The following is a 56,455-nucleotide window of genomic DNA, read 5'->3' as shown; positions in this document are numbered from 1 at the left end:
ACCTGCGGTACTTGTCCGGGTCGGCGTGCGGCTCGTCGCGGGTGTTGATGATGCCGCGCTTGAGCGTGGTCTCGAGGCCGACCTCGACCTCGATGTAGTCGGCGCGCTGTGAGAGCTGGAACCCCGCCTCATCGCCGCTGGCGCCGAGGCCGACGCGGCCGCTGCCGCAGAACACCTGCCGCGTCACGAAGAAGGGCGTCAGGCCCGTCACGATCGCGGCGAAGGGCGTGTCCCTTCGGCACAGATAGTTCTCGTGCGTGCCGTACGACGCGCCCTTGCCGTCGATGTTGTTCTTGTACAACTGCAGGGCCGGGGCACCGGGCACCGTCGACGCGAAGCGCGCTGCGGCGTCCATGACGCGCTCCCCCGCCTTGTCCCAGATCACCGCGTCGAGCGGGTCGGTGACCTCGGGCGCCGAGTACTCGGGATGCGCGTGGTCGACGTACAGCCGCGCGCCATTGGTGAGGATCATGTTCGCGGCGCCGATCTCGTCGGCGTCGATGATCGGCGCCGGCCCGCCGCGCCCGAGGTCGAAGCCGCGGGCATCGCGCAGCGGCGACTCGAGGTCGTAGTCCCAGCGGGTGCGCTTGGCGCGCGGGACGGCCGCGGCCGCCGCGTACGCGAGCACCGCCTGCGTCGAGGTGAGGATCGGGTTCGCCGTGGGGTCCTTCGGCGCGGATATCCCGTATTCCACCTCGGTACCGATGATGCGCTGCATGCGCCCCAGCCTATCGGTGTCGATCGGGCCGGGTCAGGCCGCCTGCCGCGCGATCCGGAACCGCGTGACCGTCCAGAGCACGACCGCCATGAGCGCGAGCACTCCGATCGCGATGCCCCACTGCGTCGGCGTGGAGTCCCAGAGCGGATCGATGCTCGATCGGGTCGTCACGAGCCGCCCCGAGACGGGGTCGGTCGCGGTCACCGAGGTCACCTTCTGCAGGTCGATCGTCGACGCGGACGCCGCGAAGCCCCACCGCGAGGGGAACAGCCACGACACCTGCTCGAGGCCCGGCCGACCGTGCAGCCCGAACAGGCCGCCGCTCATCACGAGCTGGGAGATGACGACGACCACGAGGAGCGGCATCACCTGCTCGGCGGACTTGGCGATCGCCGAGATCAACAGGCCCACCAGGGTCGACACGCACGCCAGGACCGCGATGTCGATGATCAGCTCGACGGGGACGTTCGCGAGGATCGCACCCTGGTCCGGCGTGGCGGTGCCGATCAGCATGATGCCGACCATGATCGCGGCCTGCAGGGTGGCGGCGGCGAAGAAGACCACGGTCTTCGCCGACAGGTACGCCCCCGGCCGCAGACCGACCGCGCGTTCGCGCTGGAAGATCGCGCGCTCGCCGACCAGATCGCGCGCCGTCAGCGCGGCACCCATGAAGCAGGCGCCGATCACCAACAGCACCAGAATCATCTTCGGCGCCGCGACCTCCTTGTCGACGACCCCCGCGAGCCCCTTCTCGGCGGGCACCAGCAGCGTGACCGCCCCGAGCACGATCGGCATGAGGACGAGGAAGATCAGGTAGGCACGGTCGGCCAGGATCAGTCGCAGCTGCCGCCGCGCGACCACCGACAGCTGCTTGCGCGTCGAGGTCCGCGGCGCCTTCGTCGGGCTCGGCGGGGCGCCGGTCGGGGCCGGCGGCGGCGGGGCGGGATTCGCCGAGCGGTACCGCTGCCACGCGACATCGGGCTGCTTGGCTGCGAAGTCGAAGATCTCCGCCCAGTCACTCGTGCCCATCGCGGCCTTGACCCCCTTCGGCGAGCCGCAGTACGCGGTCTTGCCGCCGGGCGCCAGCAGGAGCACCTGGTCGCACATGTCGATGTGCGTGAGCGAGTGGGTCACGACGATGACCACGCGGCCCGCGTCGGCCAGGCGGCGCAGGGTCTGCATGACCTGGCGGTCCAGCGCCGGGTCCAGCCCGGAGGTCGGCTCGTCCAGGATGAGCAGCGACGGACCGGTGAGCAGCTCCATCGCGACGGACGCGCGCTTGCGCTGGCCGCCGGAGAGCTTGTCCACCCGCGTCTGCTTGTGCTCGGTGAGCTGCAGCTCGGCGAGCACGCCGTCGATCACCTGGTCGCGGTCGGCCTTCGACATGTCGGGGGGCAGCCGCAGCTCGGCGGCGAAGCGCAGCGCCTGCTGCAGGGTCAGCTGGCGGTGCAGCACATCGTCCTGCGGCACCATCCCGATGCGGGAGCGGAGCGCGTCGAAGTCGCGGTGCACGTCCCGGCCCTCGAACTCCACCCGGCCCGCGGTGGGGGTGACGGCGCCGGAGACGACCCGCGACACCGTCGACTTGCCCGCGCCCGAGGGACCGATCACGGCCGTCAGCGTGCCGGGGGCGGCGCGGAAGTCGATCCCGTGCAGCAGCGTCTTGTTGCCGTCGACGGTGAGCGTGATGCCCTGGACCGCGAGGCCGGCGCCTGCGAACTGTTGCGCCTTGGGACGCTCGAGGCGGCCCTGCTCGACGATGAGGTCCGAGTTGCCGACGGTGACCAGATCGCCGTCGCGCAGAGCGGTCGGGCCGCCGATGCGGCGGCCGTTGACCTGGGTGCCGTTGGCCGAGCCCAGGTCCTCGATGACCAGGCCCTGCGGGCCCGTCAGCAGTCGGGCGTGGCGGCGCGAGACCAGCATGTCGCCGATCGCGATGTCGTTGTCGGGGGTGCGGCCGATGGTCATCTGGCCCGGGCCCGCCGCCGAACCGACGGGGCGCTGCGGCATCTTCGCGACCTGGTACAGGCCGGTGTTCCCCGCCATCGCGCGCAGGTGCGGCGCGACCTCGCCGCCCGGCCCCTGCAGCAGGGTCGCCTCGGCGCGCTGCGCCGGGATCGGGGCCGACGGTGCCTGCTGTCGCGGCAGCTGCATCGGTCGTGACGGCGGAGCGGGGTTCTGCCCCGCGGGGGGCACGGGGATGCGCGCCGACGGCGGCGCGCTCGGCCCCGGCGGCGGAGTCGGTGTGCGCGGCACGGGATTCGACGGTGCGCGCTGCGCGGTGGGGATGTGCTGCACGGGCTGCTGGGACGAGGGCGGCGGCGGAGTCCGCGCCGGCGGCGGGGGCGGCGTGTTCGAGCGGGGTGCCGACGAGAAGACGACCTGAGCACCGGTGCGGGGATCGCCGAACATCAGCTGCTGGGTGCCGTTCAACGCGATGGTGGGTCGCCGGACGCCGCCGACGAACACGCCGTTGGTGCTGCGGTCGGTGAGGATCCACCCCGTCGGACCCGCGGTCGCGACGGCGTGCGTCCGCGAGACCAACGGGTGGTTGATCGTGACGTCCGACTCGAGCGTGCGCCCGAAGGTCACCGTCTTACCCGGGACGAAGGTCAGCGTCTGACCGTCCACCGTGACGGTGAGAACTGAAGTTTCCGTACTCATCACGCAGCATTCTATGCAGACACGACTTGCCCTGGGCTTGTGCGGCGCTTGTGCGCCGCCGCCCACCGACCTACAGGTACTGCCCGGTGTTGTTCTCCGTGTCGATCGCCCGGGACGCACTGGAGTTCTTGCCCGTCACCAGCGTGCGGATGTAGACGATCCGCTCGCCCTTCTTGCCCGAGATCCGCGCCCAATCGTCCGGGTTCGTGGTGTTGGGCAGGTCCTCGTTCTCGGCGAACTCGTCGACGATGGACTCGAGCAGATGGGTGATCCGCAGACCGGGTTGCCCCGTGTCGAGGAAGCCCTTGATCGCGTGCTTCTTCGCCCGGTCCACCACGTTCTGGATCATCGCGCCCGAGTTGAAGTCCTTGAAGTACATGACCTCCTTGTCGCCGTTGGCGTAGGTCACCTCCAGGAACCGGTTGTCGTCCGTCTCGGCGTACATCCGCTCGACGACCCGCTCGATCATCGCCTGCACGCACGCCTCGCGATCGCCGCCGAACTCGGCCAGATCCTCCTCGTGGATCGGCAGCGCCGCGGTCAGGTACTTCGAGAAGATGTCGATCGCGCCCTCGGCATCGGGCCGCTCGATCTTGATCTTCACGTCGAGGCGGCCGGGACGCAGAATCGCGGGGTCGATCATGTCCTCGCGGTTCGACGCGCCGATCACGATGACATTCTCCAGGCCCTCGACCCCGTCGATCTCGCTGAGCAACTGCGGGACCACGGTGGTCTCCACGTCCGAGCTCACGCCCGACCCGCGGGTGCGGAAGATCGAGTCCATCTCGTCGAAGAAGACGATCACCGGCGTGCCCTCGGAGGCCTTCTCCCGCGCGCGCTGGAAGATCAGGCGGATGTGCCGTTCCGTCTCACCCACGAACTTGTTGAGCAGCTCGGGGCCCTTGATGTTGAGGAAGTAGGACTTCACCTCGCGCGAGTCCTCGCCCCGCACCTCGGCGATCTTCTTCGCCAGCGAGTTGGCCACGGCCTTGGCGATCAGCGTCTTGCCGTTACCGGGCGGACCGTACAGCAGGACGCCCTTCGGCGGCCGCAGCGAGTAGTCCTTGAACAGGTCCTTGTGCAGGAAGGGCAGCTCGACCGCGTCGCGGATCAGCTCGATCTGCCGGCCCAGGCCGCCGATGTCGGAGTAGTCGACGTCCGGCACCTCCTCGAGCACCAGGTCCTCGACCTCGGCCTTGGGGATCCGCTCGAAGGCGTACCCCGCCTTGGTGTCGACCAGCAACGAGTCGCCCACGCGCAGCTTGCGCCGCGGCAGCCCGAACTCGTCGAGACCCGGATCCTCGGAGGCCTGCAGCGCGAGCGGCGCGGCCAGGCGCACGACGCGCTCCTCGTCCGCGTGGCCGACGACCAGGGCACGGGCACCGTCGTCCAGGATCTCGCGGAGGGTGGAGATCTCGCCCACCGTCTCGTACTCGCCCGCCTCGACCACGGTGAGTGCCTCGTTGAGGCGCACCGTCTGGCCCGTGCGGAAGGACGCGACGTCCAGGTTCGGGGAGCAGGTGAGCCGCATCTTGCGCCCGGACGTGAACACGTCCACCGTGTCGTCCTCGTAGGTGCCCAGCAGCACCCCGTAGCCCGACGGCGGCTGTCCGAGCCGCTCGACCTCCTCGCGGAGGGTGAGCAGCTGGTTGCGGGCGTCCCGCAGCGTCTCGAGCAGCTTCGCGTTGCGGGTGGTGAGCGCGTCGACGCGCTCGTGCAGCACCGCCGCGGAGGTGGCCTGCGAGGTACCCGGCGTGGTGCTCGACGGGCGGGTCGGATCCGGCTCGGTCACTTCAGCTCCCTTTCAGTGGGGCTTTCCACGCTACCCCTTGTTCGATCGTCGCTGGGGACGAGGCGCGACGGTGCCGTCGGCCAGCCGCCGGCAGGTGATCAGGAAAGCCGTGTGCCCCTGCATGCGGTGCGACGGCCGGACCGCGAGGCCGACGACGTGCCACTCCCGCACGAGGGCCTCCCACGACCGGGGCTCGGTCCAGATCGCCTGCTCCCGCATCGCCTCGACCACCTTGGACAATTGCGTGGTGGTGGCCACGTAGACGGTGAGCACGCCGCCCGGGACCAGCGCCTTCCCGACGGCGTCGAGCACGTCCCACGGGGCCAGCATGTCGAGCACGACGCGATCCACCTGCGGGCCGTCGTACTCGGCGAGGTCGCCGAGCTGCAGGTGCCAGTTCTCGGGCCGCCCGCCGAAGAACTCCTCGACGTTCTTGGCGGCGTACTCGGCGTGATCCTCGCGGACCTCCCAGCTGGTCACCGAACCCTCGTGGCCGACGGCGCGCAGCAGCGAGCAGGTGAGCGCGCCGGAGCCGGCCCCGGCCTCGAGCACCCGCGCGCCGGGGAAGACGTCGCCCTCGGCGACGATCTGCGCCGCGTCCTTGGGGTAGATCACCTGCGCGCCGCGCGGCATGGAGAGCACGTAGTCGGTGAGCAGCGGCCGCAGCGCGAGGTAGGGCGTGCCGTTGACGGCCTTGACCACGCTGCCCTCGGGCGCCCCGATCAGTTCGTCGTGCCGGATCCCGCCCTTGTGGGTGTGGAACTCCTTGCCCGCCTCCAAGTGGACGGTGAACTTCCGGCCCTTCGCGTCCGTCAGCTGCACTCGATCGCCCACCACGAAGGGGCCTACGTTCGCCATGGTCGAGAATTGTCCCAGCTACCCCGGTCGCACGGCGAATCCGACCTCTCGGTAGGACTGGTACATGGCTGATGACGCGTTCTTCCGACCCGCTGGAGTCCTCGACGCCGACGGCGTCGAGTACGAGGTCTTCGACCCGACACCGTCCACCGCCAGCGTGTGGGCCGACACCATGCAGCACGGGGCGCCGCCCGCGGCGATCCTGGTGCGCGCCATGGAGAAACTGGTCGGGGACGCCGCACGGGTCTCGCGCGTCACCATCGATCTTCTCGGCGTGGTCCCCATCACCCGGACCCGGGTGCGGGCGTGGGTGGCGCGGCCGGGCCGGACGATCTCGCTGATCGCCGCGGAGATGGACTGCGTGGACGGCTCCGGCGAGTACCGCACCGTCGCCCGGGCGCAGGCCTGGGCCCTCGCATCGTCGGACACCACGGCGATCGCGCGGGATCTGTCCCCCGCGCTACCGCCGGCCGGCGAGGTCGACGGTGCGATGCCCGACTTCTTCAAGCACCTCAAGGACCAGGGTTTCCTCGCCGCGTGCGAGTGGCGGTTCGTCGACCGGCCCGACGCCGACGAGGACGGCCCGCGGTGGTGCTGGATGCGGGCGCGGATACCGCTGGTCGCGGGCGAGGCACCGTCGCCCCTGGTGCAGGTCTTCTCCGTGATCGACGCCGCCAACGGCATCTCCGCGTACCTCGACCCGACGGCGGTGACCTGGATGAACATGGACATGACCGTGCACTTGCACCGCTCGCCGCGGCCGGTGGACGGCTGGATCGGTGTCGCGGGCGATCAGCTGGTCGGGGGCGAGGGCATCGGCACCACCGTCTCCCGGATGTACGACGGTGCCGGCGCCTTCGCCGTCGGGGCGCAGACGCTGCTGGTTTCCGCCCGATGACCTAGAAGCGGCAGGCGCGGATGTCGGTCATGAGGATCGCCTTGGCGCCGAGGTCGGCGAGGTCGTCCATGATCGGGTTCGCGTCCTGGCGCAGGACGAGGGCGCGGACGGCGACCCAGGCATCGTCGGCCATGGGCGCGACGGTGGGCGACTCGAGTCCCGGCGTGACCGCGACGGCCCGATCGAGCAGCGACTTGGGGCAGTCGTAGTCGAGCATCACGTACTGGCGTCCGTAGACGACGCCCTGCAGGCGTGCCGTGAGCTGGTCCTTCGCCCGCGCAGGCGCCGAATCCGCCCGCTCGATCAGCACGCCCTCCGAGGAGAGCAGCGCCTCGCCGAAGGCCACCAGGTTGTTCTGCCGCAGCGAGCGACCCGACTCGACCACATCCGCGATGAGGTCCGCCACGCCCAGCTGGATCGAGATCTCGACCGCACCGTCGAGGCGGATGACCTCCGCGGACATGCCGCGGGCGGCGAGATCGGCGCGCACCAGGTTCGGATAGGAGGTGGCGATCCGCTTGCCCTGCAGATCCGACAGCTGCCAATCGGTGCCGGCGGGACCGGCGTAGCGGAAGGTGGACCGGCCGAAGCCCAGCGCGAGTCGCTCGGTGAACGGCGCACCGGAGTCCAGCGCGAGGTCGCGTCCGGTGATCCCCAGGTCCAGTTCGCCGGACCCCACGTAAAGCGCGATGTCCTTGGGGCGCAGGAAGAAGAACTCCACCTCGTTGGCATTGTCGAGGACCGTGAGGTCCTTGGCGTCCGAGCGGCGGCGGTAGCCGGCCTCGCTCAGGATGGCGGCGGCGGACTCGGAGAGCGCGCCCTTGTTCGGTACGGCGACCCGCAACATGTTCTTCGGTTCCTTCGGAGAGGTTCTACAGGTACGAGTAGACGTCGTCGAGCGTCAGGCCGCGCTTGATGAGCAGCACCTGCAGCCAGTACATCAGCTGCGAGGCCTCCTCCGCGAGGTCCGCGTCGCTCTGATGCTCGGCGGCGATCCACACCTCGCCCGCCTCTTCCAGCACCTTCTTACCCAGGAAATGGATGCCGCGGTCCAGCGCCTCGACGGTCCCGCTCCCAGCGGGCCGCGCCTCGGCCTTCTCGGCCAACTCCGCGAACAACGTCTCCATGGTCTTCACATGGCTCATTGTCCCACGCGAACTACAGTGGTTCGTGTGGAGGGCAGCACGACCGCGCAGGCGGCACCGTCGGCACCGCGTGCGGACGGTCCCGACGCCGCGGCCAAGGGCTCCGCGCAGTACCGGTACGCCAGGGCTCTGGTCCGGGCACGACTGCGCGTGCTGCGCGCCGCGCGCGACCCGGACCGGTTCCTCCGCGAGAACTACGACGACCTCGCTCGGCGGCACCCGCTGCTCGCCTGGCTGTGGAGCCTGCTGCACCTGGACTTCGCCGGGCTCTTCGTCGGCGGGCTGTTCCTGATGAGCAGCCTGACGGTGTCGCTGCTCCCCCGTTCCTGGTTCTTCCAGGGCATCGTGTCCGGCATCAATGCGGTGATCGGCTACGCGATCGGCGTGTTCCTCAAATGGGTGATCGTCGACCTCCTGGTGCGCTCGCATCCGATCCGGGACGACCCGAAGCGGGCGCGCTGGGTGCCGGTGTGGCGGGCGCTCATCGTGGTCGGCATGCTGGTCGGCGGCCTGTGGATGATGGTCGCCGCCAAGCGCTGGCAGGACGATGTGCGCGCCCTGATGGGCATGCCGCCGGGATCGGACCTCTGGTACGTGCTCACCCCGATCGTGGCCTTCGTCGTCTCCGCCGCCCTCATCTCGACCTTCCGCGTCCTGCGCGACCTGAGCCTGTTCCTGGCGCGCCGGGCGAACACCTACCTGCGGGTGCCGCAGCCCGCGGCGAAGGTCCTCGGCTTCGTCCTGGTCGTGGCGTTCGTCGTGTTCATGGTCAACGACGTGGGATTCCGGGCGTTCTCCGCGACCGCCAACAAGGTCGCTTCGGCGACCAATGATGAAGAGCCCGCGGGATTCTCGCGACCGACCGAGTTCCAGCACTCGGGATCGCCCGACTCCGCGGCGAAGTGGTCGGGCCTGGGGATGGAGGGGCGCAAGTTCGTCGCGGGCGGGCTGCGCGCCGCCCAGATCGCCCGGTTCACGACACGTCCGGTCACCGAGCCGGTGCGGGTGTACGTGGGACTGGAGAACGCCGCCACGACCGAGCAACGGTTCGCACTGCTGCATCGCGAGCTCGCGCGCACCGGGGCGCTGGACCGGAGTCACGTCGTGATCATCCCGACCACCGGCTCCGGGTGGGTGAACCCGACGGCGGCCCGCGCCGTCGAGCTGATGTACGACGGCGATGTCGCGCTGGTCGCGGCGCAGTACTCCTACCTGCCGAGCTGGATCTCCTTCATCACCGAGCGCGAGACCTCGCTGTCCGCCGGCAAGCGCCTCATCGACGCCGTGCTCGCCGACGTGTCCGCGCGGCCGGCCGAACACCGCCCCAAGGTGCTGGTCATGGGTGAGAGCCTCGGCACGCGCGCCGGGGAGGGCGCGTTCTCCGGGTTGCCCGACATCCGCGCCAAGGTCGACGGTGTCGTCTGGATCGGGCCGCCGCGGGCGAATCCGATCCACTCCGCGATCACCGACCGCCGCGATCTGGGGACACCCGAGGTGCTCCCCACGTACACCGACGGGCTGATCGTCCGGTTCACCGACGGCAGGCGACCGCTCGCGGACAGCGGTGGCGCGGAATGGCTCGCACCGCACGTGGTGTACGTCCAGCACCCGTCCGATCCAGTGGTCTGGTGGTCTCCGGAACTGATACTGCGCCAACCGGATTGGCTCAAGGAGGCGCCGGGCAAGGATCGCAGCTCGGCGATGGCGTGGTACCCGTTCGTCACCTTCTGGCAGGTGTCGGCCGATCTGGCGAACGCCGCGGGGGTCCCGGACGGGCACGGACACAACTACGGCACCGCGGTCGTGGACGCGTTCGCCGCGGTCCTCCCACCCGCCGGGTGGACGCCCGCCGACACCGAACGGGTCCGGATGGCCGTCATGGCCAGCGCCGCGATCGACGGTGCCGAGAAGTAGCTCGGTCCTGGGTCGCCCGGCGCAGCAGGTCGACGGCGCTACAGCCGGAAGGTCTCGTGCGCCGCACCGGCCAGGGTGCCGAGGTGCACGGCACCGCGGGCGACGGGCTCGGGCCCCACGGTCAGGACCTTGCAGCCGGCGGCCAGCGCTGACCGCGCGCCGGTCGGCGAGTCCTCGACGGCGACGCAGTCCGCGGCCGGGAACCCCGCCAGTTCGGCGCCGCGGAGGTACGGGTCGGGGGCGGGCTTGGGGGTCGGTACCTCGTCGCCGCAGACGGTGGCCACGAACCGGTCGCGGCCCAGGGTGCCGAGAGCGTGCTCGGTGACCTCGCGGATCGTGTTCGTGACCAGGACGAGCGGGATCTCCGCGGCGCCGAGCAGATCGAGCGTCTCGCGCGCACCGGGCTGCCACGGGATGCCACCGTCGAACAACTCGACGACGCGGTTCGACAGCCACTGCTCCGCCGCGACCAGGTCGCGATCCGCCTCCGGGACCTGCGCGAAGTCGAACAGTTTGCGCAGCGCATCGCCCGTCGCGTTGCCGAGCGTGGTCTCCCGCTGTTCGGGCGTGATGTCGTAGCCCAGCTTCCGGGTGAACTCCGCCACCGCGATGTCCCAGAGCTTCTCCGAATCGAGCAGCGTGCCGTCCATGTCGAACAGGACCGCGGACGGCAGGGAGGAGGTGGTCATGGCGTGCACCTTATGCGCCCGGTCGTGGGAGGTGTTAATTCATTCGTCACCCGAACGACGGATCTCTGTGTTTGAGTGCGATGCATGCGCAATAACAGGTGGCTCGCAGCCCTGGCACTCACCGCGTCGGCCGCACTGGTCGCGAGCTGCGGCACGTCGGGGAACGACGCGACGCCCTCGTCCTCCGCGGCGGCGTCGTCGGGCGCGCAGGCGGCCTTCACCGTCCCCGGCACCGACGACCTGCCCGCGGCGAAGCCCGGTCAGGTGCACCTGCTGGCGTTCAACGACTTCCACGGCAATCTGCAGCCGCCGAGCGGCTCGACGGGCCGGATCGGCGGAAAGGACGCCGGCGGGGCCGTCTACTTCGCGACCGCACTGCAGCGACTCAAGAAGCAGTACCCCGACAGCCTCACCGTGGCGGCGGGCGACCTGGTGAGCGCCAGCCCGCTCGTCTCCGCGCTGTTCCGGGACGAGCCGACGGTGAAGTTCCTCAACTCCGTCGGCCTGCAGGCGAGCTCGGTGGGCAACCACGAGTTCGACCACGGCACCATCGAGCTGGAGCGCCTGCAGAAGGGCGGCTGCGCACCGCAGGGCTGCGAGCCCGGCGACCCCTTCACCGGCGCCGCGTACCAGTACCTCGCGGCGAATGTCACCAACGCGCAGGGCCAACTGCCGCCCGGGACCGTGCCGTGGAAGATGTTCGAGGTCGCGGGCAAGAAGATCGCCGTGATCGGCACCGTGACGCCGGAGACGGCGACCATCGTCGCGCCGGAGGGCGTGCGCGGCTACACCTTCGGCGACGAGGCCGAGGCCATCAACAAGTACGTCCCCGAGATCAAGGCGGCCGGCGCCCAGGCGATCATCGCGACGATGCACGACGGCGGCGCCCAGAAGGGCACCGGCGAGGCGGACCCGAACGCGTGCAAGGACGTCTCCTCCCCCGTCCCCGAGCTCGCGAAGGCGATCGACCCGGCGGTCACCGCGTTGGTCACGGCCCACTCGCACCAGGCCTACAACTGCACGATCGACGGCCGGACCGTCACGCAGGCGGCGTCGTACGGCCGGCTGATCACCGACATCACCCTCGACTTCAGCGGGCCCGCGGCGAAGGCCACCGCGATCAACCGCGTCGTCGGCCGCGACATCCCCGCCGATGCCGCGACGCAGCGCCTCGTCGACTATTACGCCAAGGAGGCCAAGCCCCGCGCCGACCGCGTGATCGGGACGATCCCCACCGACCTCAAGCGAGACCCGTTCCCCGGCGGCGACTCGCCGCTCGGCGATGTCATCGCCGACGCGATGCTCTTCACCACACGACCGCCGAACGAGGCCGCGGGCCGGATCGCGCTGATGAACCCCGGCGGCGTGCGCGCCGACCTCAAGGGCGGCGATGTCACCTACGGCGCCGCGTACACCGTGCAGCCCTTCGGCAATCAGGTCGTCACCGTCTCGCTCACCGGCCAACAGATCATCGATCTCCTCGAGCAACAGTGGAAGAACCCCGCGAAGACGACGATCCTGGCACCGTCGGGCATCACCTACAGCTACGACCCGAACGGCGCCCCGAACCGGAAGGTGGTGCGCGATAGCGTCAAGATCGGCGACGAGCCGATCAACACCGTCGCCAGGTACCGCGTGACCACGAACAACTTCCTCGCCGCCGGCGGCGACGGGTTCAGCGTGTTCACCCAGTCGACGGACCTCACCGTCGGCGGGATCGACCTCGACGCGCTCGAGAAGTACCTGCAGGCCACCCCGAACCTGCCGACGCCCACCAGCCGGGTGACGAAGCAGTAGTCGCTGTCGGGGCCTCGCAGTAGCATCGGCGATATGACCGCTGCACCGAATCCCGCGCCGCTGACGCTGGAGGACTGGTTCGCCTTGGGGGAGGACGAATCGCTGCGGCGCGCGGAACTGTGCCGGGGGGTACTGGAAGTGTCGCCGAGTCCGAGACTGAAGCACACGCGAGCGATCCGGCGTCTGGCGAACGCGATCGAGGCGCAGCTACCGGGCGACTTCGAGGTGTACGACGAGACGGACGTCATTGTCCATCATCGCCCTGCGACCGCCGAGGTACTGAAGCTCGTGGACGGGCGGTACGAGGGCCCGACGGTGACCGACCGGATCCGTACCGAGGTCCCCGTCGCGCTGGACATCGACCTCACAGCGCTCGACCATCCATGAGCGGGAGACCTACGTGTTGAAGTACTTCGCCTCGGGGTGGGTGAGGACGAACGCGTCGGTGGACTGCTCGGGGTGCAGCTGCAGTTCCTCGGAGAGTTCGACGCCGATCCGCTCGGGCTGGAGCAGCTCGACCATCTTGCGCCGATCCTCGAGTTCGGGGCAGGCGCCGTAGCCGAAGCTGTACCGCGCGCCGAGGTACTTGAGGTCGAAGAAGTCCGTGACCGCGTTGGGATCGGTGTCGGAGACCTTCCGGCCGCCGGGCAGGATCAGCTCCTGCCGTACCCGCTGGTGCCAGCGCTCCGCGAGGGCCTCCGTGAGCTGCACGCCGATGCCGTGCAGCTCGAGGTAGTCCCGGTAGCTGTTCACGGCGAACAACTCGTTCGCCGCATCGGCGATCGGCTGCCCCATGGTGACCAGCTGGAAGGGCAGCACGTCCACCTCGCCGCGCTCGCGGGCCGTGTCGCGGTCGCGGATGAAGTCCGAGATCGCGAGGAACCGGCCGCGCTGCTGACGCGGGAACTCGAACGAATAGCGCACGGGCGCATCGGGATCCGGCGACTCGAGCACGTCGATGGTGTTGCCGTGGCTCACGGCCGGGAAGTATCCGTACACCACGGCGGCGTGGTCGAGGATGTGCTCTGACTTGAGTTTGTCGAGCCAGTACCGCAGCCGGGGACGGCCCTCGGTCTCCACCAGTTCCTCGTACGACGGGCCCTCGCCCTTGCGGGCGCCGCGCAGGCCCCACTGCCCGAAGAACAGGGCGCGCTCGTCGAGCAGCGGGGCGTACTCGCTGATCGCGATGCCGCGCACCACGCGGGTGCCCCAGAACGGCGGGGTCGCGACCTCGAAGTCGAGCGCCACGTCGGAGCGGTCCGGCACCACCACCGGCGCGGCCTCGGCCTTGCGCTTCTCGGCGATCCGCTTGCTGCGGGCGTGCCGTTCCTTGCGCTCGCGGGCCTTCTCCGCAGCGGCGATGGCCTCGGGGCTGTCCGGATCCGGCCCGCCGCCACGCTTGAGGGACATGATGTCGTCCATCAGGCGCAGACCCTCGAACGCGTCGCGGGCGTAGCTGACCTCGCCCTCGTAGACCTCCGCGAGATCGTTCTCGACGTAGGCACGGGTCAGGGCGGCGCCACCGAGCAGCACGGGGTACTTCTCCCCCAGGCCCCGGGTGTTGAGCTCCTGCAGGTTCTCCTTCATCACCACGGTGGACTTCACGAGCAGACCGGACATCCCGATCACGTCGGCGTGCTTGTCCTCCGCGGCCTCGACGATGGCGGCGATCGGCTGCTTGATGCCGATGTTGACCACCTCGTAGCCGTTGTTGCTCAGGATGATGTCGACGAGGTTCTTGCCGATGTCGTGCACGTCGCCCTTGACCGTGGCGAGCACGATCCGGCCCTTGCCCGCATCGTCGTCGGCCTTCTCCATGTGCGGCTCGAGGTAGGCGACCGCGGCCTTCATCACCTCGGCGGACTGCAGCACGAAGGGCAGCTGCATCTGGCCGGAGCCGAACAGCTCACCGACGGTCTTCATGCCGGACAGCAGGGTGTCGTTGATGATCTTCAGCGGCGGCACCGTCGTCATGGCCTCGTCCAGGTCGGCGTCGAGGCCCTCCCGCTCACCGTCGACGATGCGCCGCTCCAGGCGGTCGAACAGCGGCAGCTTCGCCAGCTCCTGTGCGCGGGACTCGCGGGCACCGGCCGCGGAGACGCCCTCGAACAGCTCCATCAGCTTCGTCAGCGGCAGGTAGTCCGGATCGCCCTTCGACTGCAGCCCGTCGGCGCCGCGACGGTCGTAGACCAGGTCCAGGGCCGTCTCGCGCTGCTCGTCCTCGATCTTGCTCATCGGCAGGATCTTCGACGCGTGCAGGATGGCCGAGTCGAGGCCCGCCTCCGTCAGCTCGTGCAGGAACACCGAGTTGAGCACCTGCCGGGCGGCCGGGTTCAGGCCGAAGCTCACGTTCGACAGGCCGACGGTGAAGTGCATCGAGGGGTACTTCGCGTGCAGGATCTTCACGGCCTCGATGGTCTCGAGGGCATCCCGACGGACCTCCTCCTGGCCGGTCGAGATGGGGAACACCAGCGGATCGATGATGATGTCGTCGATCGCCAGACCCCAGTTCTCGGTCAGGTCGGCGATCAGGCGCTCGGCGATCCGGACCTTCCACTCGGCGGTGCGGGCCTGGCCCTCCTCGTCGATGGTCAGCGCGACCACGGCGGCGCCGTGCGCCTTGACGAGCTCCATGATCTTGGTGAACCGCGAGTCCGGACCGTCGCCGTCCTCATAGTTCACCGAGTTCACCGCGCACCGGCCGCCGAGGTGCTCCAGGCCCGCCTGGATGACGGCCGGCTCGGTCGAGTCGATCATGATCGGCAGCGTCGATGCGGTCGCCAGGCGGGCGGCCAGCGCCGCCATGTCGACGGCGCCGTCGCGGCCCACGTAGTCCACGTTGAGATCGAGCATGTGCGCGCCGTCGCGGATCTGGTCCTTGGCGATGTCGACGCACTTGTCGTGATCGCCCGCGAGCATCGCCTCGCGGAAGGCCTTGGAGCCGTTGGAGTTCGTGCGCTCGGCGATCATCAGGATCGAGCTGTCCTGTGCGAAGGGCACCGACGTGTAGAGCGAGCTGATCGAGCTCTCCGCCTCCGGGGTGCGCTGCAGGCGTTCGGTCGCCCGCACGGCCTCGGCCACCTGGCGGATGTGCTCGGGGGTGGTGCCGCAGCAGCCGCCGACGAAGCTCAGCCCGAACTCGCCGACGAAGCCCGACAGCGCCTGCGCCAGTTCCTCCGGGGTCAGCGGGTACTCCGCGCCATTGGGGCCCAGCACCGGCAGGCCGGCGTTCGGCATGACCGACACGGGGATGCTCGCGTGCCGCGACAGGTGCCGCAGGTGCTCGCTCATCTCCGCCGGGCCGGTCGCGCAGTTCAGGCCGATCATGTCGATGCCCAGCGGCTCCAGCGCCGTCAGCGCGGCCCCGATCTCCGAGCCGAGCAGCATGGTGCCGGTGGTCTCCACCGTCACGTGCACGATGATCGGAATCCGTCGCTCCAGCTCGGTCATCGCGATCTGGCAACCCAGTACCGCGGCCTTCGACTGGAGGATGTCCTGACAGGTCTCGATGAGGAAGGCGTCCGCGCCACCGTCGAGCATGCCCCGCGCGGCCTCCGCGTACGCGTCCCGGATGACCTCGAACGAGGTGTGGCCCAGCGTGGGCAGCTTGGTGCCCGGGCCGATCGAGCCGAGCACGAACCGCGGCTGCCCGTCGCGCGCACCGAATTCATCGGCCACCTTGCGCGCGATCGCGACGCCCTTGAAGGAGAGCTCGCGGATCCGGTCCGCGATGTCGTAGTCGCCCAGGTTCGACAGGTTGCAGCCGAACGTGTTCGTCTCGACGGCGTCCGCGCCGGCGGCGAAGTACGCGCGGTGGATCCCCTCGAGCACGTCCGGGCGGGTGTCGTTGAGGATCTCGTTGCACCCCTCGAGCCCCAGGAAATCGTCCAGGGTCAGGTCGGCCGCCTGCAACATCGTGCCCATCGCACCGTCGCCTATGAGAACACGGCGTTTCGCCGCCTCCAGGAAGTTCGACTGCAGCGGCTGCTGATGCGTACGGGTCATGATCCCAGGGTAGTCGGTGCGGGCAAATCTCCTCTTCAGGGCCTGCGCGTACGCTGACCCGGTGAACTATCCCCCGAACCTCGACCGCCCCGTGCTCATCGCGGCGTTCGAGGGCTGGAACGACGCGGGCGATGCCGCGTCCGGAGCCGTCGAGCATCTCGAGCTGACCTGGGACGCGACGCTGCTGACGGAGGTCGATTCCGACGACTTCTACGACTTCCAGGTCAATCGGCCGACGATCAAGCAGGTCGACGGCGTGACCCGGGCCGTGGAGTGGCCGTCGACGACGCTGTCGGTGTGCCGTCCGCCCAAGGCCGATCGCGATGTGGTGCTGCTGCGCGGTATCGAGCCGAACTTCCGGTGGCGCGCGTTCTGCGAGCAGCTGCTGGCGGTCTTCGCGGACCTGCACATCGACAGCGTGGTGATCCTCGGGTCCCTGCTCGCGGACACGCCGCACACCCGCCCGGTGCCGGTCACCGGGACCGGGTACGACGCGGACTCCGCCAAGCGCTTCGGGCTCGAGCAGAACCGGTACGAGGGGCCCACCGGCATCACCGGGGTCCTCCAGGACGCGTGCGTGCGGGCCGGGTACCCGGCCATCTCGCTCTGGGCGGCGGTGCCGCACTACGTCTCGCAGCCCCCGAACCCGAAGGCCACCGTCGCGCTGCTGCAGCGCGTCGAGCAGGTCCTGGATCTCGCCGTGCCGCTGAGCGATCTGCCCGAACGGGCCGAGGCCTGGGAGTCCTCCGTGACGGAGATGACCGAGGACGACGAGGACGTGGCCGCGTACGTCCGCGGGCTCGAAGAGCGGGGCGACGCCGAGGCGCAGGACGTCGAGCAGAACATCGACGCCGACGCCCTCGCCGAGGAGTTCGAGAAGTACCTGCGGCGCCGCGATCCCGGCACGGGGCCGTGATCGCCGCCGGGGCCGCGTCCCGGCGCTAGCCGATCCGTTCGATCGACACGACAGGCGTGGTGATGCGCCAGGTCCGGACGTCCGGGTCGTCCGCCGCACGCACCCAGAACTGGGCCGACTCCCCCACCCGGCAGCTCTTGATGCCGAGCAGCGGGATGTCCTCCGAGTCGCGCCGCAGCGCGCTGATGCTCCACTGCTCGTCCCCGGAGTCGCCGCCGATCCCGGGGGCGCGCATCAGGGTCTTCTCCGCCAGATCCACCACGTAGGTCGACGTGCGGGTCTGCACGGTCCATACGCCCTCGGTCAGATCCGGGGCCAGCTCGCTGACGGTCCTCACAGGCGAAATATAGCTTGTCGCGTCATCAGGCGGTGACCGGTACGCCCAGCAGCGCGTCGACGGCGGTCGCGACGGCGCCCGGAGCACCCACGTCCGGACCGCCCGCGGAGAGGGCCTTCTCGGCCCAGGCGTCGACGGCCGCCAGCGCGTGCGGGGTGTCGAGGTCGTCGGCCAGGTACCGGCGGAGCCGGGAGATCAGCTCGGCACCGTCGGGGCCCGACGGTGCCGCGAAGGCCCGGCGCCACAGGTCCAGGCGCGCCAGCGCCCGCTCGAGCACATCGTCGGACCACGGCCGGTCCTGCCGGTAGTGCCCCTCGAACAGGCCCAGCCGGATCGCGGCGGGGTCGACGCCCGCCCGCCGCAACTTCGAGACGAAGACGAGGTTCCCGCGGCTCTTGGACATCTTCTCGCCGTCGAGGCCGATCATCGCGGCGTGCACGTAGTGCCGGGCGAACCGGCGCTCGCCCGTCGCCGCCTCGACGTGCGCGGCGGAGTACTCGTGGTGCGGGAAGATCAGGTCGCTGCCGCCGCCCTGGATGTCGAAGCCCGCGCCGAGGCGGTTCGCCGCGATCGCGGCGCACTCGATGTGCCAGCCGGGCCGGCCGGGTCCCTGCGGAGAGGGCCACGAGGGCTCCCCCGGTCGCTCCGCGCGCCACAGGATCGGGTCGATGCTGTCGTGCTTGCCGGGCCGGTCGGGATCGCCGCCGCGTTCGGCGAAGAACTTCTCCATGGTGGCGCGGTCGTACCCGGACTCGTACCCGAACTGCTCGGTCGCGTCGGAGCGGTAGTACACGTCCGGGAACGCGGGATCGTCCACGATGTACGCGGACCCGTTGTCCAGGAGCTTCCCGACGTACTCGACGACCTCGCCGACCGACTCCACCGCACCGATGTAGTCGCGGGGCGGGATCACCCGCAGCGCCTCCATGTCCTCGCGGAACAGATCGATCTCGCGGGCGCCCAGGTCGCGCCAGTCGATCCCGTCGCGCTCCGCCCGCTCGAACAGCGGGTCGTCCACGTCGGTGATGTTCTGCACGTAGTGCACGTCGTGGCCGTTGTCCCGCAGCACCCGGTTGACCAGGTCGAACGCCAGGTACGTGGCCGCGTGCCCCAGGTGGGTCGCGTCGTAGGGGGTGATGCCGCAGACGTACATCCCCGCCACCGCGCCGGGGTTGACCGGGCGCACCGCCGCGTCGGAGGTGTCGTAGAGACGCAGCGGGACCGACGGTCCGGGCACGCTGGGAACGGTGGGGGTCGGCCAGGAACGCATGCCCCCACCCTATGCGCGATCAGAAAGGGGGCCACGGAATGGGTCGGCTGGGCGTCGGCAGGGGCATGACGCCGAGGTCGATCAGCTCGGCCGCGCGCTCGACGAGGGCCGCCTGCTCCTCCGCCGTGATCAGGCCCGCGAGGTCCGGCGGCGCGGCGCGCAGCGCCTCCAGATCGCCCAGCAGCTCGTCGGGCACGAGACGCCCCGCCCAGCCCCACAGGACCGTGCGCAGTTTGGGAGCGGTGTGCAGGCAGATGCCGTGGTCGACGCCCTGCACGCGACCGTCCGGGCCGAGCAGGATGTGGCCGCCCTTGCGGTCGGCGTTGTTGATGATCACGTCCAGAACGGCGAGCCGGCGCAGGCGCGGATCGTCGGCGTGGGCCAGCGCGACCTCCGCGATGCCGTCGGGCGCGTCCGCGTCCTCGACGTAGCCCGTGAACACCTTCAGGTAGCCCTCGGGCACGCCCTCCAGCGGGAACAGGTCGACGAGGTCCGGCCCCTCCGGTCCGTCGGCCTCGGCGTCGGGCTCGTCGACCCAGCGCTGCACCATGCCCACCCCGAGCGGACCGTCGCGCAGGACGGTCTCGGGGATGAGGCCCCAGCCCAGGGCCTCGGAGACCCGGTACGAGGCGACCTCGCGGCCGGCCAGCGTGCCGTCGGGGAAGTCCCACAGCGGCACCTCGCCGCGGACGGGCTTGTACACCGCCCGTTCGCCCGTGTCACCGAGCTCGCACAGCAGGGTCGCGTTGGAGGCGCTGGTGATGCGTCCCAGAATCGTCAGATCGGCGGTCTCGAGGTCCACCGTGCGATCCACCTACCGGTCCTCGTCGTCGGTGCCGAACGCCGCACCGCGCCGGTAACCGTTGAGGCGCACGCACATGTGGCCGTCGGCGTCCAGCGGCTCACCGCACAGCGGGCACGCCGGACGGCCCGCCCCGAGCACCTTCTCCGACCGGTTCGCGAACTCCCGCGCGGCGACGGGGGTGAGGAACACCCGGACCGCGTCCGGTCCCTCCTCGGCGTCGTCCGCGAGCACCACGGACTCGTCGAGCTCCTGCTCGGTGATCGCCAACAGCTCGATCACGACCGCGCGCTCCTCGGAGTCCCAGCCCAGGCCCATCGTGCCGACCCGGAACTCCGGATCGACGGGCATCACGAGCGGCTGCAGGTCCGTGACGGGAGTGCCCGCCGGCGGCATCTCCATGCCGAAACGCCGCGAGACCTCGTCGAGCAGCGCGGCGATCCGTTCGGCGAGAACCTCGACCTGCTGCTTCTCCAGCAGCACGGAGACGATCCGCGAGTCGTGCACGGCCTGCAGGTAGAACGCGCGGTCGCCGGGCTGCCCGACGGTGCCCGCGACGAACCGGTCGGGCGTCCGGAAAACGTGGACGGAGCGACTCATGCCTCGCCTCCCACGGTTGCCTCCTCAGCTGGACGTTTCGGCAGCGCGACGCTACCGGACGAGTTGACGCACTGCACCAGCGGGCGGTTCGGGCCGTAGGTCACGATCGACACCGAGGCCGGTGCGACGAAGATGCGCTGGAACTGGTCGAGGTGCGTGCCCAATGCGTCGGCGACGACCGCCTTGATGACATCCCCGTGGCTGCACGCCACCCACACGGCGCCCGCCCCGTACTGCTCGGTGTACCGACGGTCCGCCTCGCGCACCGCCGCGACGGCACGCGCCTGCACGTCGGCGAGGCCCTCGCCCCCGGGGAAGACGGCGGCCGAGGGCTGTTCCTGGACCGTGCGCCACAGGGGCTCCTGCAGCAGGTCCTTGATGGCGCGGCCCGTCCAGGCGCCGTAGTCGACCTCGATGAGCCGCTCGTCCACCTCCGGGGTGATGCCGTGCGCGGCCGCGACCGGGGCGAGGGTCTGCTCGCAGCGCAGGAGCGGCGAGCGGACGGCGGCGACGATGTCGACATCGGCGAGGCGGCCGACGAGATCGGCGGCCTGGAGGCGGCCCTTCTCGTCCAGCGCCACGCCCTCGCCGCGCCCCGCGAGGACACCGGAGGTGTTCGCGGTCGAGCGGCCGTGGCGAAGGAGGATCACGGTCATGCTCCCGAGTCTATGCGCGGCCGCCACGTACGCTATTTGAAAGTGTTCCGCGCACCGTCGTGCATACCGTGCGATGCGCATCATCGAAGGAGGAGCGATGGCACTTCCCCCGTCCCCGACGGGCCCGACCGGGCCCTGGTCACCGTCGCGCACGCCCGTCGATCGGCCGGTGCAGGCACCGATCCCGCCGCTCCGGCCCGGGGAACCGCCCCGGCTGTACGGACCGCCCGTCGCGCCGCTGTCCGGCACCGACTTCATGTTCGGCGGATTCTGGCCGGAGAAGGACCTCGCGCCGAGGCCCGCGCTGCTGGTCGCGGCAGCGGCGATCGGGGTCGTGGCCGCGGTGATCCTGCCCTACCACTACGCGGTGTCGCTGGCGGGCCTCATCGTGGTGGCCGCGCTGCTGCTGGTACCGCTCGGGATCTCGCGGCATCGGGCGTCGCCGTACACCTGGCTGGTCGCCGTGCTCGGCGCGGCGCTGGTCTCGCTCATGGTGCTCCGCGCCGCCGGCTGGCTGACCGCCCTGATGCTGCTCGTGCTCGTGCCGCTGGCCTTCTCGGCGCTCTCCGCGGGAAGAACGGTCCTCGACCTCCTCACGGCTGCGGTCATGTGGCCGCTGTCGCTGGTGCGCGCGGCCCCGTGGGCGCGACGGACCGCCGGGACCGTGCGGTCCCTGCCCGTCGGGTGGCCGGTCGTGCGGACCGCGGCGCTGTGCCTGGTCGCGCTGCTCGTGTTCGGGGCGCTGTTCGCCACCGGCGACGCGGTGTTCGGGTCGTGGGTCAGCGCCCTGATGCCCTCGTTCGACGGCGGCTCCGTCGTCCTCCGGGTGCTGGTCGCGGCCGCGATCGGCGCGTTGGCGCTGGGCACGCTGTACACCGCGATCAACCCGCCGCGCCCGGTGCACGCGCCCGGCATCCCCACCGGGCCGTCGCGGACGCTCCGGCGGTTCGAGTGGCTCGCCCCACTGGGCGTGGTGATCGCGATGTTCGCCGGCTTCGTCGCCGCGCAAGCCACCACGATGTGGGCGGGGCACGACTACGTGCAGCGCACCGCGGGCGTCACCTACGCCGAGTCCGTGCACAAGGGCTTCGGCCAGCTCACCGTCGCAACCCTGCTGGCGCTCCTCACCGTCGCGCTCGTCTGGTGGGCCGCGCCGCGGGAGACGCGGTCCGACCTGGCCCGGCTCGCGGGCGCCCTCGGCGCGTTGTGCGCGCTCGCCCTGGTCGTCGTCGTGTCGGCGCTCTACCGGATGCACGTCTACCAGCAGGCCTACGGCTTCACGACGCTGCGGCTCGTCGTCGACGCCTTCGAGCTGTGGATGGGGCTGCTCCTGCTGCTCACGATGGCGTGCGTGGCCCTGCGGCGCGTCGGGTGGCTGCCGCGGGCGGCGCTGGCGTCGGCGGCGCTCGTCGTGATCGGGCTCGGCTGGATGAACCCCGAGGCCTGGATCGCCGAGCACAATGTCCAGCGGTACGAGGACACCGGCAAGGTCGATACCGCGTACCTCGCCACCCTCGGCCCCGACGCCCGCGCCGCGATCGCGCGGCTCCCGCTCGATGTCGCCCAGTGCTCGGTCCGGCAGGGCCCGCGCGCCGCGTCCTGGATCGAGTGGAACATCGGGCGCGACCGGGCCCGCGGCGTCGGCCTGGACAGCAGGCTCTACCAGCAGGAGTGCAACCCGAACCGGGACGGGCAGACCCGCTGATCGACCCGCCCGTCGCCGCCGTCAGTGCGTGCGGGCGAACTCCGTGATCGCGGCGCCGGCTTGCGGGGAGAAGGGCAGGTCGGCCCCGTAGTTCGACGGTGCGCGGCTCGGGTCCTGCTTGAGCACGTGCGAGACGCCGGTGAGGCGGACGTACGTGAGGTCGGCCGCGGTCAGTCCCGTGGCCAGGTGGTCGACGTCGGCGCAGCTGACCTGGACGTCCGCGTCGCTGCAGGTCAGCAGCACGGGATACCGGGCGGGCAGGGTGCGCGCGAGGGCCGGCGGGTCGATGCGGTCCAGCTGCTGGAGGAACCGGGCGGTGCTCGGGTTGAACGTGGACCTCAAGGCCGCCGGGAGATCGGCGGGCACCGTCCCGTCGGCGCGGACCTGCGCGATCGTCGTGGCCAGGGCGGCGAGGAGCGCGTCACCGTCGGCCTGCGTGACCTGCCCCGCCTTCTGCGCCGTGGTCACCTGGTCGGTGATCTGGCGGGAGAGCAGGTCGAGGTAGCGCACGCTCAGCGGTTCCAGCATCCCCAGCGCCCGCACGGACGGTCCCGTGGTCGAGGCGGCGAGCCGGAGCGCGAACAACGCGCCCTCGCTGTGCCCGTACACCGACAGGCGGTCCCGGTCGACGGACGGCCGGGACGCGAGGAAGGCGAGCGCGTCGTGCGCCTCGGTGGCGAACACCTCGGCGTCGATCGCCGCCGGATCCGCGGCGTACTTCCCGATCCCCGTCTTCCCGGAGCCGAGTTTGTCGTACCGCAGGCTGGCCACCCCGGCGGAGGAGAGCGTGTCCGCAACCGACTTCAGGGTGTTCACGGCGCCCGGAAGCAACCGGGAGTTGCCGTCACGGTCGGTCGGGCCGCTGCCGGCGATGAGGAGCGCGGCCGGTACCCGCGCCCCGGACGCCGGGCGGTGGAGCGTGCCGTGGATGCTCACGCCGCCGCTGTCGAACGAGACCTCATCGTCGACCCAGGCCTGCGCCGCCGCGGAGCTGCTCGGCGACGTGGCCGGAGCGCTGGTCGACGAGCAGCCCGCGACGAGGGTCAGGACCGTCGCCGCCGCGATCGCCGCGCCTCGAGCACCGATCATCGTTACCTCCCCCGACGGGCCTCTGATGGTTCTCAGCGTAGAAGGCACAGCGGTCGAGCGGGCCGGCTACGCGGTCACCGTGGCCCGGGCGAGGGCGGCCGCGGCGGCGACGGCACCGCCGGACGCGGGCAGCAGCGGCAGGCGCACGGCGGCCGTGGCGATGCGGCCCTGCGCGGCGAGGACGCCCTTGATGACGGTGGGGTTCGGCTCGGCGAACAGCGCTGTCGCGAGGCCGGCGAGCGCGCCGCCGAGGACGCGGGCCTCCTCGACCCGGCCCTCCCGCCACGCCGCGACCAGTGCGGCGAACTCCCCCGCCGCGACGTTCGCGCTGGCCGAGATCGCGCCGTGCCCGCCCAGCGCGAGGATCGCGCCGACGAACGGATCGTCCCCGGCCAGTACCGACACGCCGGCGGGCAGCCCCGTTCCGATCTCGGCGAGCAGGCGCACCGTCGTCTCCGTGACGCCGCCGACGGCGTGCTTGAACCCGGCCACCCCGTCGATCTCCGCGAGCCGCAGCAGGGTCTCCAGCGAGAGTGATCGGCCCGTGCGCTGCGGGACGTCGTAGACGACGACGGGCACGGGGCTCTCCCCCGCGATCCGCCGGTAGTGCTCGACGACGCCGGCCTCGGACGGTCGCGTGTAGTAGGGCACCACGACCAGCGCGAGGTCGGCGCGCCGGTCGAAATCCCGCAGCAGGTCGACGGTGCCCTCCGTGGCATTGGTCCCCACGCCGAGGGTGAACACGGCGCGGTGCTCGGCGCAGACCCCGCCGACGAGGTCGACGACCGCGGCCCGCTCCGGGGCGGTGAGCGTCGCGGGCTCGCCGGTGGTGCCGAGCGCCAGGAGGCCGTCGGCCCCGTCGGCGAGGGTGTCGTGCGCGAGGCGCTCGAGCGAGACGAGGTCGACGGTGCCGTCCGCGGCGAAGGGCGTGACGAGGGGGACGTGGAGGCCGGTGAGCTGCATGGTCCCAGGTTCCATCGTCGTGAGCACAAGGTCCAGCGCGATAATCCGATGTCGAGCGTAAGCTCAACTGATGCTCGACGTCCATCGCCTCCGCCTGCTCCGCGAGCTCGCCGAGCGCGGCACCATCGTCGCGGTGGCGCAGGCCCTCGACTACACGCCGTCTGCGGTGTCCCAGCAGCTCGCGACCCTGGAGCGCGAGGCGGGCCGGCCGCTGCTGGAACGCACCGGGCGCAGCGTCCGGTTGACCGAGGCGGGCCGGGTGCTCGTCGGGCACGCCGACGCGATCCTCGAGCGGCTCGAGCGGGCCCGCGCCGATCTGGACGCCCTGAGCACGGAGGTCACCGGGGAGCTGCGGATCGGGGCCTTCGGGTCGGCGATGCGCACCGTCGTCACCCCGGCGCTCCTGCGCCTGTCCCGCGACCATCCACGGCTGCGCGTGCGCGTGACGGAGATCGACCCGGCGACCGCCCCGGAGGAGCTCCGATCGCGACGGCTCGACGTCGCGCTCCTGCAGCACTACGACTGCCTGCCCGCGCGCACCGACCCGTCGCTCGACACCGAGCCGCTGTTCGACGAGGCCGTCCACCTGGCCGTCCACCGCGACCGTCCGCGCACGCTGGCCGAGTGCGCCGAGGAGCGCTGGATCTCCGGCACCGTCGGCACGATGTGCGACGAGGCCACCGTTCGGACCTGCGAGAACGCCGGATTCACGCCGCGCGTGCGGCACCGGACCGACGACTTCCCGGCAGTCCTCGCGCTCGTCGCCGCCGGCCAGGGGGTGGCCGTGATCCCCGATCTCGCCGCCGTCGACGTCCCCGCGGAGGTGCTGCTCGCACCCCTCGAGGTGGTCCGGCACACCGCGCTCGCCTACCGGCGTGGCGCGGCCCGCGACCCGCTCATCGGGGCCGCGCGGCGGGCGCTCAGGTCGCGCTGATCACGCCGCCCCACAGCAGGCCGAGCACGAGCACGCCCACGAGGACGCGGTAGCCGACGAACCAGTTCAGCGAGTGCTTGGCGACGAAGGTCAGCAGCCAGGCGATCGCGGCGTAGCCGACGACGAACGCGATCACCGTCGCGACCAGCAGCTGCGGCCCCGAGGCGTGCAGGCCCGGACCGCCCTTCTCGAACGCATCGGGCAGGCTGAACAGCCCGGACGCCGTCACCGCCGGGATCGCCAGCAGGAAGGACAGCCGCACGGCCGCCTCGCGCTTGAGCCCCAAGAACAGGCCCGCGCTCGACGTGGCACCGGAGCGGGAGACGCCCGGGATCAGCGCCAGGCACTGCGCGAGGCCCATGATGATGCCGTCGCGGGCGGTGACCTGCTCGAGCGGCCGCTGCCGGTTCGCGAAGTACTTCGAGCTCACCCACTCCGCCGCGAAGATGACCACCGAGAACACGATGAGCATGGTCGCGACCAGGTACAGGTTGCGCGCCGCGGTGCGGATCTCGTCCTTGAGCAGATAGCCCAGCACGCCGATCGGGATCGTGCCGATGATCACGTACCAGCCGATCCGGTAGTCGACGCCGCGCTCGGCCCTGTCGAACAGGCCGCGGAACCAGGCCACGACGATCCGGTAGATGTCCCGGGCGAAGTAGATCAGCACCGCCAGCTCGGTGCCGAGCTGCGTGACCGCGGTGAACGACGCGCCCGCGTCGTCGCCGAACCAGATCCCCGACACGATCCGCAGGTGCCCCGAGGACGAGACGGGGAGGAACTCCGTCAACCCCTGCACCACACCGAGCACGATCGCCTGCAACCACGTCATGTCCACCGGGGCAGGCTACCGGGCGGACCGGTGATCGGCCGGGCGCGGTAGCTTCGAGGAATCATGACCCGCACATTCGCGTCCCGAATCGCCGCTCTCACCGTCGTCGCCGCGGTCGCCCTGACCGGGTGCTCGACGACCCCCTCGCGGGAGAGCCGGCCGACCATCGTCCCGGCGCAGGCCGCCGTCGCGCCGGAGCCGACGGTGCCGCCCGCCGGCACCGTGACCCCGGCCGGCGCCGGCGAGGGCCTGGCGTTCGATCCCGCCGGTCGGCGGCTCGCGGCGATCGTCGGGAACGAGGTGATCGTCTACAGCGTCGACGGTGGCCTCAAGGAGGTCGCCCGGTCGACGCTGTCCGCGCGCCCGAGCCAGGTGGTTCCCAATCGCGACGGCGGCTTCCTCATCGCGGCCGGAAAGCAGGCCGTGGTGCTACCGCGGGATACCGGCGCCGACGGCTCGGTGACGGTCGGACGCAAGACCTTCGACGTCGACGCGGACGTGCTGACCGTCGCCCCGTACTCCCGCGACGACGTCACCGTGCTCGCGGGCACGAAGAACGGCGAGATCGTGGCACTGGGGGCACCGTCGGGCCCGAAGACCATCACCGGCCCCGTCGAGGCGAGCAGGATCCTCGTCCACGGCTCCGACGTGGTGGTCGTGGACCGGCTGCAGTCGTCGATCACCACCGTCGACGTACCGGGCGGGAAGATCGGCAAGGGCCTGCGCGTGGGCCGCGGCGTCACCAACGCGGCGATCGACCCGAACGGGCGGGTGTTCGCCGTCGACACGGGGAAGAACCAGATCATCGGCTACTCCGCGGCACCGCTGATGGAGCGCTTCCTGTACCCGGAGACGGGATCGCCGTGGGCCGTCGACTACGACGCGACCGACAAGCTGATGTGGGTCACCCGCACCGCGACGAACCAGGTGGTCGGGTACGCGCTGGGCTCCGGCATGCCCGAACAGCGCAAGCTGTTCCCGACGGTGCGCCAGCCCAACGCGATCGCCGTCGACGCGAAGACCGGGACGCTGTACGTGCAGTCGGCCACCGGCGGCGGCATCCAGGCGATCGCGACACGATAGGGATCGGACATTGACCACCGGCACCCGGAGCACCCCCGACGAGGACGAGTACGATTTCCTGCCGTTGCGCTTGCCGCGGGAGGTCTCCCGGGTGACCGCGGCGATGCGGCTCGCCATCGAAGCGGAGTTCGGCGGATGGGAGCTGTCCCGCGTACGGCTCTACACCGACGGATCGCGGCGGGTGCTGCTGCGCCGCAAACGCACGAAAACGTCCGGCATGCTGCCGCCGGACGCCACGAAGGGGTTGTGAACGCCATGTCAGAGTTGTCCCAGGTGGTGTACCGCTCGCTCCTGCGAGTGATGTTCCTGGTCTCGCCGGAGCGCATCCATCACCTGGTGTTCGGCCTCATCCGCGGGACCACCGCCCTGCCGCCCGTCCGGTCCGCGATCCGCCGGGGCCTGTCCCGCCGCGATCCGATCCTCGAACAGACGGTGTTCGGCGTCCACTTCCCCGCCCCCATCGGCCTGGCCGCCGGCTTCGACAAGAACGCGCGCGCCGTCAACGGTTGGGGCGCCCTGGGCTTCGGCTTCGCCGAGATCGGCACCGTCACCGCGCATCCGCAGCCCGGCAACCCCACGCCGCGCCTGTTCCGGCTCCCCGCCGACCACGCGTTGATCAACCGGATGGGTTTCAACAACTACGGCTCCGGCGCCGCGGCGAACGAGCTGCGCAAGCGCGACGCGGGACCGACCGCGGTCCCGATCGGCGCGAACATCGGCAAGACCAAGGTCACGCCGCTCGAGGCCGCCGCCGACGACTACCGGATCAGCGCCATGCTGCTCGGCCCGCTCGCCGACTTCATCGTGGTCAATGTCTCCTCGCCGAACACTCCCGGCCTGCGTGATCTGCAGGCCACCGAGTCGCTGCGCCCTGTGCTGCAGGCCGTCCTCGACACCGTCACGGTGCCCGTCCTGGTGAAGATCGCCCCCGACCTCGCCGACGAGGACGTGGACGCGGTCGCCGACCTGGCCGTCGAGCTGGGCCTGGCCGGGATCGTGGCGACCAACACGACCATCAGCCGCGCGGGGCTCGCCACCCCGGCGGCCGAGGTGGAAGCCATCGGCGCGGGCGGCCTGTCCGGCCGGCCCGTCAAGGCGCGCTCGCTGGAGGTGCTGCGTCGGCTCGCCGCCCGGGTCGGCGACGATCTGGTGCTCGTCTCCGTGGGCGGGATCGAGACCGTCGACGACGTGTACGAGCGGATCCGCGCCGGCGCCTCGCTGGTGCAGGCCTACACGCAGTTCATCTACGGCGGCCCCCTGTGGACGGGCTCGATGCACAAGCAGCTCGCCGCGCGCCTGCGGGCCGACGGCTTCGCGTCGATCTCCGACGCCGTGGGCGTCGATCGCTGACCGCTCCCCCGGCTCCGCACGAACACGAGCAAGGCCGCGCCCCGGATCCCGGGGCGCGGCCTAATTCGTCGGGCTACAGCTGGGCGTAGGTCGCGCTGATCGAACCACGCGCGATGGCGGCGCCGAACAGGTTGAAGCCCAGGTACGCCGGCGTCGCGGTCGCGGGCAGGTCCAGCTTCTCCACCCCCAGGGCGTGCACCACGAAGATGTACCGGTGCGGGCCGTGGCCGGCGGGCGGCGCCGCGCCCACGTATTGCGGCAGGCTCGCGTCGTTGTTCAGCGTGAGCGCGCCCTGCGGAAGCGAGCCCGGCGCACCGTCGCCCGCGCCGGCGGCGAGGGAGGTGACGGATGCGGGGATGTTCGCGACGGCCCAGTGCCAGAACCCGGAGGCCGTGGGCGCGTCCGGGTCGTAACAGGTGACGGCGTAGGACTTGGTGCCCGCGGGCGCACCCGACCACGACAGCTGGGGCGAGAGGTCCTGGCCGCCCGCGCCCATGATCCCGCTGCGCTGCGCGACGGGCAGCTCGGCACCGTCGGCGAAGGTCTCGGAGGTGACGGTGAGCTTCGGCAGGGCGGGCAGGCCGGCGTACGGATCGAACGGTGCGGTCATGAGTGGAACATCCTCTCGTTCTCGTGATTTCACGCGCTATGAGTTCATCAGGAAGTGCTCGAACACCTTGGTGCCGAACAACAGCGCCTCGACGGGCACACGCTCGTCCACGCCGTGGAACAGGGCCGCGAAGTCGAGGTCCTCGGGCAGTTGCAGCGGCGCGAAGCCGAAGCAGCGGATGCCGAGCTTCGCGAAGGCCTTGGCGTCGGTGCCGCCCGACAGCATGTAGGGCACGGTCCGGCCGTCGGGATCGAAGGCGAGGATCGCGTCGTTCATGGCGTCGACCAGGTCGCCGTCGAACTGCGTCTCGTACGAGTCGAGCTTGGTGATCCACTCCCGCTCGATGTCGGGGCCGAGGATCTCGTCGAGCTCGCGCTCGAACGCGGCCTGGCGGCCCGGGAGCACGCGGCAGTCGATCACGGCCTCGGCGATCTGCGGGATGACATTCGCCTTGTACCCTGCGCTGAGCATCGTCGGGTTCGCGGTGTCGCGCAGCGTGGCCCCGACGATGCGGGCCAGCCCGCCGATCTTGGCGAGCTGACCCTCGAGGTCGGGCCCGTCGAGGTCGATGTCGATGGTCGACTCGCGGTCCAGGGCGCGCAGGAAGGCGATCACCGAGTCGGTGAGCACCAGCGGGAACCTGTGCCGGCCCAGGCGTGCTACGGCCTCGGAGAGCAGCGTCACGGCGTTCTCCTCGTGCACGAAGGAGCCGTGCCCCGCGCGCGCCTTGGCCGTGAGCCGCATCCAGCCCAGACTCTTCTCGGCGGACTCCACCAGGTACAGGCGCTTCTTGCCGCCCGACGGGGTGTCGACCGTCAGCGAGAAGCCGCCGACCTCGCCCACGGCCTCGGTGACGCCGGCGAACAGGTCCGGACGGTGCTGCACCAGCCACTGCGAGCCCCAGGTGCCGCCGGCCTCCTCGTCGGCGAGGAAGGCGAAGGTGATGTCGCGCGGCGGCACCGTACCGGTGGACTTCAGCTGCCGGGCCAGCGCGAGCATGATGCCGCACATGTCCTTCATGTCGACCGCGCCGCGCCCCCAGACGTAGCCGTCCTCGACGGCGCCGGAGAACGGGTGCACGCTCCAGTCGGAGGGCTCAGCCGGCACCACGTCCAGGTGACCGTGCACGAGCAGCGTCCCGCGCTTGGGGTTCGCGCCCTTGAGGGTGGCGAACACATTGCCGCGGCCGGGCTGACCGGACTCGACGTACTCCGTCTCGTAGCCGACCTCCTCCAGGCGCGCCTGGACCCACTTGGCGCACTCCTCCTCGCCCCGGGTGGTCTCGATCTCGCCCGTGTTGGAGGTGTCGAAACGGATCAGGGAGCTGACGGTCTCGACGACCTCGTCGAGCGCGTTCACATCAGTGGTAGCCACGCCCTGTATTTAACACGCCGGCGCGTCGACGGTCGCTGTCACGGGCGGCACGACATGGCGATTTGGATTCCCGGGGCGGCGTGGATTACGGTTAACGAGCTTCCCAGCGCGGGTGGCGGAATGGCAGACGCGCTAGCTTGAGGTGCTAGTGTCCTACTAATGGACGTGGGGGTTCAAGTCCCCCTCCGCGCACAGAACGAGAACCCCGGCTCCGGCCGGGGTTCTCGCGTTTCAGCGCCAGTCATCCGCGAGGCGGTGACGAGCTGATCGTCGCGAGGCAGTGGTCACCGGAGAGGAACGCCTCGAGGTCCACCAGTTCCACGCCCGCATCGTGCGCACCCAGCACTCCCTCGATCATCCCGCGGTGCACGGCGCAGGTCACGCCCGGGCGCCGCCGCGCGACCTCGAGGAACGGGCAGCGGTTCAGGCGGATCCCCGCGGCGTGCCGCTCCGGCGCGAAGCCCGCCGCGTCGAGCAGCCCGACGAGATCCTCGACCGGGTCCGTGCCGGAGCGTGCACGCTCGGCCCCCCATGCGCGTCCCGACCGCCGGGCGCGCTCGGTCGCATCGGGCACGGACCCCAGCACGTCCACGAGCAGGCGCGCCAGGAGCGCGAACTCGCGCGGCCCCGAGGGGTCCATCGCGGGGCGGGCGCGGTAGAGCATGCTGGGCCTGCCCGGGCCGTCCGACGGTGCCGGTGTCGCCTCCACGAGCCCGTCCTCCGCGAGGGCGTGCAGGTGGAAGCGCACCGTCGAACTGGGGATGCCCGTCGTTCCCGCGATCCCCGCGACGGTGTGCGCCTCGCGCGTGGCGCGCACATGACGCAGGATCTTCTCGCGCAGGATCTTCTCGGGCATGGGCGGGCGATCCTTCCGATTAATACAAGGCCATCTTGTATTAACCTACGCCCGGTTCGACTACCGCACCACCTGCGGCGCGAGCTCGATCCTGTGGCTCGGATCCCAGGGCACGTCGCCGTGCAGCGACGAGAAGCTGTACTCGATCTGCTCCCCACCCCGGGACTCGTCCAGCCGCAACGCCGCCAACTTGCCCCGCGCGAGCAGCCGCCCCTCCGCGTCGTAGATCCGCGCGTCCCGCTCGGTGACGGCGTCGTAGTCCGCGTGGAATGCCTCGTACAGCTCACGTCCTGTAAAAGTTTCCATGCCTCCATGGTGCGCCGGATTCCGCACGCGCGCCACGGAATCCCGCGCGATCCGGAGCAGTCGGAACAGTTCATCGGATCTTGTCCCCTGCCCGCGGGTCCCGCGCGCGGGCGCACCGTCTGGCAGGGTGGCGGACGTGCCCCAGTCGATCGAGCCCGTCCCGTTCCGCAAGCTGCGCGACATCACGCCCGCCTCGCGATTCGGGGTCGGTGGCACCGACCTCGGAATCGCCTGCCGGGTGGGCGACGAGGTGCTCTACGTCTTCGGCGACACGTTCGAGGGCTTGAGCATCGGCGCCGGCGACTGGCGCTCCCCCGTCGGCCTGTTCGGCGACCGCGGCGGCGTCCTCCGGCGCCCCGCGGGACCCGATCCCCGTCGGGCCCGACAACTGCTCGACTACAGCCACGACACGGGCCGGTTCACCACCATCCTGCCGACCAGCTGCATCGAGGTCGACGGTGCGCTGTACCTGCACACGATGCGGATGCAGAGCCTGGACACGGTCGTCCGGACGGGCCTGTACCGCAGCGACGACGGTGCCACCACCTGGCGGGAGGTGGCGCAGTACAACGCCGGGCACGCGGACGGCTGCTGGTGCATGTGGGCGATGTGCCCCGCACCCGACGGCTACACCTACACCGTGTCCACCGGCGGCCTCAGCCGGGACAAGGGCCTGCGGCTGCACCGGATGCGCACCGAGACGCTGGGAACACTGCGCGACGGCATCGACGTCGAATGGGAGCCCTGGGGCTGGCGCCCCGAGACGGGATGGGCGTGGGGCAACCCGCCCTCCGATCTGGATCTGGGGCGGGGGTACGGGGAGCTGTCCCTGTCGCTGGTCGAGGGCACCTGGGTGCTGACCTACTTCGACGCCGCCGGCTACCGGATCGCGGCGCGGTTCGCGGAGCGGATCGACGGCGTCTGGTCCGATCCGGTCACCCTGCTGCACGGCAGCTCGTGGCAGGACGAGGACCACGCCGCGGGCCGCGTCGCGCAGCTCTACGGCGGATACCTGGTCCCGGGGTCGACTCTGCGTTCCGCGCGCCTCGTCGTCTCGCAGTGGAACACCGCCGTCGGCCACCCCTACAAGTCGATGATGTTCACCGGGGCGCTCCGCCCGGATCGGCCCTGACGCGCGATCACCACCCGCACGTGAACAGAACGTGTTCTAATCCGGTCATGGAGAACGCCTTCGCGCCGGCGCGGCTCGGCCCCGTCGACCTGCGCAACCGGATCATCAAGGCCGCGACCTTCGAGGGTCGCACCCCGGACGCGCTGGTGACCGACGACCTGATCGAGTTTCACACCGAGTTCGCGCGCGGCGGCATCGGCATGACGACGGTCGCCTACTGCGCCGTCGCTCCGGAGGGCCGCACCGAGCGCCGGCAACTCTGGATGCGCCCCGAGGCGGTACCCGGCCTCCGCAGGCTCACGGACGCGGTGCACGCCGAGGGCGCGGCGGTGTCGGCCCAGCTCGGACACGCGGGCCCCGTCGCCGACGGCGCGCAGCACCGTCGCCCGGTGACGCCCAGCCGGATGATCAGCCCGCTCGCGCTGCGCCCGACCCTCCGTCCCGACACGACCGGGATCGACGCGATCGTCCGCGCGCACGCCGACGCGGCCCGACTCGCCGAGGACGCCGGTTTCGACGCGGTCGAACTGCACTTCGGCCACAACTACCTGATCAGCGCGTTTCTCAGCCCGTTGCTCAACCACCGCCGCGACGCGTACGGCGGCGATCTCGCGGGCCGCGCCCGCCTCGCCCGCGAGGTCGCGGAGGCCGTCCGAGGCGCAGTCGGCGGCCGGCTCGCGATCACCGCGAAACTCAACATGACCGACGGCGTGCTCGGCGGCCTGACCCCGGACGACGCGCTTCGCACGGCGCGCTGGTTGGAGGCCGACGGAACCCTCGACGCACTCGAACTCACCGCGGGGAGTTCGCTGCTCAACCCGATGTTCCTGTTCCACGGCACCCCACCGCGCCGGGAGTTCGCGGCGGCCTTCCCGAACGCCGCCCTCCGGGCCGGGCTCCGGGCGGCCGGCCCCGTCTTCCTCCGCGAGTACCCGTACCGCCCGACCTATCTCCTCTCGCTCGCCCGCCGGTTCCGGGCCGCCCTGTCGATGCCGCTCGTGCTGCTCGGCGGCATCGCCGAGCGGGCCGCCGTCGAACGCGCGATGGCGGAGGGCTTCGAGTTCGCCGCGATGGGCCGCGGGCTGCTGCGCACGCCCGATCTCGTCCGGCGCATGCAGGAACTCCCCGACGAGCCGGACCGCTGCACGCACTGCAATCTCTGCATGCCCACGATCTACACCCGCACTCGCTGCCCCGTGCGGGAGGGCGGCTGATCCTCAGGCGATGCCGGGCACCTCGGTCGCCGCGAAATCGGCGAGCGCCTCGGTGACGATGTGCGGAACGTCGCCCGACACGTTGACGGTGACCCCGAACTCGTCGGGGTCCAGCGGCTCCAGGATGCTCAGCTGCGAATCGAGCATGCCCGCCTTCATGAAGTGGCCGGCACGGCTCTGCATCCGCTCCTGCAGGAGACCCTCGTTGCCGGTGAGGAAGACGAAGTACACGCTGGCTCCGGCGGCGCGGATCCGGTCGCGGTACGCGCGTTTGAGCGCGGAGCACGCCACCACCGTGGGCCGGCCGGCGATCATCTCGTCGCGCAGGTACGCACCGATGGTTCCCAGCCACGGCCACCGGTCATCGTCGGTGAGCGGCTGACCGGCCGCCATCTTGGCGCGGTTGGCGTCGGTGTGGAAGTCGTCGCCGTCGGCGAAGCTCCGGCCCAGGCGGGCCGCCAGTTCGGCGCCCACCGTCGACTTGCCGGAGCCCGACACCCCCATCACACAGATCTGGATCGTGGCCACCCGTCGAGTAGATCACGACGGTGCGGAGGCCGGGGGCGGCCCGTCGCATAATTGACCGCGGCGAGGAGCGGGGGTGAGAAGCGGATGTCGGTGTTCGTCGTGGTGATCGTGATCGCGGCGCTCGGGGTCCTTGTCGCCGAGTGGTTCGCCCGCGCGCGACTGCGCGCCAGGCTCGTGCTCCTGGGCACCCCGGTCCTCGGGGCGGCCCCGTCGGTCGTGCTGGACGTGCACCGGCCCGTGCTGCTGCAGCTGCTGCAGCGGCGCCTGTCCGGGCTGGAGATCACCACCCGCGATGTCGGGGCGGGCCCGCACGCCATCCTCCTCGACGGGCGTGCGCGCGGCCTCGCGCCCGTGCCCGGGGGACTGCGGGTCGACGCCCTCACCGCGACCGCCACCCTGCGGCTGTCCTGGATCCGCTCCGTGATCGAGGCGGCCCAGGCCGGCGGAGGAATCGGCGGTATCACCGTGCGCGCCGTGTCATTGGTGCCGCGGCGGAGATCGCTGGCGCTGACGGTCGGGCTGCCGGTGGCGTTCGGGCTCGGCGTCGACCTCCGCGTCGTCGTCGCGGTCGGCGTCACTGCGGGGCGGCTCACCTTCCGGGTGACCGACCTGTCCATGCCGATCGCGGTGATCCCGGTGCCGATCCCCGTCGCCTGGGCGATCGACTCGTGGGTCAAGGAGCTCCGCCCCTCGGTGATCCCGCCCGCTCTCGATGCGCTGACCGTCACGGCTGTCCACTGGCAGGAGGAGGCGGTCACCGTGGACCTGTCGGCCGGTGACGCGACGGTGCCCCTGCCGTCATGAGGGACACTGGTGGCATGCCCGACACGATCAGCCCCATTCCGCCGGAGGACCTCGCCGCGTTCCATCGCGTGCTCGAGGCCGCCGCGCTCCTCGACGACGGCGACCCCCAGTCGGTCGAGGTGCAGCGCGCCGTGGGCCACATGTTCAAGCTGCTCAAGCGCGAGCGGCGCAAGTCCGCCCGCTCCAAGGTCAAGGCCGCCGATCGCGACGTCCTCGAGCGGACGGCCACCGGCAATGCCGAGCGGATCGACGACGAGACGGCCGGGATCCTGCTGACCACGCCGACGGTGGGCGACAGCGCCGGCGAGCTCCTGCGGCCGCAGAGCTGCTACATCTGCAAGCAGCCGTACACCCGGATCGACGCGTTCTACCACCAGCTCTGCCCCGACTGCGCGGCGTTCAGCCACGCCAAGCGCGACGCGACCACGGATCTGCGCGGCCGGCGCGCGCTGCTCACCGGCGGCCGCGCCAAGATCGGGATGTACATCGCCCTGCGCCTGTTGCGCGACGGCGCCGACCTCACCATCACCACCCGGTTCCCGACGGACGCGGCGCGGCGGTTCGCCGCGCTCGCCGACAGCGCCGAGTGGCTCGACCGCCTGCACATCGTCGGCATCGACCTGCGCGACCCGTCGCAGGTCAGTGCGATGGCCGACGCCGTCGCGGCCCGCGGCCCGCTCGACATCATCATCAACAACGCGGCGCAGACGGTGCGCCGCTCCCCCGGCGCGTACTCGGCACTCGTCGACGCCGAGTCCGGCGACGTCCCGGCCGCGCTGGCGAGCCGGATCATCCGGTTCGGCCGGGCGAGCTCGGCGCACCCCGCCGCCCTGACCGAGGCCCTGGACGGACACACCGGCGATGTCTCCGGCGATCTCGCGGCGCTGGATCCCGCCGCCCTGACCGCGCTCGCGCTGCGCGGCGGCTCGTCGTCCGCGGCGCGGGTCGAGGACGGCACCGCGGTCGACGCGGGCGGCCTGCTCCCCGACCTCGTGCACACCAACTCCTGGGTGCAGACCGTCGAGGAGGTCGAGCCGCTCGAACTGCTCGAGGTGCAGCTGTGCAACTCGGTGGCGCCGTTCATCCTCATCTCGAAGCTGCGCCCCGCGCTCGCCGCCTCGTCCGCGCGCCGCAAGTACGTCGTCAACGTCTCCGCGATGGAGGGCCAGTTCGGGCGGGGCTACAAGGGCCCCGGCCACCCGCACACCAATATGGCCAAGGCCGCGCTGAACATGCTCACCCGCACCTCCAGCGCCGAAATGCTGGAACAGGACGGCATTCTCATGACCGCCGTCGACACGGGCTGGATCACCGACGAGCGCCCCCACCACACCAAGATGCGCCTCGCGGAGGAGGGCTTCCGCGCCCCCCTCGACCTGGTCGACGGGGCCGCCCGCGTCTACGACCCGATCGTGCAGGGCGAGGCGGGCGTGGACCTGCACGGGTGCTTCCTCAAGGACTACAAGCCCTCGCCCTGGTGATGGGCGGCCCGCCGCCGCGGTGACCGGGGACTAGGGTCGACGGGGTGACGGAAACGAAGGTCCTGTTCGACTGCGATACCGGCGTCGACGACTCGATCGCGCTGCTCTACCTGCTGAGCAAGCCCGAGGTGAACCTGCTCGGGATCGTCTCGTCCGCCGGCAACGTCCCCGCCCCGCAGGTCGTCGAGAACAATCTCGGCTGGCTGGAACTCCTGGGCCGCACCGACATCGACGTCTTCGTCGGTTCCGACGCGCCACTGGCGACGCCGCTGATGACCACGGAGGAGACGCACGGGCCCTTCGGCGTGGGATACGCCGACCTGCCCACGCCCGGCCGCGGACCGTCGGACGTCCCGGGCGCGCAGGCGTGGTCGGACCTGACCCGGGCGCACCCCGGCGAGGTCGTGGCCCTGGTCACCGGCCCCTGCACGAACCTCGCCCTGGCCCTGCGCGACGACCCGGGAATCCTGACCCGACTGCGCCGCCTGGTCATCATGGGCGGCGTCTTCTGGCATCCGGGCAATACGACCCCCACCTCGGAGTGGAACGTCGCCGTCGACCCCGAGTCACTGTGGGAGGTGTTGCGCGCGTACGGAGAACTCGACGGCACCGGCACGCCGCTGCCGATCCTGTGCCCGCTCGACCTGACGGAGACCATCGAGCTCACGCCCGACCACGTCCTCCGGCTCGCCGATGCCGCGGGCAGCAGCCCGGCCGAATGCCTCGCCTCCGAGGACGCCGACGGTACGCGGTCGGCCGCGAGCAATCCCGTGGTGCGGGCGATGTCCGACGCGGTGCGGTTCTACTTCGAATTCCACCGGGACCACGACCAGGGATACATCGCGCACATGCACGACCCCTTCGCGGCGGCGGTGGCCCTGGACCCGTCGATCGCGACGACCCGCGCCCTCCCGGTCGACGTCGAGCTCGCCGGATCGCTCACGCGCGGCACCACCATCGCCGACGTGCACGGCACCTGGAACCGTCCGGACACGGCGCAGATCGCGGTCGCCGCCGACCAGGCCGCGTTCTTCGACGACCTGCTCGACTCGATCGCAGGGCTCGCCCGTGGCCGCCGCTGAGGGCCAGATCGCGGCGTTCCTCGCCGTGGCCGCCGAGACCCTGGACACCGTCGAGTCCGTCTTGGACGACCTCGACGACCGCACGGTGAATCTGGCCACGCCGCACGGTAACTCAGTGTTCGCTCTGGTGACGCACGTGGGCGGCGCCCTGGGCTACTGGGGCGGATCGCTGCTGGCGGGCGAGGACATCCCGCGGGACCGCTCGTCCGAGTTCGTCTCGACCGGCACGGTCGACGAGGCCCGGGCGATCGTGCGAGGACTGCGCGCCGACCTCCCCCGATGGGCGGCCGTGGCGGCGACCGGCATCCGCAATCCCGCGGCGACGGGGACCACACGGCGCGACGCGGCGACCGCGACGCCGGAGTGGGTGCTCACGCACATGCTGCGCGAGCTGACCCAGCACACCGGACACATGCAGATCTGCCGCGATGTCGTGGTCGCTGCCGCACACTGACTCGCATGCTGATTCCGAAGGCGATCGCCGAGGGGGTGCGCGACGGCACCGTCACCACGCAGTACCGCCGGTGGGACACGCCCCGGGTCAAGGTGGGCGGTAATCAGGTCACCCCGGCCGGGGTGCTGCGCTTCACCCGGGTCACGCGGGTGCCCGATGTCGAGAAGATCAGCGACCGGGCGGCGCGCGCGGCGGGAATGAAGGACGCCACCGCGTTGCGGCGGGCGCTGCGGCCGCGGGATCCCGACGCGCCCCGCCGCGAGCGGACCGCCCGCGGCGGCGAGCACGTCTACCGGATCCACCTCGAGTACGCCGGTGCGGACCCGCGGCTGGCCCTGCGCGAGGAAATTCCCGACGATGCCGCTCTCGCGTCGATCGACAAGCGCCTCGCACGGCTCGACGCCCGTCCGACGGGGCCGTGGACCCGCGACATCCTCACCTGGATCCGCGATCACCCGCACGTCGTGTCCAAGGAACTCGCCGCCGAGCGCGGCGTGGAACTGCAGCCCATGAAGGCCGACATCCGCAAGCTCAAGGGCATGGGCCTGACCATCAGCCACGAGGTCGGCTACGAGCTCTCGCCACGCGGCGCGGCGTACCTGGACCGGCTGGAGTCGCAGTAGCGAGCGAACCCCACCGAGGGTAGCCTGGTAGGTACATACCTACCAGGAGCTCCGCATGACCGACATGGTGAACAGGTCGATATCCGCCCGCGATTTCAACCGCGACGTCAGTGCCGCGAAACGCGCAGCCGACGAAGCGCCAGTATTCATCACTGACCGAGGCGAACCGGCGTACGTTCTCATGTCCATCGCGGCGTACCGCCGGCTCGAAAGCCCCCGAGTGAGCCTCGCCGACGCGCTCGCGATGAAAGAACCGGTGGATCCCGATCTCGATCTGGAGTTCGAGACTGGCCTCATCGATTGGACGCCACGCGAAGTCGACCTGTCGTGAGCTACCTCCTCGACACAAATGTCCTCAGCGAGCTGCGACGCCCCGCTCTCGCGGATCCGCGTGTCGTGCGATGGGCGCGGGGGCAGGACTCTTCTCGCCACTTCATCAGCGTGCTCACGCTCATGGAGATCGAACGGGGAATCGTCAAGAAGGAACGAACAGACGCCCGTGCTGGCGCAGTTCTCCGGAAGTGGTTCGATGACGACGTCCTCTCCAGGTTCGCAGAACGCACGATTCCGGTGGATCGTTTGATCGCTCGGCTGACGGCCCAGCTGCCGTCGCCGGACCCGCTACCCGGGAACGACTCCCTCATCGCAGGTACCGCGATCATCCACGGACTGACCGTCGTCACCCGCAACACCAAGCATTTCGAGTCCACCGGCGTACCCATGGTCAACCCGTGGGAGTTCGAGGACTGATACCCGTCAGGCCGGCTGCTCCGATTCCGCGGCGCCCTCGGCGGTGGACTTGGCCCAGCGGTAGTCGGCCTTGCCGGCCGGGGTCCGCTTGACCTCGTCGACGAAGACGATGGTGCGGGGCACCTTGTAGCCGGCGAGCTCGGTGCGGGCGAAGGTCTGCACGTCCTCGACCGACGGACGCTCGTGCCCCGCCGCGACGGAGATCACCGCCGCGACCCGCTGGCCGTACCGCTCGTCGGGCACCGGGACCACCAGGGCGTCGGAGATCGCGGGGTGCCCGTGCAGCGTGGCCTCGACCTCCTCCGCGTAGACCTTCTCGCCACCGGTGTTGATGCACTGGCTGCCGCGGCCGAGGAAGACGATGCCGCCGTCCTCCGCGGGATAGCCCATGTCGCCGAGCACCGAGATCCGCCGGCCGTCCGCGAGTGTCGGAAAGGTGCGCGCCGACTTCTCGGGATCGTTGTAGTACCCCAGCGGGACATTGCCGACCCGGGCGATGAAACCGACCGTGCCGGGCGTGGTGATCTCGGCGAAGGACTCGTCGACCACCATCATCTTCTCGGTGGGCGGGGCCTTGAGGTTGCCGTTCTCGTCGAGCGTCATCACTCCGTCGTTGCCGGACTCCGAGGCTCCGAAGTTGTCCCGGAGGATCAGCTCGGGCTTGATCGCGGCCATCCGATCGCGCACGTGCTTGGACCAGATGGCACCGCCCGACGTGATCGAGAACAGCGATGAGAAGTCCGCGGTGTCCTTCTGCTTCTCCATCTCCTCGACGAGCGGGATGCCCATGGCGTCACCGACGATGAGGATGGTCTGGGTCTGATCGCGCTTGATGTTGCGGACGATCTGCTCGGCCTTGAAGTCGCGTTCGAGGATCACTCGCGAGCCGAGCACGAAGAAGGTGAACAGCGAATACGCGGCTGCGCCGTGCATGAGCGGAGCGGCGATCAGGAAAGCCAGCGGCGGGAACTGCTGGGCGCCCTCGCCGACCTCCTCCAGCGAGCTGCGGGGCTCACCGCCGTAGGGCACGCCGGCGGAGAGCGGCTTGCGGAAGAAGTCGTCGTGCTGCCAGACGACGCCCTTCGGGTAGCCCGTCGTGCCGCCGGTGTAGATGATGTAGTGCTCCTCGCCGGTGCGCGGCTCGAAGTCCCGCGTCGTGGCGTGGGAGGCGGCGTCGGCGAAGGGCACGAGGGCGATGTCGGGCGCACCGTCGACCGCGGCGGCGAGCTCGGGGTCGACCTCGCCGACCACGAACACGGTCCGGAGGTCGGGGAGCTTGCCGATGAGCCCGGCCAGCGTGCGCTGGTGCTCCGCCATCTCGACGACGATGCCGCGCGAGTCCGAGTTGGTGAAGATGTACTCGAGCTCGGGCCCGGTGTACCGGTAGTTGACGTTCACCGGTACGGCGCGGATCTTGATCAGCGCGAGCAGCGACTGCACGTGCTCGACACTGTTCTTGAGGAACAGCGCGACGTGGTCGAAGGCGCCGATCCCGTTGGCGGCGAACAGATGCGCCACCTGGTTGGCCTGGCCGTCCATGTCGGCGTACGAGGTCTGTTCCCCCTCGTAGCTCAACACGACCCGCTCCGGAACCGCGTCGACGACGGCCTCGAAGACATCGGCGAGGTTGAACTTCATGCGCACTCCTGTTCCTGACCTGCGAACCCGTCCAGCTCGGCAGAACGTGTTCTAGTTGTAACAGGTTCTACCGCATCGCGGGGCGGAATCGGACGCAACTCGCCGTCGATGGTCCACGAATATCGCTCACGGCGCGGGGAATCCTCGTCAGAAGCCGGTGCACGGACCACAGTTGTCGCCCATGACCACATCGCTCATCGCTCCCCCGACCGACGCGGACCTCGATGCGACCTTCGGCCCGCTGTACGCCAGCATCGCCGAGGGCGCCGTCGCCCGCGAGCGCGACCGCGAGCTCGTGCACGCTCCGATCGCGCTGCTCAAGGAAGCCGGGTTCACCGCGCTACGGGTTCCGCAGGAGCACGGCGGGTCCGGTGTGACGCTCCGGCAGTTCTTCCGCCAGCTGATCGCCCTGGCAGCCGCCGACTCCAACATTCCGCAGGCGCTGCGCGTGCACGTCAACTTCGTCGAGGACCAGCGGCTGGCGAACACCCCCGCCGGGGACGACTGGCTGCGGGCCGTGGCCGACGGCACGGTGGTCGGCAATGCGATCACCGAGCCCGGCGCCGGTTCCGTCGGCGGCTACGCGACCACCCTCACGCGCGACGGCGGTGGATACCGGCTCAACGGCACCAAGTTCTACTCCACCGGATCCCTCTACGCCGATGCGATCCTCGTCGCCGCGGATCTCGACGGCGAGCGGGTGGGCGTCCTCGTCAACGCGGACGCCGAGGGCGTGGCGAGGGCCGACGACTGGAACGGTTTCGGCCAGCGCCTCACCGCCAGCGGTACGACGGTGTTCACCGACGTCGCCGTGCCCGCCGACCGTCTCCTCGGCGCCGGGTACGGCGCGCCGGGCGCGACCTACGCCACGTCGTACCTGCAGCTGGTGCAACTGGCGGGACTCGCGGGCATCGCGCAGCGGGCCACCGATGACACCATCGCCTGGGTCCGGGCGCGCACCCGCACCTTCTCGCACGCCGCCGCCGACCTGCAGCGCCACGACCCGCTCGTGCAGCAGGTGATCGGCCGGCTCTCCAGCGCCGCCTGGGCGGCTAAGCAGTCCGTGCTCGCGGTCGCCGACGTGCTCGACGAGACCCTGGCGGACCGTCGGGTGCACGAGGACCTGGTGCCGGAGGCCGAACTGGCCGCGGCACACGCCCAGCTCGCCGTGATCGACCTCGTGCTCAAGGCCACGAGCGACCTGTTCGAGGTGGGCGGCGCGTCGATCGTGGACGCCGACCTGCGCCTCGACCGGCACTGGCGCAATGCCCGCACGCTCGCGGTGCACAACCCCGCGATCCAGAAGGCCCGTGCCGTGGGAGACCTGCTCCTCAACGGCACCGACCTGCCCTACGCGTGGAACGCCGGTTCCCGCACCGAGATCGCCAAGTAGTCACACCACCGAAAGGCACGACCATGACCCAGGCACGCATCGCCATCATCGGCGCCGGAGTGGTGGGAGCCACCGCCGCCCTCGTCCTCGCCCGCGCCGGGCACCCCGTCGACCTCTACAGCGACCGCACCCCCGAACAGCTCCGCGACGAGGTACCCGCCACCGGCACCGCGGTCCTGTTCGGACACTCGCGCGATGTCGACCACACCCTCGTCGAGGAGCTCTACCCCGACGCCCCGGTCTCGACCGGCATGAACACCCGCCTCACCACGGGCGAGCCCGGCGCCCTGCAGGACGTGCTGGCCTTCGACCCCGACTTCACCTACACCGCTGCCGGAATCGACGTGCGACTGCGCGCGTACGACCGCATCCGGCTGTTCGAGCAGGCCGGCGGGCGCTTCCACGTCGAGACGGTGAGCCCCGAGAACCTCGATGACATCGCCGCCGCGCACGACCTGACGCTCGTCTCCACCGGCAAGGGCGGACTGTCCGGCCTGTTCCCCGTCGACGAGTCGCGCACCGTCTACCGCTCCCCGCAGCGGCACCTGCTGGCCGCCGCGTTCACGGGCCTCGGGCACGGATCCGACGTGTTCACCGCCCGTGGTCACGGGGCGGGCGCGCACAACGTGTTCAACCTGCACACACCACGGCGAGATCTGGATCGGCCCGTACTGGCACAAGGACGCGGGAGCGTCATGGAGCGTCCTCGGGTTCGCCAAGCCCGACGGTGCCTGGGTCGACCGGTTCGGCGAGGTCACGGACGCGCACAGCGCCCTCGAGGTGGTCGTGAGCATCTACCGCGACTACTTCCCCGACGATCTTCCCGATATCGAGAAGCTCCGGGTGATCGAGCAGGACCCGAGGTCGTGGCTGCGCGGCGCGGTCACCCCGACGGTGCGGCAGGGCGTCGGATACACCCGCGGCGGACGCCCCGTCGCCGCGCTCGGCGACAGCGCGATCGCCTTCGACCCGATCGCCGGGCAGGGCGCGCAGACCGGGCTGATCCAGGTCGCGGCCTTGGTCAAGGCCGTAGAACGCCATGTCGCAGAGGGCGGCGCCTTCACCGCAGACTGGATCGTCGACCAGTTCGACCGGCACTGGGAGGAGCGCGGGCACGCCGCGGCCGAGGCCACCCGGCTCTTCCTCGGCGATCCGGACTACGCCTTCGTCGCCGGTCCGCTGTTCGCGGGCGCCGTCGCCGACGACGCCGTCGGCGCGGCATTGTTCGGGCTGATCTCCGAGCCCGCGCCCATCCTCGACCTCAAGACCGACGAGGACGTCGAGCGGTTCATCGCCGACGCGCGGGCCGCGCTGGTGCGCGGCTGACCAGGAACGGGGCGGCGGCGTGATCGCCCTCGCCGCCGCCCCGTTCGGCGGAGGCGGCCACTCGGTGTCCGCCCGCGGCGCCCCCGTGGCAGACTCTGGCGAGTGACGGTGCGCATCGGTCTGGTCGGAGCGGGTCCCTGGGCTCGGGAAACGCACGCGCCGTCCCTGGCCGCGCACCCGGACGTCGACTTCGTCGGCGGATGGGCCCGCGACCCGGCCGCGGCCGCGGCGGTCTTCCCGCGCGCCTTCGACTCCCCCGCCGCCCTGTTCGACGCGGTGGACGCCGTGGCGTTCGCGGTCCCGCCGAACGTGCAGGCGCCGCTGGCGGCCGACGCCGCCCGAGCCGGCAAGCACCTGATCCTCGACAAGCCGATCGCGCTCGACCTCGAGGGCGCCGCCGCGCTCGCGGACGCCGTCAGCGCGGCCGGGGTCCGGTCGATCCTGGGGCTCACCCGCAGGTTCGCGCCCGAGACCCGCGAGTTCCTGGCCCGCGCGGCCGAGCTGCGCCCCGTCGCCGCCGAGGCCCAGTGGCTCTCCGGCGCCGCGCTGGCCGGCAAGTTCGCCGCGTCCGCCTGGCGGCAGGAGCAGGGCGCCCTGTACGACGTCGGGCCCCACGTCATCGACCTGCTCGATGCCGCCGCGGGCACCGTCGAGGCAGTCGCCGCGGCCCGGTACGACGCCGGGAGCGATACCTGGACCGCGCAGCTCACGCACGCCGACGGTGCCGCCTCCACGGTGTCGCTCTCGCTGCGGACGCCGGTCCTGCCGACGGTGATGCGGATCTCCGCGCACTCCACCGCGGGCCTGGCCGTGCTGGAGAGTCGGGAGACGCCGGCGACCGAGTGCTTCCGCGTCCTGCTCGACGAGTTCCTCGCCTCCATCGCGACCGGGACCGATCACCCGCTCGGCGTCCTCCGCGGCCTGCACCTGCAGCGCGTGATCGCACAGATCAAGGCGGGGGCGTGCCCACCGACTCCGTGAACCGCATCCCGGCGACACCGCCGCGACCGGCCTGGGGCGCGGACATCGCACGTGCCTTCATCGACCACTCGCTCGACGCGTTCTACGTGCACGACGAGGACGGCAGGCTCGTCGCGGTCAACGACGCGGCGTGCACGAGCACCGGGTACACCCGCGCGGAGCTGCTGCGGATGAACGCCCTCGACATCGTGCAGGTCACCGGCGAGGAGGCGCGACGCAATTGGGAGCGCGCCCTCGCGGGCACGATGCACGTGATCCCCGCCATGCACCGCCGCAAGGACGGCAGCACCTTCCCCGTCGAGGCGCACCTGTTCTTCCACGAGATCGACGGGCGCCAGTACATCGCGGGCCTGACCCGGGACATCTCCGGTCGGGTGGCCTCCGAGCGCGCGATGAGCGAGGCGCAGCGGCGCGTCGACGAGCGCGCGGTGGAATCGGCCTATCATTCCGAGCGGGCCGCGGGGCTGCTGCAGGCCGTGTTCGATGCCGCGCCCGACCTGGTGTACATCAAGGACCGACGGGGGCGGTACCAGTACCTCAACGCGTCGGTGTCCGAGTTGGCGGGTATTCCGCAGGCGCTGGCGATCGGGGCCGATGACACCGTCGTCTTCCCCTTGCTCGCCGAGACCCTGATGGCCACGGACCGCGAGATCATGGAGGCGGGCGTCGGACGCGAGCTCGAGGAGCATCCGGAGGTCGACGGCGAGCGCAGGACCTACCTGTCCTACAAGGCCCCGTACCGCGGCGCCGACGGCACCGTCGTGGGACTGATCGGGATCAGCCGCGACATCACCGCCGCGCGGCGCGACCAGGCCCTGCTCCGGCACGCGGAGACGCGCTGGCAGTTCGCGATCGACGGTGCCGGCGACGGCATCTGGGACTGGGACCTGACCACCGGGTCGGTGTTCTTCTCGCAGCAGTGGAAGGCCATGCTCGGCTACACCTCCGAGGAGGTGGGAACGACCGTCGAGGACTGGTCCGCCCGGGTGCACCCCGACGACCACGAACGCACGTGGCAGATCATCCGGGGGGTCCTCCGCGGGGAGGCGACCGAGTTCTCGTTCGAACACCGGATGCGCACCAAGGACGGCAGCTGGCGATGGATCCTCGACCGGGGCCGCGCGATGGAGGTCGGACCCGACGGCATCCCCACCCGGTTGATCGGTACCCACACGGACATCACGGAGCGCCGTCGCGCCGAGTCGGAGATCCGCAAGCTCAACCGCCGCCTGCGGTGGCGCGCGGACCACGACGACCTCACCGGCCTGCTGGGGCGCGCGAGCTTCATCGAACGCGCCACGGCGATCGTGGAACGCCGCCGGCGGGACGGCGACACCCTCGCCGTCCTGTGGATCGACCTCGACTCCTTCAAACGGATCAACGACTCGCTCGGCCACAAGCTCGGTGACCAGGTGCTTCAGGTGGTCGCGCAGCGGTTGCAGTCGGCGAGCCTGCCCACCGACCTGGTCGCACGCCTCGGCGGCGACGAGTTCGTCGTGCTCCGCCCGCGGGTCGACGGGGCGCGCCTGACGGCCGACTGGGCGGAGGGGGTCCGGGCCGCGATGGCGCTGCCGGTGGAGGTCGACGGCTTGCAGCTGACCGTCACGTGCTCGATCGGTCTGGTCGAATCGGGCGCCACGGACGACGGGATCACCCGATTGCTGATCGACGGTGACCTCGCACTGCTCCAGGCCAAGCGCGACGGCCGCAACCGGATCGTGCAGCACTCGGTGAGCCTGCACGCGCCGCAGCAGCAACGGGTCGCGCTGGCGACGCACATCAGGTCCGTGATCGAGCGCGACGAGGTCATCGTCCGGTATCAGCCGGTGATCGACCTCGCGACCGGCGCGATGGTCGGCGCCGAGGCGCTGGCCCGGATGTCCGGCCCCGACGGTGCCGAGCTCCCGCCCGAGGGTTTCCTGGCCCATCTGGAGGGCCTGGGAATGCTCCCCGACCTGGCTCGGATCGTGCTCGGCCGGGCCTGCTCGGACTTCGCCGCCTCGCCGGAGCTCGGCTGGGTCTCGGTGAACCTGGCCTCGGAGGACCTCGCCGACCCCCGTCTGCCCCATATCGTGGAGTCCGCGCTCACCCGCTCGGGGTTGGACCCGGGAAGATTGATCCTCGAGATCAACGAGCGGGTCGTGCCCGAACGGCACGTTCTCGCGGCGACCCACCGGCTGATCGAGCTCGGCGTGCGGATCGCGCTGGACGACTTCGGCACCGGCTGGTCGAGCCTCGCGCAGCTGCGCGACCTGAACCTGGCGCTCGTCAAGATCGATCGATCCGTGGTCACGGCGTCGACGGGCGGGGACGATCCGCAGCTCGAGGCCATGCTGGACGCCGCCGTCGCCATGGCGCGCGCCATCGGCCTCGATGTGATCGCCGAGGGCGTCGAGACCGAGGAGGAATCGGCCGCGCTCGCGGCCGCGGGCGCGCACTTCGCGCAGGGATTCCTCTGGAGCCGCGCCATCGGCCGCGAGCAACTGTGTCGCTGGCGGTCGCGAGTGCGCCGGTAGGCGCGCCGAGCCCAGGGGGCCGGACGCGCTGCGGCGCTACCCTGGGTGCCATGGCGAGCCCCGGCGATCACCCGCAGTCCCCGCAGACCGATCCGACGGTGCCCGGCGGCCCCGTCGACGACGGGGCGCCGATCGACGCGGAGGTGGTCGAGGCGCCGCCCGCACCCCCGGGACCGGCGGCACCGTCGTACGAGGAGGTCACCGGTTACACGACCGCCGGCGTGCCCACCTTCGACCACGTGCGCGAGAAGATCGAACGCCGCACCACCACCGCGCTGGGCGCCGAGGAGCTCGCGCACGACACGACCGCCAGCCGGGACGCCGAGCGTGCCTTCGCCGAGCGCGAGAAGGCGGCGAAGGCCAAGCTGGAGGAGATCCGGCGCTCGCTCGGCTCGCCCGCTACGCCCCCGGACGCGCCGAAGGCGTAGCGGCCCGAGTCAGGCCAGGTTGCCGGACAGGTACTCCGCGTAGGCGGGCAGGTCGAGCTGGCCGTGCCCGGACAGGCCGATCACGAGCACCTCGTCCGCGTTCTCGCGGGCGTAGTCCGCCGCCGCGGCGATCGCGTGGGTCGATTCCGGGGCGGGGACGATCCCCTGCGTGCGGGCGAACAGCACGCCCGCCGCGAAGGCGTCGTTCTGCTCGACGGCGCGCCCCTCGACCAGTCCGAGCTCGACGGTGTGGCTCAGCGCCGGCGCCATGCCGTGGTAGCGCAGGCCGCCCGCGTGGATCGGGTCGGGCACGAAATCCATGCCGAGGGTGTGCATCTTGAGCAGCGGGGTCAGGCCCGCGACATCGCCGTGGTCGTAGCGGTACTCGCCCTGGGTGATCGACGGGCAGGCGGCGGGCTCGACGGCCACGACCCGCGGATCCTGCCGGCCGTGGATCTTCTCGCGGAGGAACGGGAACGCGAGACCGGCGAGGTTGGATCCGCCACCCGCGCAACCGAACACGACGTCGGCCCCCTTCTCGCGCTGACCGAGCTGCTCGACGGCCTCGAGGCCGATCACGGACTGGTGCAGCACGACGTGGTTCAGGACGCTGCCGAGGGCGTAGCGGGCCTCGGGGTCCTTGGCGGCGACCTCGACTGCCTCCGAGACGGCCATGCCGAGGCTGCCGGTGGTGTTCGGGTCCTTCGCGAGCATGGCGCGGCCGGCTTCGGTGAGGTCCGACGGGCTCGGGTGCACGGTGCCGCCGTAGGTGCGCATGAGGTGCCCGCGGTAGGGCTTGGAGTCGTAGGAGGCGCGCACCTGCCACACCTCGACGTCGATCCCGAACTGCGCGCCCGCGAAGGACAGGGCGCTGCCCCACTGGCCGGCGCCGGTCTCGGTGGTGAGCTTGGTGACCCCGTCGAGATGGTTGTAGTAGGCCTGCGCCACAGCGGAATTGGTCTTGTGGGAGCCCACGGGGCTCACGCCCTCGTACTTGACGTAGATCCGGCAGGTGGTGCCGAGCGCCTCCTCGAACCTGCGGGCCCGGATCAGCGGCGACGGGCGCCACATGGACAGGATCTCCCGGACCGGCTCGGGGATCTCGTGGTACGCCTCCGTGGACGCCTCCTGCGCGATCAGGCCCGTCGCGAAGAGCGGCGCCAGGTCCTCGGGCTGCACCGGCTCCTTGGTGCCGGGGTGCAGGTGCGGCGGAATGGGCGTGTCCAGCTCCGCGGCGAGGTTGTACCAGTGCGTGGGTACTCCGACGGTGGTGATGTCCTGGTGCGCTGCGGCGTCCGAGAGTGTCATGTGTCACAGCCTAGAAGGCCCGCTCACGCGCGCCGCCCAGAGGTGGCCGATCGATCTGTTCGCCGCGCTCCCGCGGACCGCCGACTCGCCACAGTAGGCCGATTTGAGCTATCCCATAACACCGCAGCCGAACGGCGTCGACTTACCCCTGTCGCGCGAGCAGCCGCCGAGCGTAGTCCTCCGCGGCGGCGAGATCGGCGGCGGAGGGACGGCCGCGGTTCATGCCGCCGACCAGACCGAACGGCCCCATCGTGTCCCATCCGCGGCAGTGGCACACCTCGGGATCGACTCGGAATCCACGGCCTCCGAGCAGATCCGCAAGGTTGCGGGTGTATCGGCGCAATGGCGTCTCCGGCAGCCCGCTGGTCGCGTATACGAACGCCGCACCGTGCGGCCGGACCGGCAGTGACCGCACCAGCTAGACGAGCATCGGATCGAAGGACATCCAGTACACGCCGGAACCGAATCCGATGAGGTCGGCCGCGTCGATCTGCTCCGCCGTGACCTCGGCGGGCGTCACCACGGCCGCGCCCAGCACCCCGCCGATACGGTCCGCCACCTTCCGGGTGTTGCCGTGATGTGTGGACGCGCAGATCACCAGTGCCGACATGACCCCCATCGTCACACGGATTGGCGGGCCATGCTCCGGACCAGCGTCGGAGCGCCTCGTAGGTGCCGTGGCAGTCGTCGGTGTTGAGGATGCAGGCCACCCCCAACGCGCCCCGCGTCGGCAGGCCCGCTGGGCGGCCGCGATCTCGGCACCGCCCGCGACACCGGGCATCTCCAGCACCAGTAGGCGCTGCGGCTCGGACGGGCACCACCGGCCATGAGAGCATGACTCATGCGCGCGCACTCGATCGAGCGCCGGCGCACAGGCCGATCGAACTCTGACGTGTCAGTGACCGTCGAAGGCGTCGAGCAGGCGCTGCGCGGCGAGGGCGGGCGTGAGCGAGCCGTCCTGCACGCCGGCTTCGACCTCGGCCCGGACGGACCGCACACCGTCGGACTGCTCGACGCGGGACAGGACCGTGTCCCGGACCATGGTCCACGTCCAGTCGACCTGCTGCTGCCGGCGGCGGCGCTCGAACTCCCCCGCCTCCTGCAGCGTCGTGCGATGCCGGATGACGGCGTCCCAGAACTCGGGGATACCGGTGCCCTCGATGGCGCTCTGCGTCAACACGGGCGGGCGCCACAGCGAGCCGCGCGGGTGGATCAGGCGCAGCGCGCTCGACAGCTCGCGAGCGGCGACCCGGGCCTCGACGATGTGGTCCCCGTCGGCCTTGTTGACCGCGACCACGTCGGCGAGCTCGAGGACGCCCTTCTTGATGCCCTGCAGCTGGTCGCCGGTGCGGGCCAAGGTGAGGAAGGTGAACGTGTCCACCATGTTCGCGACGGTGACCTCGGACTGCCCGACGCCGACGGTCTCGACGAGGATCACGTCGAAGCCCGCGGCCTCCAACAGCACGATCGTCTCGCGCGTGGCCTTCGCGACCCCGCCGAGCGTGCCGGACGTGGGCGAGGGCCGGATGTAGGCGCGCGGATTCACGGCCAGGGTGCCCATCCGGGTCTTGTCGCCGAGGATCGAACCGCCCGAGCGCGTCGACGACGGATCCACGGCGAGCACGGCGACCTTGTGCCCCAACGAGATCAGATGATTGCCCAGCGCCTCGATGGTGGTCGACTTGCCGACCCCGGGCACGCCCGTGATCCCGACGCGGGTGGCGATCGGCGCGTCCGGGGCGGGCGTGAGCGCGAGCAGCAGCTCCTGCGCGCGTGCCTGGTGGTCCGGGCGCCGCGATTCGACGAGGGTGATGGCCCGCGCCAGCACCGCGCGCTTGTCCGCGCGGACGCCTTCCGCGAGCTCGGCGACGGTCATCACGCCAGCTGGTACCCCAGCTTGCCGCCCAACTCGTGGATCAGGTTCACCGCGGCGTCCGCGATGACGGTGCCGGGCGGGTAGATCGCCGACGCACCCGCCGCGTACAGCTCGTCGAAGTCGCCGGGCGGGATCACGCCGCCGACCACGATGGTGATGTCCGGCCGTCCCACCTCGGCGAGCGCGTCGCGCAGCGCGGGGACCAGGGTGAGGTGGCCCGCCGCCAGCGAGGACACGCCCACCACGTGCACGTCGTTGTCTGCGGCCTGCTGGGCGACCTCCTCCGGCGTGGAGAACAACGGGCCCACGTCGACGTCGAAGCCGAGGTCGGCGAAGGCGGTCGCGATCACCTTCTGGCCGCGGTCGTGGCCGTCCTGGCCCATTTTCGCGATGAGCACGCGGGGACGGCGGCCGTCGGCCTCCTCGAACTTCTCGACCAGGCCGATGGCGGTCTCGATGTTGCCGGACGCGCCGGCCTCCTCGCGGTACACACCACTGAGCGTACGGATCTCGGCCTGGTGGCGGCCGTAGACCTGCTCGAGGGCGTGGGAGATCTCACCGACGGTGGCCTTGGCCCGCGCCGCGTCGATCGCGAGCGCCAGCAGGTTGTTCTCCAGATTCGCCCCACCCTCGGCCGAGGCCGCGCGGGTGAGGTTCGCCAGGGCCGCCGTGACGGCCTCGGGGTCGCGCTCGGCGCGGAGCCGGTCCAGCTTCGCGAGCTGCTCGGCCCGGACCTTGGTGTTGTCGACCTTGAGCAGCTCGATCGCCGCGTCCTCGGCGACCTGGTACTTGTTCACGCCGAGCACCGGCTGCCGCCCCGAGTCGATGCGCGCCTGCGTGCGGGCGGCCGCCTCCTCGATGCGCAGCTTCGGGATGCCCTCGTTGATCGCCTTGGCCATGCCGCCGGCCTCGGTGACCTCGCGGATGTGGGCGCGGGCGCGTTCCGCGAGCTCGTGCGTGAGGGTCTCGACGTAGTACGAGCCGCCCCACGGGTCGATGGGGCGCGTGGTCCCGGACTCCTGCTGCAGGAGGAGCTGCGTGTTGCGGGCGATGCGGGCCGAGAAGTCGGTCGGCAGGGCGATCGCCTCGTCCAGCGCGTTGGTGTGCAAGGACTGGGTGTGGCCCTGCGTCGCGGCCATGGCCTCGACGCAGGTGCGCCCGACGTTGTTGAACACGTCCTGCGCCGTGAGCGACCAGCCCGAGGTCTGCGAGTGCGTGCGCAGCGACAGCGACTTGGCGTTCTTCGCATCGAAGCCGGCCACGAGCTCGCTCCACAGCAGGCGCGCCGCGCGCAGCTTGGCGACCTCCATGAAGAAGTTCATGCCGATGCCCCAGAAGAAGGACAGGCGCGGCGCGAACTTGTCCACGTCGAGCCCCGCCTCGATGCCCGCCTTGATGTACTCGACACCGTCGGCCAGCGTGTACGCGAGCTCCAGATCGGCTGTGGCCCCGGCCTCCTGGATGTGGTAGCCGGAGATCGAGATGGAGTTGAACTTCGGCATCTTCTGCGAGGTGAAGGCGAAGATGTCCGAGATGATCCGCATCGAGGGCGCAGGCGGGTAGATGTAGGTGTTGCGCACCATGAACTCTTTGAGGATGTCGTTCTGGATGGTGCCCGCGAGCTTCTCGGGGCCCACCCCCTGTTCCTCGGCCGCCACGACGTAGAGCGCGAGGATCGGCAGCACGGCGCCGTTCATCGTCATCGAGACGGACACGCCGCCCAGGTCGATGCCGTCGAAGAGCTGGCGCATGTCGAGGATCGAGTCGATCGCGACGCCGGCCATGCCCACGTCGCCGGTGACGCGCGGGTGGTCGGAGTCGTAGCCGCGGTGCGTCGCGAGATCGAAGGCCACCGACAGGCCCTTCTGGCCGGACGCGAGGTTGCGCCGGTAGAAGGCGTTGGACTCGGCGGCGGTCGAGAAGCCGGCGTACTGCCGGATGGTCCACGGCTGGTTGACGTACATCGTCGGGTACGGACCGCGCACGAAGGGCACCGTGCCCGGGTAGGAGTCCACGGGGTAGCCGGCCGCGGCCACGGCGTCGCGGTCGGCGCGGGTGTAGACGGGCTTGACGTCGATGCCCTCGGGCGTGGTCCAGGTCAGCTGGTCCGGGGTGTAGGCGTAGGCCTTCGCCGAGGCGTCCACGAAGGCGTCGACGTCGGCGCTCGACGGTGCCGCGCCCGGCAGGTCCTCGAACGGAACGTCGGCGAAACTGGTGATCTCGCTGGTCATCACGCCCCCAATCGGGTCAGCAGGTCGTCGAGCGCGGCGGCCGCGTCGATCTTCGCGTGCAGGTAGATGTCGATCAGGCCGTCGTCGACGGTGCCGGGCGCGCCCGCGAGCAGCACGAGGTTGCCCTCGTCGCGGAGCGTGCGGGCCAGCGCCTCGCCCTCCTCGGCGTAACCCGGGTCGGAGCCGGCGAGGACCGCGATCCGCGCGCCGGCCGAGCCGTCGAGCGTGGCACTCCCCGCCGCCTGCTCGGCCGCGTCCAGGACGGTCTCGATCCCGCCGGAGGCGAGCAGGTTGGTCAGGAAGGTGGACCGCCCATTGTACTGGGCGACGGTGCCGATCGTGACCATCCGGATCCGGGGCCGTACGCCGTGCTCCCGGAGGAAGGCGTCGGACCGGGTGCGCAGGGCCTCGAAGGGGGCGGCGTAGGACCGCACGACGGGGCCGTTCGTGGCCGCCGACGGCGCGATGGCCGGCTCGGCCAGGTTCGGGAACTCGTTGACGCCGGTGATCTTCTTGGCGCGCCGCGCGACCGCGGAGTGCCGACGGTCCGCGGCCTCGCCGAGGCGGGTGGCGATCGACTCGTCGGCGACGCCGCCGGCGAAGCCGCCCGCACGCTCGACCTCCTGCAGGACGCCCCAGGCGGCGCGCGCGAGGTCGTCGGTGAGGGACTCCACGTGCCAGGATCCGGCGCCCGGGTCGACGACCCGGCCGAGGTTGGACTCCTCGAGCAGCAGCAGTTGGGCGTTGCGCGCGATGCGGCGCGCGAACGCGGGCGAGTAGCCCTCGACGCCGCCGGGCAGGGCCTCGTCGTACTCCAGCGTGGTCACGTAGTCGGCGCCGCCGACGCCCGCACCGAACGCGGCGACGGTGACGCGGAGCATGTTGACCCACGGGTCCCGCTGGGTGGTGGCGGCCAGCGAGGTCACGGCATGGACCGGAGCGTTGCCGGCGTCCGGCTCCCCCAGGTGCTGGGCGACACGCGCCCAGACCGTGCGCCATGCGCGGATCTTGGCCAGGGTGAGGAACTGGTCGTCCGTCGCGGCGAGGCGGATCGTCAACTGGCCCAACGCGGCGGCGGTGGACAGCCCGGCGGCGGTGAGGGCGCGCACGTGGTCGAGCGCGGCTGCGGCGCTCAGGCCCAGCTCCTGGGCGCAGGTCGCTCCGGCGTTGTGCAGGTCGGCACCGTCGACGACGATCGCCCGCACGTCCTCGACCCGCGCATCGGCGCCGCGGGCGAGCTCGTTCGCCTCCTCGAGGGAGACATCGGCGCGGCCCACGACCTGCGAGGTCAGTGGTGCGGCGCCCAGGCTCACGCGGACGAGGTCCGCGCGGTAGGCGTCGGATTCGGCGACCTTGTCGAGGGCGGCGTAGACCTGCGTGGCGGCCTCGGCGACGCGACCGCCGGCCGTGATCAGGATCGGCGCCATGTCCGGGTACACGCCGACCAGAAGGGCGGCGGGGTCGGCGCGGGTGATCCAGAGCGCGCTCGCCCCGGACTCCAGAGCGCCGAGCACGTCGGCGGAGTCGGCGCCGTCGGCGAAGCGCTCGGCCACCTTCCACCCCAGTCGGACATCGGGCGTGGGGTTCCCACCGCGGACGAAGGGGAAGGCGCCGGGCAGCGGGGCCTCGGGCAGTTCGTCGCGCTGCGAGTACAGCGGCGCGATCTGGACGCCGTCGTCCTCGGTGGGGGTGGTCAGTGCGGCGATCGGGTCCTCCGGCGGGGTCCCGCCGCGCGACTTCGCGAGCACCGCGCCGACCGAATCACGCCACGCGTCGTAGGGGTTGTCCGCCACGAGACCTCCTCACCTGTGGCCCAGCGCACGCCGGGTCGATGAGAACTCACGTTAACCGATCGCACTCGGTACCCCCCAGTAGGGTCGCGGACCTCCGCACGCACAGCGCGTATCTTGGCTCGACGTGAGCGACAACGATTCCCGGCTGCGGCCCGGCGACCGCGCCCTGGTCGTCCGCGCGGCGATCGGCTGCGTGCTCGTGCTCGCTCTCGTGGTCCTCGGGATGCTGCTCCCGCACCCCGGCATCTCGACGGTGCGGGGGTGGGCGGACTCGACCGGAACCTGGTTCGTGGTCCTGTTCCTCGTCGCCCACACGGTGGTGACGGTCTTCCCCATCCCCCGGACCATGTTCACGGTCTCCGCGGGCGTGCTGTTCGGCCCGATCGGGATCCTGCTGTGCATGCTCGCGTCCACCGCCGCGGCGGTGATCGCCTTCCTCGCGGTGCGCGCCGTCGACGCGCGGCACCGGTCCGCGGTGCTCGCCCGGGTGCGCGAGCACCGCGCCTACCTGCCCATCGCGGCCCGGCTCCGGGCCCGTGGATGGCTGGCGGTCGGGTCCCTGCGGCTGATCGCCGTCGCTCCCTTTTCGCTGGTGAACTACGCGTCCGCGCTGTCCCCGGTGCGGTTCTGGCCGTACCTCGCGGCGACGGTGGCCGGCCTCGCGCCCGGCACGATCGCGGTCGTGCTGCTCGGCGATGCGCTGACCGGTGAGTCGTCGCCGTGGCTCGTGGTGG

At 71.1% G+C, this 56,455-nt stretch carries 53 protein-coding genes and 1 tRNA gene (2 of these 54 running past the window's edge); 26 read left to right on the top strand and 28 right to left on the bottom strand.

The genetic code is table 11. The annotated features are described in order from the left end of the window. From dop to HF999_RS01310, 4 genes are all read right to left on the bottom strand, one after another. A protein-coding gene (dop, locus tag HF999_RS01325; protein ID WP_168544127.1) for a depupylase/deamidase Dop crosses the window boundary here: on the bottom strand, positions 1-718 show its start. It extends 773 nt beyond the left edge of the window; 718 of the gene's 1,491 nt are visible here — the first part of the coding sequence; its start codon is at positions 716-718; its stop codon lies beyond the left edge, outside the window. Positions 719-751: 33 nt separating this feature from the next. Continuing rightward, positions 752-3,382: an ATP-binding cassette domain-containing protein gene (locus HF999_RS01320; RefSeq protein ID WP_210733317.1), complete on the bottom strand. Its 2,631-nt coding sequence runs from the start codon at positions 3,380-3,382 to the stop codon at positions 752-754. A gap of 70 nt (positions 3,383-3,452) precedes the next feature. Then, on the bottom strand, positions 3,453-5,174 hold the full coding sequence (gene arc / locus HF999_RS01315; protein WP_168544125.1) for a proteasome ATPase: 1,722 nt from the start codon (positions 5,172-5,174) through the stop codon (positions 3,453-3,455). Positions 5,175-5,204: 30 nt separating this feature from the next. Beyond that, positions 5,205-6,032 (bottom strand): tRNA (adenine-N1)-methyltransferase, encoded by an 828-nt coding sequence (locus HF999_RS01310; RefSeq protein WP_168544124.1) that lies wholly within the window; start codon positions 6,030-6,032, stop codon positions 5,205-5,207. Between the two features lie 64 nt (positions 6,033-6,096). Here HF999_RS01310 and HF999_RS01305 point away from each other — a divergent pair, with 64 nt between their 5' ends. Further along, the gene (locus HF999_RS01305; RefSeq protein WP_168544123.1) at positions 6,097-6,930 is read left to right on the top strand and encodes a thioesterase family protein; all 834 of its coding nucleotides are present in this window, start codon (positions 6,097-6,099) and stop codon (positions 6,928-6,930) included. A 1-nt stretch (position 6,931) separates the two neighbouring features. Here the strand turns inward: HF999_RS01305 and hisG are convergent, their stop codons facing one another. Further along, the gene (hisG, locus tag HF999_RS01300; RefSeq protein ID WP_168544122.1) at positions 6,932-7,777 is read right to left on the bottom strand and encodes an ATP phosphoribosyltransferase; all 846 of its coding nucleotides are present in this window, start codon (positions 7,775-7,777) and stop codon (positions 6,932-6,934) included. Between the two features lie 25 nt (positions 7,778-7,802). Continuing rightward, positions 7,803-8,075 carry a phosphoribosyl-ATP diphosphatase gene (locus HF999_RS01295; protein ID WP_168544121.1) on the bottom strand — a complete coding sequence of 91 codons (273 nt, stop codon included), beginning with the start codon at positions 8,073-8,075 and terminating at the stop codon, positions 7,803-7,805. 27 nt (positions 8,076-8,102) lie between these two features. Between HF999_RS01295 and HF999_RS01290 the strand changes: the two genes are divergently transcribed. Then, positions 8,103-9,989 (top strand): alpha/beta hydrolase, encoded by a 1,887-nt coding sequence (locus HF999_RS01290; protein WP_312853972.1) that lies wholly within the window; start codon positions 8,103-8,105, stop codon positions 9,987-9,989. A 38-nt stretch (positions 9,990-10,027) separates the two neighbouring features. On the opposite strand, the gene HF999_RS01285 is transcribed toward HF999_RS01290, so the two are convergent. Further along, positions 10,028-10,678, bottom strand: coding sequence for an HAD family hydrolase (locus HF999_RS01285; RefSeq protein WP_168544119.1), 651 nt, complete (start codon positions 10,676-10,678; stop codon positions 10,028-10,030). Positions 10,679-10,762: 84 nt separating this feature from the next. Between HF999_RS01285 and HF999_RS01280 the strand changes: the two genes are divergently transcribed. Continuing rightward, a complete protein-coding gene (locus HF999_RS01280; RefSeq protein WP_168544118.1) occupies positions 10,763-12,475 on the top strand; it encodes a bifunctional metallophosphatase/5'-nucleotidase in 1,713 nt (570 codons plus the stop codon). Between the two features lie 33 nt (positions 12,476-12,508). Further along, positions 12,509-12,862: a Uma2 family endonuclease gene (locus tag HF999_RS01275; RefSeq protein WP_168544117.1), complete on the top strand. Its 354-nt coding sequence runs from the start codon at positions 12,509-12,511 to the stop codon at positions 12,860-12,862. Between the two features lie 9 nt (positions 12,863-12,871). Here HF999_RS01275 and metH read toward each other — a convergent pair whose 3' ends face one another. Then, the gene (metH, locus tag HF999_RS01270; protein WP_168544116.1) at positions 12,872-16,480 is read right to left on the bottom strand and encodes a methionine synthase; all 3,609 of its coding nucleotides are present in this window, start codon (positions 16,478-16,480) and stop codon (positions 12,872-12,874) included. 61 nt (positions 16,481-16,541) lie between these two features. Between metH and HF999_RS01265 the strand changes: the two genes are divergently transcribed. After that, positions 16,542-17,396: a PAC2 family protein gene (locus tag HF999_RS01265; RefSeq protein ID WP_312853971.1), complete on the top strand. Its 855-nt coding sequence runs from the start codon at positions 16,542-16,544 to the stop codon at positions 17,394-17,396. Between the two features lie 25 nt (positions 17,397-17,421). On the opposite strand, the gene HF999_RS01260 is transcribed toward HF999_RS01265, so the two are convergent. From HF999_RS01260 to HF999_RS01240, 5 genes are read right to left on the bottom strand one after another with little or no spacing between them, the layout of a single operon-like run. Beyond that, positions 17,422-17,733 (bottom strand): hypothetical protein, encoded by a 312-nt coding sequence (locus HF999_RS01260; protein ID WP_168544114.1) that lies wholly within the window; start codon positions 17,731-17,733, stop codon positions 17,422-17,424. A gap of 25 nt (positions 17,734-17,758) precedes the next feature. Continuing rightward, on the bottom strand, positions 17,759-19,003 hold the full coding sequence (gene mshC / locus HF999_RS01255) for a cysteine--1-D-myo-inosityl 2-amino-2-deoxy-alpha-D-glucopyranoside ligase (RefSeq protein ID WP_168544113.1): 1,245 nt from the start codon (positions 19,001-19,003) through the stop codon (positions 17,759-17,761). A 19-nt stretch (positions 19,004-19,022) separates the two neighbouring features. Beyond that, the gene (locus tag HF999_RS01250; RefSeq protein WP_312853970.1) at positions 19,023-19,817 is read right to left on the bottom strand and encodes an Rv2133c family protein; all 795 of its coding nucleotides are present in this window, start codon (positions 19,815-19,817) and stop codon (positions 19,023-19,025) included. Then, entirely contained in the window at positions 19,818-20,405 is a 588-nt protein-coding gene (locus tag HF999_RS01245; RefSeq protein WP_168544112.1) for an Rv2134c family protein, read from the bottom strand. It lies immediately after the preceding gene. Continuing rightward, complete coding sequence (locus HF999_RS01240) at positions 20,402-21,061, bottom strand: Rv2135c family putative phosphatase (RefSeq protein ID WP_168544111.1); 660 nt, start codon at positions 21,059-21,061, stop codon at positions 20,402-20,404. Before HF999_RS01240 ends, HF999_RS01245 begins: the two co-directional genes overlap by 4 nt. Positions 21,062-21,158: 97 nt before the next feature. Here HF999_RS01240 and HF999_RS01235 point away from each other — a divergent pair, with 97 nt between their 5' ends. Next, positions 21,159-22,766, top strand: coding sequence for a DUF4153 domain-containing protein (locus HF999_RS01235; RefSeq protein WP_168544110.1), 1,608 nt, complete (start codon positions 21,159-21,161; stop codon positions 22,764-22,766). A 21-nt stretch (positions 22,767-22,787) separates the two neighbouring features. On the opposite strand, the gene HF999_RS01230 is transcribed toward HF999_RS01235, so the two are convergent. Next, positions 22,788-23,855: an alpha/beta hydrolase gene (locus tag HF999_RS01230; RefSeq protein WP_168544109.1), complete on the bottom strand. Its 1,068-nt coding sequence runs from the start codon at positions 23,853-23,855 to the stop codon at positions 22,788-22,790. Positions 23,856-23,921: 66 nt separating this feature from the next. Continuing rightward, a complete protein-coding gene (gene dapA / locus HF999_RS01225) occupies positions 23,922-24,833 on the bottom strand; it encodes a 4-hydroxy-tetrahydrodipicolinate synthase (protein ID WP_246207015.1) in 912 nt (303 codons plus the stop codon). A gap of 55 nt (positions 24,834-24,888) precedes the next feature. On the opposite strand from dapA, the gene HF999_RS01220 reads away from it, so the two are divergent. Next, positions 24,889-25,752 carry a LysR family transcriptional regulator gene (locus tag HF999_RS01220; RefSeq protein ID WP_168544108.1) on the top strand — a complete coding sequence of 288 codons (864 nt, stop codon included), beginning with the start codon at positions 24,889-24,891 and terminating at the stop codon, positions 25,750-25,752. On the opposite strand, the gene HF999_RS01215 is transcribed toward HF999_RS01220, so the two are convergent. Continuing rightward, complete coding sequence (locus HF999_RS01215) at positions 25,739-26,584, bottom strand: undecaprenyl-diphosphate phosphatase (protein ID WP_168544165.1); 846 nt, start codon at positions 26,582-26,584, stop codon at positions 25,739-25,741. The two genes, HF999_RS01220 and HF999_RS01215, sit on opposite strands and share 14 nt — an antisense overlap. A gap of 63 nt (positions 26,585-26,647) precedes the next feature. On the opposite strand from HF999_RS01215, the gene HF999_RS01210 reads away from it, so the two are divergent. Genes HF999_RS01210 through HF999_RS01200 form a run of 3 tightly spaced genes read left to right on the top strand, consistent with a single transcriptional unit; the run spans position 26,648 to position 29,017 of the window. Further along, a complete protein-coding gene (locus HF999_RS01210) occupies positions 26,648-27,667 on the top strand; it encodes an SMP-30/gluconolactonase/LRE family protein (RefSeq protein WP_168544107.1) in 1,020 nt (339 codons plus the stop codon). A gap of 10 nt (positions 27,668-27,677) precedes the next feature. Then, positions 27,678-27,917, top strand: coding sequence for a DUF5703 family protein (locus HF999_RS01205; RefSeq protein ID WP_168544106.1), 240 nt, complete (start codon positions 27,678-27,680; stop codon positions 27,915-27,917). 26 nt (positions 27,918-27,943) lie between these two features. Further along, positions 27,944-29,017, top strand: a complete 1,074-nt coding sequence (locus HF999_RS01200) for a quinone-dependent dihydroorotate dehydrogenase (protein WP_168544164.1) — start codon at positions 27,944-27,946, stop codon at positions 29,015-29,017. 73 nt (positions 29,018-29,090) lie between these two features. Here HF999_RS01200 and HF999_RS01195 read toward each other — a convergent pair whose 3' ends face one another. Further along, positions 29,091-29,627, bottom strand: coding sequence for a YbhB/YbcL family Raf kinase inhibitor-like protein (locus HF999_RS01195; protein WP_168544105.1), 537 nt, complete (start codon positions 29,625-29,627; stop codon positions 29,091-29,093). Between the two features lie 36 nt (positions 29,628-29,663). Then, positions 29,664-31,001: a M20/M25/M40 family metallo-hydrolase gene (locus HF999_RS01190; protein ID WP_312853969.1), complete on the bottom strand. Its 1,338-nt coding sequence runs from the start codon at positions 30,999-31,001 to the stop codon at positions 29,664-29,666. A 106-nt stretch (positions 31,002-31,107) separates the two neighbouring features. Between HF999_RS01190 and HF999_RS01185 the strand changes: the two genes are divergently transcribed. Further along, positions 31,108-31,193: transfer RNA gene (locus HF999_RS01185), tRNA-Leu, on the top strand. Positions 31,194-31,242: 49 nt separating this feature from the next. Here HF999_RS01185 and HF999_RS01180 read toward each other — a convergent pair. Further along, the gene (locus HF999_RS01180) at positions 31,243-31,857 is read right to left on the bottom strand and encodes a helix-turn-helix transcriptional regulator (RefSeq protein ID WP_168544104.1); all 615 of its coding nucleotides are present in this window, start codon (positions 31,855-31,857) and stop codon (positions 31,243-31,245) included. Positions 31,858-31,917: 60 nt separating this feature from the next. Beyond that, complete coding sequence (locus HF999_RS01175) at positions 31,918-32,163, bottom strand: hypothetical protein (RefSeq protein ID WP_168544103.1); 246 nt, start codon at positions 32,161-32,163, stop codon at positions 31,918-31,920. Positions 32,164-32,290: 127 nt separating this feature from the next. Between HF999_RS01175 and HF999_RS01170 the strand changes: the two genes are divergently transcribed. Continuing rightward, complete coding sequence (locus HF999_RS01170) at positions 32,291-33,295, top strand: DUF4185 domain-containing protein (RefSeq protein WP_168544102.1); 1,005 nt, start codon at positions 32,291-32,293, stop codon at positions 33,293-33,295. 47 nt (positions 33,296-33,342) lie between these two features. Then, the gene (locus tag HF999_RS01165; RefSeq protein ID WP_168544101.1) at positions 33,343-34,509 is read left to right on the top strand and encodes an NADH:flavin oxidoreductase; all 1,167 of its coding nucleotides are present in this window, start codon (positions 33,343-33,345) and stop codon (positions 34,507-34,509) included. A gap of 3 nt (positions 34,510-34,512) precedes the next feature. Here the strand turns inward: HF999_RS01165 and HF999_RS01160 are convergent, their stop codons facing one another. Next, a complete protein-coding gene (locus tag HF999_RS01160; RefSeq protein ID WP_312853968.1) occupies positions 34,513-35,037 on the bottom strand; it encodes a gluconokinase in 525 nt (174 codons plus the stop codon). Positions 35,038-35,121: 84 nt separating this feature from the next. Here HF999_RS01160 and HF999_RS01155 point away from each other — a divergent pair, with 84 nt between their 5' ends. Genes HF999_RS01155 through HF999_RS01125 form a run of 7 tightly spaced genes read left to right on the top strand, consistent with a single transcriptional unit; the run spans position 35,122 to position 40,231 of the window. After that, complete coding sequence (locus HF999_RS01155; RefSeq protein WP_168544100.1) at positions 35,122-35,841, top strand: hypothetical protein; 720 nt, start codon at positions 35,122-35,124, stop codon at positions 35,839-35,841. A 14-nt stretch (positions 35,842-35,855) separates the two neighbouring features. Continuing rightward, the gene (locus HF999_RS01150) at positions 35,856-37,322 is read left to right on the top strand and encodes an SDR family NAD(P)-dependent oxidoreductase (protein ID WP_168544099.1); all 1,467 of its coding nucleotides are present in this window, start codon (positions 35,856-35,858) and stop codon (positions 37,320-37,322) included. 44 nt (positions 37,323-37,366) lie between these two features. Next, positions 37,367-38,404, top strand: coding sequence for a nucleoside hydrolase (locus tag HF999_RS01145; protein WP_168544098.1), 1,038 nt, complete (start codon positions 37,367-37,369; stop codon positions 38,402-38,404). Then, the gene (locus HF999_RS01140) at positions 38,391-38,858 is read left to right on the top strand and encodes a mycothiol transferase (RefSeq protein ID WP_168544097.1); all 468 of its coding nucleotides are present in this window, start codon (positions 38,391-38,393) and stop codon (positions 38,856-38,858) included. The genes HF999_RS01145 and HF999_RS01140 overlap by 14 nt, the downstream gene beginning before the upstream one ends. A 5-nt stretch (positions 38,859-38,863) precedes the next feature. After that, positions 38,864-39,481, top strand: coding sequence for an ASCH domain-containing protein (locus HF999_RS01135; protein WP_168544096.1), 618 nt, complete (start codon positions 38,864-38,866; stop codon positions 39,479-39,481). Between the two features lie 55 nt (positions 39,482-39,536). Next, positions 39,537-39,812 (top strand): type II toxin-antitoxin system Phd/YefM family antitoxin, encoded by a 276-nt coding sequence (locus HF999_RS01130; RefSeq protein ID WP_246207012.1) that lies wholly within the window; start codon positions 39,537-39,539, stop codon positions 39,810-39,812. Beyond that, positions 39,809-40,231 carry a type II toxin-antitoxin system VapC family toxin gene (locus HF999_RS01125; protein WP_168544095.1) on the top strand — a complete coding sequence of 141 codons (423 nt, stop codon included), beginning with the start codon at positions 39,809-39,811 and terminating at the stop codon, positions 40,229-40,231. The genes HF999_RS01130 and HF999_RS01125 overlap by 4 nt, the downstream gene beginning before the upstream one ends. Before the next feature lie 6 nt (positions 40,232-40,237). Here the strand turns inward: HF999_RS01125 and HF999_RS01120 are convergent, their stop codons facing one another. Continuing rightward, a complete protein-coding gene (locus tag HF999_RS01120) occupies positions 40,238-41,869 on the bottom strand; it encodes an AMP-binding protein (RefSeq protein ID WP_168544094.1) in 1,632 nt (543 codons plus the stop codon). A gap of 181 nt (positions 41,870-42,050) precedes the next feature. On the opposite strand from HF999_RS01120, the gene HF999_RS01115 reads away from it, so the two are divergent. Beyond that, entirely contained in the window at positions 42,051-43,262 is a 1,212-nt protein-coding gene (locus HF999_RS01115; protein WP_168544093.1) for an acyl-CoA dehydrogenase family protein, read from the top strand. Here the strand turns inward: HF999_RS01115 and HF999_RS22305 are convergent. Then, positions 43,220-43,840: a hypothetical protein gene (locus HF999_RS22305; RefSeq protein WP_246207009.1), complete on the bottom strand. Its 621-nt coding sequence runs from the start codon at positions 43,838-43,840 to the stop codon at positions 43,220-43,222. The two genes, HF999_RS01115 and HF999_RS22305, sit on opposite strands and share 43 nt — an antisense overlap. Here HF999_RS22305 and HF999_RS22300 point away from each other — a divergent pair. The 4 genes from HF999_RS22300 to HF999_RS01095 all read left to right on the top strand — a co-directional run bounded on the left by HF999_RS22300 (position 43,748) and on the right by HF999_RS01095 (position 48,513). Further along, positions 43,748-44,611 (top strand): hypothetical protein, encoded by an 864-nt coding sequence (locus HF999_RS22300; RefSeq protein ID WP_512700777.1) that lies wholly within the window; start codon positions 43,748-43,750, stop codon positions 44,609-44,611. The two genes, HF999_RS22305 and HF999_RS22300, sit on opposite strands and share 93 nt — an antisense overlap. A 79-nt stretch (positions 44,612-44,690) precedes the next feature. Then, positions 44,691-45,569, top strand: a complete 879-nt coding sequence (locus HF999_RS01105; protein WP_312853967.1) for a Gfo/Idh/MocA family protein — start codon at positions 44,691-44,693, stop codon at positions 45,567-45,569. Next, positions 45,551-48,085, top strand: coding sequence for a sensor domain-containing protein (locus HF999_RS01100; protein WP_168544092.1), 2,535 nt, complete (start codon positions 45,551-45,553; stop codon positions 48,083-48,085). The genes HF999_RS01105 and HF999_RS01100 overlap by 19 nt, the downstream gene beginning before the upstream one ends. A gap of 50 nt (positions 48,086-48,135) precedes the next feature. Continuing rightward, on the top strand, positions 48,136-48,513 hold the full coding sequence (locus HF999_RS01095) for a hypothetical protein (RefSeq protein ID WP_168544091.1): 378 nt from the start codon (positions 48,136-48,138) through the stop codon (positions 48,511-48,513). Positions 48,514-48,522: 9 nt separating this feature from the next. Here HF999_RS01095 and HF999_RS01090 read toward each other — a convergent pair whose 3' ends face one another. From HF999_RS01090 to HF999_RS01070, 5 genes are all read right to left on the bottom strand, one after another. After that, a complete protein-coding gene (locus HF999_RS01090; protein WP_168544090.1) occupies positions 48,523-49,821 on the bottom strand; it encodes a TrpB-like pyridoxal phosphate-dependent enzyme in 1,299 nt (432 codons plus the stop codon). 418 nt (positions 49,822-50,239) lie between these two features. Continuing rightward, positions 50,240-50,431, bottom strand: a complete 192-nt coding sequence (locus tag HF999_RS22290; protein WP_246207005.1) for a flavodoxin domain-containing protein — start codon at positions 50,429-50,431, stop codon at positions 50,240-50,242. Positions 50,432-50,716: 285 nt separating this feature from the next. After that, positions 50,717-51,697, bottom strand: coding sequence for a methylmalonyl Co-A mutase-associated GTPase MeaB (meaB, locus tag HF999_RS01080; protein WP_168544089.1), 981 nt, complete (start codon positions 51,695-51,697; stop codon positions 50,717-50,719). Further along, a complete protein-coding gene (scpA, locus tag HF999_RS01075; RefSeq protein WP_168544088.1) occupies positions 51,697-53,928 on the bottom strand; it encodes a methylmalonyl-CoA mutase in 2,232 nt (743 codons plus the stop codon). The genes meaB and scpA overlap by 1 nt, the downstream gene beginning before the upstream one ends. Then, on the bottom strand, positions 53,928-55,721 hold the full coding sequence (locus HF999_RS01070) for a methylmalonyl-CoA mutase family protein (protein ID WP_312853966.1): 1,794 nt from the start codon (positions 55,719-55,721) through the stop codon (positions 53,928-53,930). Before HF999_RS01070 ends, scpA begins: the two co-directional genes overlap by 1 nt. Positions 55,722-55,845: 124 nt before the next feature. On the opposite strand from HF999_RS01070, the gene HF999_RS01065 reads away from it, so the two are divergent. Next, positions 55,846-56,455, top strand: the 5' portion of a protein-coding gene (locus tag HF999_RS01065; RefSeq protein WP_312853965.1) for a TVP38/TMEM64 family protein. 77 nt of this gene lie beyond the right edge of the window; 610 of the gene's 687 nt are visible here — the first part of the coding sequence; it begins with the start codon at positions 55,846-55,848; the stop codon falls past the right edge of the window.

This window comes from Tsukamurella spumae, assembly GCF_012396015.1.
Lineage (GTDB): Bacteria > Actinomycetota > Actinomycetes > Mycobacteriales > Mycobacteriaceae > Tsukamurella > Tsukamurella spumae.
Note: the sequence above shows the minus strand (reverse complement) of the source record. Positions and strands in the feature narration are given on the sequence as shown.

Excerpts from the sequence above, each read along its gene's own strand:
- HF999_RS01215 (WP_168544165.1), bottom strand. The coding sequence starts at position 26,584 with ATGACGTGGTTGCAGGCGATCGTGCTCGGTGTGGTGCAGGGGTTGACG.
- metH (WP_168544116.1), bottom strand. The coding sequence starts at position 16,480 with ATGACCCGTACGCATCAGCAGCCGCTGCAGTCGAACTTCCTGGAGGCG.
- HF999_RS01150 (WP_168544099.1), top strand. The coding sequence starts at position 35,856 with ATGCCCGACACGATCAGCCCCATTCCGCCGGAGGACCTCGCCGCGTTC.
- HF999_RS01210 (WP_168544107.1), top strand. The coding sequence starts at position 26,648 with ATGACCCGCACATTCGCGTCCCGAATCGCCGCTCTCACCGTCGTCGCC.
- hisG (WP_168544122.1), bottom strand. The coding sequence starts at position 7,777 with ATGTTGCGGGTCGCCGTACCGAACAAGGGCGCGCTCTCCGAGTCCGCC.
- HF999_RS01280 (WP_168544118.1), top strand. The coding sequence starts at position 10,763 with ATGCGCAATAACAGGTGGCTCGCAGCCCTGGCACTCACCGCGTCGGCC.
- HF999_RS01220 (WP_168544108.1), top strand. The coding sequence starts at position 24,889 with ATGCTCGACGTCCATCGCCTCCGCCTGCTCCGCGAGCTCGCCGAGCGC.
- HF999_RS01095 (WP_168544091.1), top strand. The coding sequence starts at position 48,136 with ATGGCGAGCCCCGGCGATCACCCGCAGTCCCCGCAGACCGATCCGACG.
- HF999_RS01310 (WP_168544124.1), bottom strand. The coding sequence starts at position 6,032 with ATGGCGAACGTAGGCCCCTTCGTGGTGGGCGATCGAGTGCAGCTGACG.
- HF999_RS01320 (WP_210733317.1), bottom strand. The coding sequence starts at position 3,382 with ATGAGTACGGAAACTTCAGTTCTCACCGTCACGGTGGACGGTCAGACG.
- HF999_RS01285 (WP_168544119.1), bottom strand. The coding sequence starts at position 10,678 with ATGACCACCTCCTCCCTGCCGTCCGCGGTCCTGTTCGACATGGACGGC.
- HF999_RS01195 (WP_168544105.1), bottom strand. The coding sequence starts at position 29,627 with ATGACCGCACCGTTCGATCCGTACGCCGGCCTGCCCGCCCTGCCGAAG.
- HF999_RS01135 (WP_168544096.1), top strand. The coding sequence starts at position 38,864 with ATGCTGATTCCGAAGGCGATCGCCGAGGGGGTGCGCGACGGCACCGTC.
- HF999_RS01305 (WP_168544123.1), top strand. The coding sequence starts at position 6,097 with ATGGCTGATGACGCGTTCTTCCGACCCGCTGGAGTCCTCGACGCCGAC.
- HF999_RS01235 (WP_168544110.1), top strand. The coding sequence starts at position 21,159 with ATGGCACTTCCCCCGTCCCCGACGGGCCCGACCGGGCCCTGGTCACCG.
- HF999_RS01165 (WP_168544101.1), top strand. The coding sequence starts at position 33,343 with ATGGAGAACGCCTTCGCGCCGGCGCGGCTCGGCCCCGTCGACCTGCGC.
- HF999_RS01120 (WP_168544094.1), bottom strand. The coding sequence starts at position 41,869 with ATGAAGTTCAACCTCGCCGATGTCTTCGAGGCCGTCGTCGACGCGGTT.
- HF999_RS01175 (WP_168544103.1), bottom strand. The coding sequence starts at position 32,163 with ATGGAAACTTTTACAGGACGTGAGCTGTACGAGGCATTCCACGCGGAC.
- HF999_RS01230 (WP_168544109.1), bottom strand. The coding sequence starts at position 23,855 with ATGATCGGTGCTCGAGGCGCGGCGATCGCGGCGGCGACGGTCCTGACC.
- HF999_RS01295 (WP_168544121.1), bottom strand. The coding sequence starts at position 8,075 with ATGAGCCATGTGAAGACCATGGAGACGTTGTTCGCGGAGTTGGCCGAG.
- meaB (WP_168544089.1), bottom strand. The coding sequence starts at position 51,697 with ATGACCGTCGCCGAGCTCGCGGAAGGCGTCCGCGCGGACAAGCGCGCG.
- dapA (WP_246207015.1), bottom strand. The coding sequence starts at position 24,833 with ATGGAACCTGGGACCATGCAGCTCACCGGCCTCCACGTCCCCCTCGTC.
- HF999_RS01130 (WP_246207012.1), top strand. The coding sequence starts at position 39,537 with ATGACCGACATGGTGAACAGGTCGATATCCGCCCGCGATTTCAACCGC.
- HF999_RS22290 (WP_246207005.1), bottom strand. The coding sequence starts at position 50,431 with ATGTCGGCACTGGTGATCTGCGCGTCCACACATCACGGCAACACCCGG.
- scpA (WP_168544088.1), bottom strand. The coding sequence starts at position 53,928 with ATGACCAGCGAGATCACCAGTTTCGCCGACGTTCCGTTCGAGGACCTG.
- mshC (WP_168544113.1), bottom strand. The coding sequence starts at position 19,003 with ATGCGTTCCTGGCCGACCCCCACCGTTCCCAGCGTGCCCGGACCGTCG.
- HF999_RS01245 (WP_168544112.1), bottom strand. The coding sequence starts at position 20,405 with ATGAGTCGCTCCGTCCACGTTTTCCGGACGCCCGACCGGTTCGTCGCG.
- HF999_RS01275 (WP_168544117.1), top strand. The coding sequence starts at position 12,509 with ATGACCGCTGCACCGAATCCCGCGCCGCTGACGCTGGAGGACTGGTTC.
- HF999_RS01180 (WP_168544104.1), bottom strand. The coding sequence starts at position 31,857 with ATGCCCGAGAAGATCCTGCGCGAGAAGATCCTGCGTCATGTGCGCGCC.
- HF999_RS01090 (WP_168544090.1), bottom strand. The coding sequence starts at position 49,821 with ATGACACTCTCGGACGCCGCAGCGCACCAGGACATCACCACCGTCGGA.
- HF999_RS01240 (WP_168544111.1), bottom strand. The coding sequence starts at position 21,061 with ATGACCGTGATCCTCCTTCGCCACGGCCGCTCGACCGCGAACACCTCC.
- HF999_RS01155 (WP_168544100.1), top strand. The coding sequence starts at position 35,122 with ATGTCGGTGTTCGTCGTGGTGATCGTGATCGCGGCGCTCGGGGTCCTT.
- HF999_RS01115 (WP_168544093.1), top strand. The coding sequence starts at position 42,051 with ATGACCACATCGCTCATCGCTCCCCCGACCGACGCGGACCTCGATGCG.